Consider the following 55,565-nt stretch of genomic DNA (forward strand, 5'->3'; position numbering starts at 1 on the left):
AGGAATCCATCCCGCCACTCTCCTTCGACCTGCGCACTCGCGATCGCCGCACTCGACCGAGTCCTGGCCGAGGACTCCGAACTCGCCGAGCTGTGGGACGAGACCGGCGACGGTCCCCGATGGCGGCGGAACCTGACCCACATACAGCGGATCTGCGCCGGCGACGAGACCAGACCGGACGGCACGTGATGGCACCGACGACGGACGAAGCCGTGGAACAGCTCGGCGATGCGCGTTCCTCCCGACGGCGCTCGGCCGCGACCCGCCTGCGCCGGCTCGCACAACCGGCTGCGGGCCCGCCGCTGCTGGACGCCCTACAGCGGGAGGTGCGTGATCATCGCACCTGGGAGACCCAATATCAGATGGTCATGGCCCTGGGGGCGTGCGGCCACCGGCCCGCGCTCGACCCGCTGCGCGAACTCGCCCGACGGCACTTCGACGCCACGATGGTGTACGTCGCCCTCGGAGATGCCATCGTGCGACTGAGCACCCCCGAGGACCCGGCCGGCGCCCTGCTCTGGTGCATGGACAGCGGCACCGCGGCTCTCGCCGACGGCGCCCTTCGCGCCGTCGCCATGCAACGCCTGCGTCTCGATTCGCAAACCGTCGACCGTGTCCTCGACTTCCTCCGCCCCCTGGAACCCCACGACGGGCTGCGCTTTTGGGCAGCGGCCGCCGCGGCGGGCTGGTCCGGCCCCAGGGTCCGGGAGTTCCTTCAAGGCTGCGCGGCCGGCCCCCGCGCGGACGTCGCCGACGCGGCGGCATCCTCTCTCCAGGGCAGATACCAGACCTGGCGCTCGCCCTAGTGTCTCGTGATCCTGTTTATGTCAGTTCGAGTTGTTATTGACGAGTTTCTTCACGTTGGTCGCGACGAGACGGACCTTCGCGAGGATCTCGTCGGCGGCTGGACCTGCAGGTTCTTGGCCGGCCACTCCCTGACCTCCGGGGTGGTGTGGGTGGAGAGGTTGTCCAGGACGACATGGATGTCCTTCCCGGCATGTGGTTTCACCGCCTTCTTCAGAAAGGCAAGGAAATCCTTGCCGTTGCGGGTCGGCTTGCACTCGCCGAGCGCGCCGCCGGTGGTCACGTTCAGGGCGGCGAACAGGTTCGTGGTGCCGTGCCGGACGTAGTCCGCTGTGCGCTTCTCGGTAAGCCGCGGGGGCCACCGGCAGCACCGGCTGGGTCCGGTCCAGGGCCTGGATCTGCGTCTTCTCGTCGATCGCGAGGACCACCGCACCGCCCGGCGGGTCGAGGTACAGGCCGATCACATCGGCCACCTTCTCCGCGAACGCGGGGTTTATGGAAATCTCGAAGGTGCCGGACCGGTGCGGCTTCAACCGCTCCTCCGGCCAGACGCGCGCGATGTAGTGCCAGGACACGGTGACGTTCTCGGCCCGCTTCAAGTACTTCGCCAACTCCCGTGTGGACCAGCGCGAAAGGCCGCTGCTGTCCGGCGGTGTCATGCGCGTCAGCGCAATCACCCGGGCCCGCACCCGTGCCGGCGCCTGTTCACGTGCGCCACCGGGACGCTCCCCTTCCAGCCCGGCCAGGCCCTGTTCGGCATAGCGCGCTTCCAACGGTCCACGGTCGGCAGCGACACCCCGAGCAGTTCGGCAATGTCCTTGCGCCGGCGCCCCTCGCCCGACCACAAGGCAATCCGGCCCCGCGTGGCCATATCCGCAGGCACGTCCCTGCTGTTCACCAACTCCCGCAACTCGGCGGCCTGTTCCAGGGAGAGCTCCATACCGGGAGACCCTGCCCAACCACGGAGCGCATCATTGACAGCGTCTTTTGGATAGCCGACCGGTCGCGGAATCGGAAGGATCTCTTCCAAAGATCAAGTAACGCTGACGGAATCACGAAACACCAGCCGAAACTTGGCGGAAGATCCCCCCGGGTGTAAGGAGACTCCCTTGCGGACCATCACCAAGCGGATTGCCCAGGCCGGTGCGGCCGGCGCCATGGCACTCACCACGGCTGTCACCATGACCGGCCAGGCCAATGCCACCGTGCCTCTGTACGCCGTCGCGTACAGCGGTGACGTCGTGGTCGCCACCGGTTCCTACAACCCTGACACCAACCAGGGCTACGTCTTGGACAAACACGCCGACGGCTACGGCGTTTACATCCAGTTCCAAGAGCACATCTACGGCGTCTGGGCCAACACCCACTCGTACGTCAACAACAAGGGCGCCCTCCAGAAGCAGTACTACACCTACTCGCCCTACAGGAACGGCAACAGTTTGCGGATGCGGGTGTGCCGGAACAGCGCCACCGGGCCGTGCTCGGTCTGGTACTTGGGCGTCGCCTGATCCATTGTCCGCCCGGCGGGCCCGGACCGCGACAACGGTCCGGGCCCGCCGTCGCGACCGGCGGCGTCGGCGCCCATCCCGGAACGGGGCTTGGCGTACACCACCCCGACCCTGGTCCCCGCTCGACCGCAGGGGCGCGGTTGGTCACCTGACCGCATCAAGCCGTGACGACCCGGTGGGTTTCACCGGCCTTGTCGACGACGCCGTACGTGTGCACGCCGCTGGACGAAACCCTCAGCCCATAGGCGTCGTTGCCGGGGCAGCCGCAGGCGTGGCGCTCCTCCCACAACCCACCCAGCACATCGCCAATGCGGCCCCGGCCGGCCTGCTGCGCCTGCCCGTGGCGGGCGAGGCGCATGATCGACCCGTCGCGATGCCAGACGATCAGCTCGTCGTCGCTTCGTCGTCGCTCGGCCGGTCCGACACCGGATCCGCAGACGGCAGCACGAGCGACACGAGGAACCGGAACGCGTTGTCCCACCAGCCCTCGAACGGCATCGCGCATACCTCGCCAGGCCCATCCGGTGTCTCGGGACGCAGCGTGAGCACAACACCGGCTTCCGGCCGCAGATCCACGAAGTACGCGGGGATGCCAAGGAACTTGCTTCGGGCCCCGCCCTCCGAATCCACATCTGCGTGGTGGCGTGCGCCGTGCCGTGGTGCGCCCACCGGTGTCCCGGCAGGCCGGGGATGCACGGCCGTCGAGTGGGGCTGGGGCGGGCCGGTAGACTCGACTGCCGTGGCGGACACCCAGTACGAAGACCTATTGCGACTGGTGCTCACCTCCGGGACGGCCAAAGCCGACCGGACGGGCACCGGGACGCGAAGTGTCTTCGGGCACCAACTGCGCTACGACCTCTCGCGGGGGTTCCCGCTGGTCACCACCAAAAAGGTGCATCTCAGGTCCATCGTGTACGAACTCCTGTGGTTCCTGCGCGGCGACTCCAACGTCGGCTGGCTGCGGGAGCACGGCGTCACCATCTGGGACGAATGGGCCGATGCGAACGGCGACCTCGGCCCGGTGTACGGCGCACAGTGGCGCTCCTGGCCCACCCCGGACGGCAGGCACATCGACCAGATCGGCGATGTTCTCGACACTCTGCGCCGCGACCCCGACTCCCGCCGGATGATCGTCTCCGCCTGGAACGTGGCCGAGCTGACCAATATGGCACTCGCGCCGTGTCACGCCTTCTTCCAGTTCCACGTCGCCGACGGCAAGCTCTCCTGCCAGCTGTACCAGCGCAGCGCGGACCTGTTCCTCGGCGTCCCGTTCAACATCGCCGGCTATGCCCTGCTCACGCACATGGTGGCGCAGCAGGTCGGCCTCGAGGCGGGCGACTTCATCTGGACCGGCGGCGACTGCCACATCTACGACAATCACGTCGAGCAGGTGACCGAGCAGCTCTCCCGCACCCCGTTCGAGTTTCCCGAGTTGCGCCTGCGCCGAGCCGACTCGCTCTTCGACTACGCCTACGCCGATGTGGAGGTGCTCGACTACCGGCACCACCAGGCCATCAAAGCCCCGGTCGCGGTGTGAAGGTCGGGCTCATCTGGGCGCAGACCCTCGACGGCGTCATCGGCGCGGACAACGCGATTCCGTGGCGACTGCCCGAGGACTTGGCCCATTTCAAGGCGACCACGCTGGGCCATCCAGTGGTGATGGGGCGCAAGACGTGGGACTCGCTGCCTTCGCGATTTCGGCCGCTGCCCGGCAGACGCAACATCGTGGTGACTCGCAATCCGCGATGGGTGGCCGAAGGCGCGGAACGCGCCGGGTCCGTCACCGACGCTCTGGCACTCGCTGCCGAGCGGCCGGAACCGGGCGTCCCCGGTACCGCATGGGTGATCGGTGGCGGGGAGATTTATCGTGCCACCCTGGAATACGCCACGATGCTTTCGGTGACCGAAGTCGAATCCACGGTGGACGGCGACACCTACGCCCCGACACCGGACCCGACGTGGACAGTCGCCGAGGACCAGGGCTGGCAGTTCTCGACGTCCGGGCTGCGCTACCGCATCCGCAGATATGCCCGGTGACCGTCGACTCACCACCGTGACCCGGGTCGATTCTCCGTTGTCCGCCGGCTCGTCGGGCCGAGACGGGTCGAGGAAAACGAAGGGGCACCAGGTGCGGCCCCGTCGTCGCGCGTGACTCCACGCCGAACGGCGGATCCAAGTTCCCTCCCGAAGGACGCCACCCAAAGCGCCTCGACCCACAGCGTGGTCCGCAGGAACTGAGGCGGGAGGCCGACGGCCACTGCGCCCCGGGTCGGGGAGCGGCCTTGTTGTCGCCGGGCGGGCGTCGCCATCGCTCGACCGCTCCGGTGCACCGCGCACAAGGCCGTTACCCGGGACGGGTACACCTGGGCGCTGCGCGAATCGCCTCGTCGTCGACCACTCCGAGGCTGACATCCACGACGCGCGCACACGGTCCGCCCGGACCGCGGCCGGCCCCCTCGCCCTTCGGGCCTCGCCCTTCGGGCCTCGCCCTGCCGACCACGACGGGCGCGGGTCGGGTACGGCGCACCTCACTGGTCGGAATAGCTGACATCACCAACGCTCCAGGCGCTGATGTCCTCGATCGCGACGCGATACATTCCGCCCGTCTCGGGGATCCCGAGGCTGCCCTGCAGGACCCGGGCAAGATGGAAGTGCAGGTGCGTGGGCGCGGTGCCCCGATCGGGTCGGCCCGGTGTCCGGTCCACCGCGAAGACATCGGAGAACGGACCGAGGTGGTCCGAGTTCCTCAGGACCTCCGACACACGCTCCCGCCACACGGCTTCCGGGGCCAAACGGCCGGTGATGACGGCTCCGCCGACCACCACGGTCAACGACATCTGATTGCTTTGCCCGGACTCCACCATGGCGGAGACGTTCACGAGCAGTTCGTCAGGGTTCGACATGGAAGCCGATTCTATTCGGCACCCCGTCCAGGCGCACCGGTGGGACGCAGAATATCCATGCCGAGAGCAGCGAATACTCCCAGACCGGGATGGTTCATCGGATCGCTCGTGACGGTGGGAGCTGTGGGCCCGTCGGATGTGGAGACCCATGCGATTCGGTTTCGGTGCGTGGTGGCAGAGCCGCGCCAACGTCCGCACATCGACCGACCAGGAGGGCAGCGCGCCTGCCGCGAGGCTGCTCGTCGGGGTCGTGACGACCGTGGAGACTGCGGTACGACCGGATGGGCAACGCCGCGCGGTGGACCGCGGACCGCGCCGCCGCCCGGCGAGGAGACCGGACCATCGCACCCTCGACACCGACCCGGATGCTTCCAGGCGGCGTGGTGGCGGTTGGTGTGAGGGGCGCGGGCCGGGTCTTTCTTCCCCGAGGACCCGGCGCCGCGCCCGAGGGGTTTCTGCCCGGCATCGGGGGCTTCATGGGTCGCCCGTTGTGGTGAACTCCGGTCGGGCCGGTCGCGTTCTCGCCGTACGAAACGGTGATCGGTGGGCGTCACCGGTGTCGTCCCGTGCCCCGTGCCCCGTGCCCCGTGTGCTCGGGGGTCGCTCGATGCGGTGGGTCGTTGTTGGGGGCGTCGGGTGCGTGGCCGGGTACCGTGCCGGACGGTGGACCGGGTACCGCGGCCGTTCGCGGGCCGCGCGGCGCGGGGTCCGCGGGGGTGCAGGAGGTCCGGCCGAGTACGGGCGGGTCGGAGGGTGGGCCGGGGTGGACGGCCGCTCCGTAGTTTTTGCCGATTCGTGCATTTTTCATTGCGTGGGTAAAGAGCAACTCGGGTGAACGGCGTCACTTCCCTGTGCGGGCACGGGATTTGCCTTGCGGGCGGGGCGGGTTTCACCGCGTGAGTGTTCATAAATGTTCAACAAGTGGCCGAAAAGAGGCACGAATCCGAGTCGTCGTTCACCGTTTCGGACCAGCGCCATTCAAGGGGGAGTGTCGTTACCCGGGCGTGACTCTCCGAGCCTCCGCGTCCGCCGCGGCTTCTCCCGTGCTCGCCCAACGTGCCTTCCCGATGGGGGATTGGGCGCTCACCCCTCGCGCGACGACGCTCCGTAAACGGTCTCCGCACGCGTACATCGAGCGTGCGGGACATCGCGTCGCGCTGCGTCATTGTTCCGCGGACATCGAGCAGTTCGCCCTGACGATGGTGTTGATCGCGGCGGAGTACTCGCGCCGTCTCGACGACCTCCTGGACGACCACCGTTCGTGAATCCCCGGACCGGCCACCCGCCGACCATCGATACGTGTATTCGGCGTCCAAACTCGCCTCACAGCGCCCGATCCCTCGAATGAGTCAGGACCGTGTACGAAGGTTATGGATACGACCCGTATCCCCCGCCCGGCATGCAATTCCCCCCGGGGGCCGCGTCGTCCCCCGGCGCGGTGGAGTGGGCGACATCGACATCGACATCGACATCGGCCGCGGCCGTGCCGCCCGACGGGCTCTCCCCGTCGTTCGCGGTGGTGGGGGACCCGCGGTTCGAGGCGGATCTCGCCCGGCTGCTGGGTAGTGCGGTCGAGGAGGTTCCCGCCACCGTCGAGCTCCCGGTCCCGGTCCGGGTTCGGGGGCCGGGTGGTCATCGTCGGCGGCCTCCCACACCCGTCCGTCCGGTCACGGGCGGGCGGCGGCTGGACCGGCTCAGCCGCCTCATGGTGGTGGTCAGCGTCGTGGTGGTCGCCGCGATCGGTGTGCTCGGCGCGGTGATCACCCTCGCGCCGCTGGGGCACACCGCCGGCGTGACCTCGGGCCCGGCCCGGTGGTGGCCCGTCCTGGTCCAGGGGCCGTGGGTGGTGGCCTCGCTGTCGATCCTGCGCTCCAGCCTGCACCGCCGTCGGGCGCTGCACTCGTGGATCGTGGTCACCGCCTTCGCCGGCCTGTCCATGGCGCTCTCCCTCACCCACGCCCCGATGACCGTCCAGGGCGTCGTCGTCGCCGTTCTGCCCGCGGTCGCGACCACGGCCTGCCTGCACCAGCTCGTACGCCAGATCACCCTCACCCGGCCACCCCGACGATCCATTCCCGGCCCACGCCGCGAACCCCGGTCCTGAACCACGCACTTCCGTGTGCCGCACGGCACTACGTCCGAACGCCGGTATTCGGGGCGGCCGTTGCCGCAGGTCGTCGGCCGTGCCCTTGCGCTCGTCGGGGCATCGTGTCCCGGCCGGGGGCGGTCGACGCCCGGTCGCCCCGGTCCGGGCTCGCCCCTCGGGCTGCGTTGCGCCGTTCGGGTGGTGGGGAAACGGCCGCCGCGCGGGTCGCCGAGGTCCGTGGTCGTCTGTGAGGCGGCCGCTTCGTTCGCACCGACTCGGATCTCGGCGTGGGTGGTTCACCCGAGCGAGACGAACGTGCCCACTCGCACGAGGAGTTCCGGATCGCGGGACTCCTGCCGTCGTGAACCGGCTCCTCGGTCCCGGTGACGCCGGTCCCGAGCACGCTAGGCGCGTTCCTCGAATGCATCGGCGGCTCCATCTTTCGAACCCCCGCCGCGGATCCGGCGAAGCTCGCCCGAAGGGGGCTGCCCGCGCACCGGGTCGAACGTGGAGTCGTCCGCATATCGGCTCCCGGATCCGAACTCCCGGTCGCCACACCGGGTCAGCCGGCTCTACGCTTCGGGTCATGACAACCGCGACGCGATCCGGGCGTTCAGGGCGGGGCGACGTCGGTCGAACGCGGATCGGGGTCGTCGGTCGGTCGTACTCGTGGTCGCGGAAGTGCCGCGGATGACGGCGCCGGGCAACCGTCCGCGCATGGCATGGCTGCTTTGGGGGCCGGTATCGGCCGTCGCGTCGGCACTTGCCGTACTCTCGGCGGTCCACGGCAGTTGGGGTCTGTGTGCGCTGATGGCCTTCACCTGCGTGAGCGTCGCGACCGGCTGCCACCGCCACACGAGAGCCGATCCCTGACCCGGGCAGGTGTCGGTACGCCCCGTTCGCATCCGGAGCGCGAACCACGGCTTCACCTTCCTGCTTCCGGACTTGGGGGACCATGAACACCGATGAGCTGAAAAGGTTTCTCGGGAGGTATTGGGGCGGGTTGATCGTCATCCCCGTCTTCATCGTGTTGCACGCCGCCCTCGGCTTCCACGCGTGGCTGTTGCGCGACGTCGCATCGGGGATCGTCCTGGTGGGGTTCATCGTGTGGTGGGACCGCCGCCAGAGGAAGCAACAGAGGCATCGATAGAGCCCGAACGAGGTATGGCCCGCCGCTGAACCGGCGGGCCATGCCCGCACTCGGCAACCACATCACCGACTCGACCGGCACCCGCGCCGCCCCGCCCGCTTGCACCCATGCACCCCCGGATTCGGTGGGGAGCCACGCATCCGGCCGGGGCGAGTGGCATCCTCTGGTCGGAGTCGCCGCACGCTCGGCCGAGCGTGACCTTTGGCCCCGAACCCGCCCCGATGCCTGAGGTCATGTCCATCGCATGTCGAGCGCGGTGAGCGCGTCGAGTCGCCCGGGCGCGTATGTGGCGCGTCGTTGTGGTGCGTTGGCGAGGGCGATCCGAGCTTGATCCGGTGCGTCAGTCCGGCGACCACCGTTCGGCGGGTCCAGTCCAGCGACCACCGTTCGGCGGGCTCGGTCGTCCGGTGGAGTTCCAGTCGGGGTCGATCGCGGCCAGTCGTGCCCAGTCGTGCCCAGCGTTCGGGGTTCTTGCGTGTCTCCGGAGGGCGGCGGCAGTCGGCGAGGAATCGGCCGACGGGGTAGCCGTTGATGGCGGCGGGTTTGGGCGCCGCCAGTTGGCCGTGGGCGGCGAAGTACGCGCGGCTTATGGCCAGTCCGTCCTCGAAAAGTGACGACGGTGGGATCGGGAGCCGACCACGCGACGATGCGTCGTCGCGTGGACGTCGATTCCGTCTTCGGTAAGGGGCCCGGCCGATGCGGTCCGACACTCGACGCTTGAGTGCCTTCCACGCGACTCGGCGCGGGGGGCGGACGCGGCGGCGTGCGATCGGCTGTTCGTGGGTTGGCACTCGCCGGCGACCGGGCCTTGCCGAAGATTGGTTATGCGCATAACGTTATCTGCATAACCAATCGAGGGAGATCCCATGGACTTCGCGTACGCAGATGAACTCAACCAGGCGGTCCGTCTCCTGAGCCTGCGTCACCGGACCAGAGCCGCGGCGTTGTTGGCGCCGCTCGGGCTGCATCCCGGGCAGGAGGTACTGCTCCTCGAACTCGCCCGGACCGGGCCGATGATCCAGGCCCGGATCAGCCAGGCGCTCGGGTGCGAGCCGCCGAGCGTCACCGGCATGACCCGTAAGCTCGAAGCCGCCGGTCACATCCGACGCACCACCGACGCGTCCGACAAGCGCGCAAGCGTGGTCGAACTCACCGACGCCGGCCGGGCATTGGCCGAGCAGGTCAAGCAGGTCTGGGTCACCCTGGCGGAGGAGACCGTGGCCGGTCTGCGCGCCGGCACGGCCACCGAACTGCCCGGCCTTCTCGACACGCTGACCCGCAACGTCGACACCAGGCGCTCCGCGGACCCGGTGGTTGCGGTCGGACTCGCCGGGAAATACGAACCGAGCGGTCTGGCGTGGGTGCGCGACCACGTCGACCAGGTCCACCGCACCGGCACAACCGACGGCGTCACGATCAAGGGCCTGCCCACGGTGCTGATGACCTACCGGGGCGCCAAGACCGGCAAACTCCGCAAGACCCCGGTCATGCGCGTCGAACACGAGGGTCGCTACGCGGCCGTCGCGTCCAACGGCGGCACGGCGAGCAATCCGCAGTGGTTCGCGGGCGTGCTCGCCGAGCCCGTCGTCGCGATCCAGGACGGGCGGACCACCCACACGTACCGCGCGCGGGAGGTCTCCGGCGACGAGAAGGCCCAGTGGTGGGCCCGCGCCGTCGACGCGTACCCCGACTACGCCGAATACCAGCGGCACACCGATCGCCGGATCCCCGTCATCGTCCTCGAACCGCTCGTCGAGGACGGCCGGGCGGATTGACCCGATCGTGAGCCGGACTCGGAACGGGCCCTTGCGGCGGACTTCGTACCGGTTCAGGCCACATTCGTTCCGGGCGGCCTGGAAGCACCTCGATGGTCCGTCGGGCGCCGTCCACCCGCACCGATTCGGAGACGACGGCGTCCGCCGGGGCGAAGGCGAGGTGATAGGCGATAGGCGATCTCGTCGGTCGGGCCGAACGGATCCGGGATCGGCGCCCGGGTCGAACCGCCGACCCGGGCCCGCACGACACCGGTCCCGCACCTGCCTCGGAGAGGCGATCGAGGACGGCACCCGGGTGGTTCAGAAGGCGGGTCGGCGCGCGCAGGCACGACGCGGCCGGTTGTCTCGCGGGGCTGGGTCCGGACGAGGCCGCGCGGATGGCAGGCCGACAGGCCGCGTCGGTCGGGGCGTTGCAGTATCCGCTCGTGGTCGGGGACGATCGGGCGCCGGCGGCCGGCCTGCGTGAACTCGCGTCCAGCCGGCTGGAAATCGGTCGAGAACTACGTCGCGCTCTCGTCGGCCGAACCCGGGCGCGCCGCGCCGCCGACGACCGCGTCCCACGCCGCCATCGCGCACGCCGCGAGCCGTTCCAGGTCCGCGCGGGACGCGCCGTCTCGGGCCTGCACGGACATGCCCTGGATCACCGCGGAGTAGAAGGAGGCCACGGCGGCGGCGTCGACGCCGGGTGGGACGTCACCGTCGCGCACGCCCTGGCACAGCCTCCGCGTCAGGTCGTCGATGCCCTCCTTGCGCACGTCCGCCACGTGCGCGCGGACGGCCGCGTTCGCCTCGGAGCAGTTCGTCGCGGACAGCACGATCATGCAGCCGCGCGGCTTGGCCTCCTCGGTGTACGCCCGCGCGTTGGTGGCCAGCATCGCGGCGACGGCGGCACGCGCGGTCGGCTCCTCGACCAGGGCCCGCGTCACCCTGCGGCCCTCGGTGGCGCCGTACAGCCGCAGCGACTCGCGGAACAGTTCCTCCTTGGAACCGAACGCCGCGTACAGGCTGGGCGAGCCGATCCCCATGGCCGACGTCAGGTCGGTCATCGACGTCGCCTCGTATCCCAGGTCCCAGAACACCCGCATCGCCCGTTCCAGGGCAGCGTCCCGGTCGAATCCCCTGGGTCGTCCGCGTCCGGCCATGCCGGGCCACCACCCTTCGCCCATCCATTTCTGTGTCGCTCGTTAAATATATGCCTTGACCTGCCCGGACGGCCCTGTGATTATTTCTGTGCCGATCGACACAGAAATCGGCGGACGCGGAAGAACATCCACACGAAACCGGGGGACGGGCATGCGCGAGCCGACGAACGCGACGAACGCGACGAGCGCGACGAGCGCGACGAACGCGATGGAAGCGACGAACGCGACGAACGCAACGGGTACCACAGGCACCACGGGCAACAGGGCCGCGCTGATCACGGGGGGCAGCAGGGGAATCGGCGCGGCAATCGCCCGACGCCTGGCGCACGACGGCGTGGACGTGGCCTTCACCTACGTGAGCGCGACCGGCAAGGAGAAGGCCCAAGAGGTGGTGGCCGCCGTCGAGGCGACCGGCCGGCGAGCCCTGGCGATCCGGGCCGACGTGGCGGACGCCGACGCGGTGACCGAGGCCGTGAACCGGGCGCACGCCGAGTTCGGGCGGCTGGACATCCTGGTCAACAACGCGGGCGTCTTCCCGAACGGCCCGATCGAGCAGGTCGCCCTGGACGAGCTGGACCGCACGTTGGCCATCCACGTACGCGCCGCGTTCCTGGCCTCCCAGGCCGCGATCCGACACCTGCCCGAGGGCGGCCGGATCATCTCCATCGGCAGTTGCCTCGCGGACCGGGTGCCCTTCCCGGGCATCGCGCTGTACGCGATGAGCAAGGCCGCGCTGGGCGGCCTGACCCGGGGCCTGGCCCGCGAGCTGGGGCCGCGCGGGATCACCGTGAACGTGGTGCACCCGGGCTCGACCGACACCGACATGAACCCGGCGGTCGGACCCGACGCCGACGCGCAACGCCAACTCAGCGCGCTGGGACGGTTCCTGGATCCGGACGAGGTGGCCGCGACCGTCGCCTTCCTGGCCGGCCCCGGGGCCGGCGGCATCACCGGCAGCGCGCTGACCGTCGACGCGGGCTCCAACGCCTGACCCGGCCCGCCGCCGCGGGTCGCCCGGAGCGCGCCCCGGACGACCCGCGTGACCGGTGCGGCGCACGTGGCCCGCCCGCAGGGCCCGCTGCCGTCGGACGAGCGGAAACCGCCTGGTCACGAGGACTTGCTGTAACCCGGCGCCTCGACGATGCGTCCGTCGCGGATGTGCATCGGCTTGACACCCGCCACCCACGCGGACTCCGCGTTCGCGTCGCCGAACACCACGTTCATCTCGTGCCCGCCGAAGTACGGCGTCGACCGCCACGACTTCGTCACTTCGTCACGGTCGCCGTGAGCACACCCCTCCTGCGCCGAGGATCATCGAACGGCCGAGAAGTTCGACCCCGTGCGAAGGCAGCGGTGTCGATCGCGCCCGCGCCTGTTCGACGTGCGCGGTCCGGTCGTTCGTGCCCGCCCTGCGCCTCGGTCCGACGGTGTCGCCCCCGTCGGAGGGGCGCACCACTCGATCACGGATACCGTCTCCACGAAGGAGATCGCTGCGGCGTGGGGCGAGGGCGACGTGCGCCGGGACCTCCGCCACGACGGATCCGTGTTGCCCGGTGGTGATCAGTACCGGTTCCGCCCACGGCCGACGTTTCTAGTTGCCGGTCGTGCCGTCGAGCATCTCGCGCAGGATGTCCAGGTGGCCGTTGTGGCGGGCCGTCTCCTCGGTGAGGTGGAGGAGGATCCAGCGCAGGTCGACGCGGAGACCGTCGCGGACGGCTCCCTTCGCCCTGGTGTCCAGGCTGTTCGCGGCGACCAGTTCACGGTGGTGGGCGCTCTGTTCGGCGTATTCGTCGAGCAACTGCGCGAGCGGGAAGTCGACGGCGATACGCATCTCGCGGTCGGGGTCCTCGTCGGTCCAGGGGCCCCGGTCCTCCTCGCCGAGGAAGACCACTCGGAACCAGTAGTACTCGACCCAGCGGAGGTGGTTGATCAATCCGCTCACGGTCATCAGCGGTGAGCCCGGCAGGAGCGCCTTGCGGGCGTTCTCCGCGGAGATGCCATCGCACTTGGCGCGGGCGGTGGCACGTGCGTAGTCGAGAAACGTGGTGAGCTGCGTGCGCTCGTCCCACGCGGGCGGCGTGTCGTCGATTCTGGTCATCACGCGAAGCGTCCCCGATCACCGCGACCGGTGTCGAGGCATTTAATGGTGGGCCGACCTGCTCCGGGCGGCTTCATGTCCGGCGGGACGCCACGGCGATCCAGCGCCGGTGAGTCGCCGGCATGATCCGCCGGACAGGCCCCGACACCCGGTGGGGATGGTTGTTCGGTCACGTCATTCGGGGATTGTGTGTGGAATGTCTCGTCGCCGCAGGCACCCGTGGATCCTTCGGGAACCGTGGCCCTCGTCCCCGGGACGCCCCGGCTCGAAGGCCCGCACCGCACCGGATTACTTGCGTCCGGTCGGGGTCGCGCGTTGCCACCTCGGTCGGGCGACGGTGACACCGGCGGGGCGACGAGGCACCCCGGGCCCTGCGTCGGATGGGGAGGGTGATGCGAGACTGGCGGGTATGGATATCCGTCGCAGGAACAACATCACCGTCACCGGCCGTGCGAATGGGCCGGTGCTGTTGCTGGCGCACGGGTTCGGCTGTGATCAAAACATGTGGCGCCTGGTACTCCCCGCTCTGGCCGAGGAGTTCCGGGTGGTTCTCTTCGACTACGTGGGCTCGGGACGAACCGACCCGTCGGCCTGGGACGAGCGGCGCTACAGCTCGCTGGAGGGCTATGCGCTGGATGTGCTGGAGATCTGTGACGAGTTGGACCTCCACGATGTGACCTTTGTGGGGCATTCGGTCAGCGCGATGGTCGGGGTGCTCGCGGCGGCGAAGGCACCACAGCGGTTTTCCCGTCTGGTGATGGTCGCCCCCTCGCCTCGTTACATCGACGAGGACGGGTACCGGGGCGGCTTCAGCGCCGACGACATCGATGAGCTGCTGGAGTCGCTGGAATCGAACTACCTGGGCTGGTCGGCGGCGATGGCCCCGGTGATCATGGGGAACGCGGACCGCCCGGAACTCGGCGAGGAGCTGACGGCGTCGTTCTGCGCGACCGATCCGGACATGGCCCGGGTCTTCGCCCGCACGACGTTCCTGTCCGACAGCCGCGCCGATCTCGAGACGGTTTCCCTGCCGACACTGGTGCTGGAATGCAAGCAGGACGTGATCGCCCCCCGGGAGGTCGGCGCCTACGTCCACGCCGCGATCCCCGGCAGCCGCCTGGTGACGCTGGAGGCCACCGGGCACTGCCCGCAGCTGAGCGCACCACAGGCCACCGCGGAGTCGATCATCGACTTCGTCGGGGTGAGCCGGTGACGTGCCGCACCGGCCAGGCGTCCGACCCGGGCGGGGAGCAGGACGCACACGCCACGGACGCGGTGTTCACCTCGCTGCTGGAGGACAGTGCGGAGGAGCTGTACGAGCAGGCGCCGTGCGGATATCTGTCGACGCTGATGGACGGCACCATCGCGAAGATCAACACCACGCTGCTGGAGTGGCTGGACCTGGAACGCTCCCAGGTCGTGGGCCGCATGCGGTTCGCCGACCTGCTCACCGTGGGCGGCAGGCTCTACCACGAGACGCACTTCGCGCCGATGTTGCAGATGCAGGGCGAGGTCGGCGGAATCGCCCTGGACATCAAGGGCGCCGGCAAACAGCGCATGCCGGTGTTGGTCACCTCGAAGGTGAAGGTGAGTGAGGACGGCGAACCGCTGCTGATCCGTACCACCGTCTTCGACGCGCGTGACCGCCGCGCCTACGAGGCCGAGCTGCTGCGCGGACGCAAGGCGGCCGAAGAAGCCCGCCGGCAGGCGGAGGCCGACCGCGCACGGCTCCAGGAAGCCCTCGCCGTCCTCCAACAGAACCTGCTGCCCGCCGCGCTGCCCGCGATTCCGGGCCTGGAGGCAGGCTCCCACTACCACACGGCGTCCCCGGACCTGCTCGGCGGTGACTTCTACGACCTGTTCCCGCTGGGCGCCGACCGGTGGGCGTTCTTCCTCGGCGACGTCTGCGGCAAAGGCCCCCAGGCCGCCGCGGTCACCTCGCTCACCCGCTACACCCTGCGCGCCGCAGCCCTGCACGACCCCGATCCCGTCACCGTGCTGACCACCTTGAACACGGTGCTGCACGAGCGGTACACCAGCGGCGACACCCGCTACTGCACCACCATATTCGGCGTGCTGGACCCCGGCGGCGACCACGTCGGCGTGCACCTGGCCTCCGGCGGCCACCCCCCGGCACTGATCCAGCGCGCGGACGGCACCGCGGACTATCTCCCCACCCCCGGCGGGATGCTCGTCGGCGTCCTGCCCCAGGTCCAGTTCACCGCCGCCCACACCCGGCTGTTCCCCGGCGACACCCTGCTCCTCTACACCGACGGCCTGACCGAGGCCCGCATCGGACCCGAGCGCGAGCTCTACGGCGAGGACGCCCTGCGCGCCTTCACCGCCGCCCAGCCGCCGGCAGGCCCACGCGCCCTGATCGGCGCCCTCACCGCTCTCCTGGCCGGCTTCGGCGACGGACTCGACGACGACACCGCCCTGCTCGCCCTCGGCGTGCCCGCCCCCCGCAAGTGAAGACCCGAGATGAGCCCGCTGACGATCACCTCCCGCGACGCCGCCACCGGTCCCGTCCTGGAGATCACCGGTGACCTCGACCACGCGACGGCACCCCGCCTCCGCGTGGCCGTGGACGGCCTCACCCTGGCCGCCGGGCAACTCCTGGTCCTGGATCTCGCCGGTCTTCGATTCTGCGACTCCAGCGGCATCACCGTCCTGCTGGCCGCCCGGAACCTGGCCATCGAACAGGACGGCGGCCTAGCCTTGGCCGCGGTCCCCGACAACACCGCCCGTATCCTGCGCATCGTCGGCCTGGACCGGGTGTTCACCATCCACCCGCACGCCCCGGCCTCCACCGCCCCGCGCTCCGCCCCGTGCTGATCCCCCGAGGGGAACCAGCCGAGGACGCCGAACGGGAACCGTGGTCTTCGACGACGTCAGGACCCTCCACACCCCGGCGCTCGAAGCTCGTCCAGGACGGACGGATCACGCCGAGGGAACACGCCGAACATCTCCGCAACCACCGGTGATCCGCACTTCGGCCGGTATGTCCCGGGCGGCTCGTGTGCGGCGGGGGCGACGCGACGGCACCGTTCACGACGGTGCCGTCGCTCGCGTGGGGCGTTGGATCAGCGCGAGGTCCTTCGGCGGGCGTAGACGAGGGATCCGAAGCCGATGACGACGGAACCGGCCGCGGCGCCGGCCAGGATCAGCGCGGGCTGCGACCCGCTCCCGCCGGTCCTGGCGAGTTCGGAGTTCACTCGTGCCCGGGCCTGTTCCGGCGACACGGACTCGGGCACCGGTGCCGCGGCGGGCTCCGACGGGGTCAGCGAAGCCGGTTCCGTTCGAGGCTTCGACGATGCCGCGCCGGCAGCCCCGGACGCGGGCCGGGTATGCGCGTCGTGTCCGCCGCCGGCCGCCGGGGTGGTGGTGGGGGTGGACTTGTCGGCGGGTGCGGGGACGGAGCTGCCACTGCCGTCGAAGACCACGTCCGAGCAGGAGTAGAACGCCTCACCGCTGTCGGAGCGTTGCCAGATGATGTAGATCAGGTGACGGCCCGACCTCGCCGGCAAGCGGCCCTTGACCACGTAGGCGCCGTTTTCGAGCGAGGGGTCGGTCGCCGTCGCGAACGGCGCCGCCTCCAGGTCGGACCAGCGGAGGGGCCTGGTGACGTCGAAGCCGTTCTTGGTGATGTAGTACTCGAACGTGCCCTTGTGGGGGGCGGTGGCCTTGTAGCGGAACGTGTACGACCCTCCGGAGGGCAGGTTGGCCGTCGGCCAGTCGGTGCGCGGGAGATCGAGACCGGCGTACTGGGGGTTGTTCGCGCTGCACAACTTGCCGTCGGGAATGATCTGACGATGCCTGCCCGCGGCGTCGGCGATGTTGACCGCGTTCGGGTCGTAGAACGGGGCGGGGTTGTTGCCCACCGCGGCCTTGGCGGCACGGCACGCCGGGAGTCGGAAGTTCTCCGGGTTCTCGCCCCCCTGGGTCGAACACAACTGGATACGGCTCGGAGGATTCAGCGACGTGCCGTGCGCGAACGCCGTTCCCGTGCCTATTCCGGAGAGAACGAGCGCGAGCGTGAACGGGAATGCCGTCAGAATTTGCACCGGATGCTTCTTCACCGGTGGTAGTCCTTTCGTCGTGTGGGGTAGGGCCACTGCGTGGGAACCTAACGTCGGCAGGGGAGTCGAAGAAGGGATTCCGAAGAACTCGATCCGATCCCGAGCGGCGTTTATGCGCGAGATGAGTCGTACTTAAGGAATGCGCGGTCGTGTGCGTGCCGGGCACGCCGGCGGGGTGCCGGCCGTCCTCGGTGTCATGCGTTTCGCCGTTCGCGATGCGCGGCCGTTCGCGAGGCACGCCCGATCCGCCCGATCACGGACATTGTCGACGGATGCGTCGGGATTTCACGGACGGCGATGTTTTTCTTTTCGGCTTCCGTGGCGGGGGTGCCGGCGGCTCGCCGTACCGGCGTCCCGGGTAGCGGAATTCCCGCGTGCGTCGTGAGTCCTGCGACGCGCCACGAGAGTGCGGTGGGCGTGCCCGGGGCCGGGCGGCGGCTCGGCCGGGTCAGGTCGGTGCCTGGAGCTTCACCCCCACACCGCGCACCGTGTGCACGTAGCGTGGTTGCCGGGCCGTTTCGCCGAGCTTGCGCCGCAGCCAGGAAAGATGCACGTCGATGGTCTGGTCGTCGCCCTGGGCGTGACCCCATACCTGCGCGAGGATGTCACGGCGGGTCACCACCGTCCCGGCCTGGGACGCGAGGCACGCCAACAGGTCGAATTCGCGCCGGGTCAGGTCCACCGTCCTGCCGTCGAACTCCACGTCACGGCGCAGGACATCGACGCGCAACGCACCGCAGACGAATACGCCGCCGGTGTCGCGGTGTTTGTCGTAGCGTCTCATCACCGCCGACATCCGGGCCCGGAGGTGTTCTCCCGAGAACGGTTTCGTCACATAGTCGTCGGCGCCGGCGTCGAGCAATCGGATGATTTCCGCCTCGTCGTCACGACCGGTCGCGACGATGACAGGGACGTCGGATATGCCGCGCAACATCTTGAGTGCCTCACCACCGTCGAGATCCGGCAATCCCAGGTCGAGAATCACCACGTCGAAGGGTTTCCGGGCGATTTCACGCAGGGCATCCAGGGCGGTTCCCACGCTGCGAACTCCGTGAGCTTCCTGCGTGATGAATCGAATCAGAGCGGAACGTACAAAATGATCGTCTTCGACCAAGAGCACCTGAGCCATGAGACGAGACCATAGTGCCTCGGCGTCCCGGTGGAGATCGGGAATAGAAACCTTGGGGAAATCAAGGTCGGAAAGGCGGAGGAATGAAATCGAAATACGCGGCCGGCTGCTGCCGCGGGCCCGGAGTGGTCGCCGGAGCGACCTGCGAGCTCGGGCGGTCCGGGGCAGCCGGCGCGCTCGGTGCGGGAACGCCCGTGAGGGCGACGATCAACACGCTCGTGGTCGTCAACGAGAGGCCGGTGGCCGTGCGACGAAGGGTCATGGCGGTTCCTCGAACGAAGGAGCGAAGGGGATGTGTCGGCGCGTGCCGGCCTCGGCCACGTGGCGGGGGAGTACCCGGCCGCGCGGGAGTTGCTCGGCCGCATGGTGGTACGCGGTGCCGTGATCGCTACGCGTCGAAGACTTCGGCGTGAACCTGCCCGCGTGGCACACCGGCGCGGCGCAGGATTCGCAGGGTCGCACGCGCCATGTCCGGCGAGCCGCACAGGTACACGTCGTGCTCGCCGATGTCGGGTACGAGTCGACGCAGTCCCGCGGACGTGAAGGGGTTGTCGGGCCCGCGTGAGGAGCCCAGCAGATAGTGGACCCGGCACGAGCGGCGCCACGCGATCTCTTCCAGCTCCTCCCGGAGCGCGAGTTGCGCCGAGTCGCTCGCTCGGTAGAGCAAGGTGATGTCGCCCGGTTCGCCGGGCAGCGTTTCGAACAGGGCGCGCATCGGGGTGATTCCGATGCCTCCCGCGATCAGCAGCACTTTGCGCCGGGTGCGGCGTCGGGCGGTCATCGCACCGAAGGGTCCCGTGGCGAGCACCCGCGTGCCCGGACGCAGGCGTTTGACGCGTCGGGTGTGAGCCCCGACGACCTTGACCGTGATGCGCAGGGTGTCGTCGCGCACGGGCGCCGAGACCGAGAAGGGCAGCGACGTCCACCACAGTCGACGGGTCAGGAATCGCCAACGAAAGAACTGACCCGAGGCCGCGTCCAGGGACGCGAGCCCGCGACCGGTCATGAGCACCGAAACGACGTCGGGGGTCTCGTCGTAGACCCGCACGACGCGAATGTCGTGTCGGCGCAGCGCACAAAGCGGGACGACGACCCGGTACCACAGCAGCAGTACCGCGACCTGGACATGGAGGAAGGTCCACAACCACGCGAGGACCGGGGCTCCGGCCAGGTCGGGGCCCGCGGGCTGATGGAAGAAGGCGATCGCCGTCCCGACGTAGGTGAGCAGATGGACCCGAAGCCAGGTCTCGTGGCTCACGCGAGTGCGCACCGCGCGTGCGGAGAACACCGCGACCGCGACCAGGAGCGCGCAGCCGAACGTGGCGGCGGCCAGCGCGGGGTAGCCGAGGACGTCGAGCAGCCCGTCGACGGGCCCCATGTGGTTGTACGCGCTGTGCGCCCACCAGGCGAGTCCGGCGTGGGCGAGCGTCAACAGGATGACCGTGCGCCCGCCGCGCGCGTGCCAACGCGCCAGTGTGTCCGCGCCGATGCCGTGTTCGACCGCCGGTACGCGCGTCATCAAGAGCAGCATCGCCAACATGCCCAGACCCGCGAGCAGCCCGGTCAGGTGCGCCGCCGTCGCCAGGAGGGCGGCGAGGCGCGTGCTGGGTCGGATCTGTGAGGTCCAAACGCCGAAGGTCGTCCCACCGACGAACAACAGGGCGAACAGCAGGACGTGGGGGGATATTCGCGGTGGGGCCACGGTGCGGTGCGCTCCCACTCCCGTCCGGTGCCCCTCGCCCACGGGCATGGGGTGGTCTTCGGCGCGGACCGGCGTTCGTGGATGTGCCGGAGACGTCGCCGACTTCGGGGACCAGGCGGAGGGACGGGGGTACCGTGCGGTGGTGTGCGGCATAGGCGGGAAATTAGCTGCGAACCGAAGGCTTGTCAGGACGAAAAGCCCGACCGTGACGGCAATTAAGGTCAACTTATGATTTCCTTGACGTCGGTTTGAGAGACCCGTTCCGGTGTGCTGCCGAAGACAATGTCCGGGTCGGTGAGGGAGCACTTGCCCCGCGCGAACGTCCGGCCGTTTCGTCGTCGACGTACGGGCGAGTCGGGGGTCGTGCGGACGGTGTCCGTCGAGAGGCGGATCCATCGCGGGCCTGCCTTCGAACCGGGGCTCCGCAGGTTGCCTCGACGCTCCGAACACGCAACGGGGAAAGGGTATTCAGCCTCCTTGGCCGCCGGTGCGCGGATCTGTACGACCGCGTCGGACGGATCCCGGTCAGGGACGTTCGCCACCCGTTCGCCATGCGTTCGCGCCCGTTCCCGCGCTCGCGTCGACGGCCGTCGGGAAGCGGCCCAGGTTCGTTCGCATACTTCGGGAAGAATGCACGATGCCCTCATCAGGGCAGGGCAGTTGAATATTCTCGGAATTGCTCGATCCATGTTCTCGCCCTCGGTTCGACCGAACACTCGGCCGCGTGTGTTTCCTCCCGTGATCGGACCGCCGGGAGCGAGGCAAAATGCAGGGGAGGTGCACCGCATCGCACCGAAATGAATTCCCCGGAAGCGGATTCGACGGGCCGCCGGAATCGTCGGCGACCGGACGAATCACGGTCGATGGACCGCTACCCGAGGAGCAGCGTCCAGTGAGGGACACCCATGTCGTCGACGTGGACCCCCGCCCCGGTGCGCGTCCAGCGCGGGTCCAAGATGTTCGCCCGGTGTTGTGGGCTGCCCATCCACAGTCCGACGACGGCCTCGGGGGAGGTCTGGCCGAAGGCGAGGTTCGCGCCGCCGATCCCGGCTGTCCGCGAACGGCCGCCGTGAGCCCACAGTCCGGGATTCCATCGGCCCCATGGACCGGTGCGAGTGTCGTCCGCGTGCCTCGGCGTGGCCGCGTCCCGGCTCATCGCGCCGGCGACGCGCACCAGTTCGGCGTCCGTCGCGAGCGGGCGGAGCCCGGCGGCCACACGTTGCCCGTTGACCATGCGCAGGACGGTGCTCGCGAAGGACGACCCGACGGGTGGTGGTGCCGGGGCTGCCTTGGCCGGTGGTTCGGCCGGCGCTTTGTCCGGGGGCGGGGCCGCGGTGGGTTGCGTGGCGGCCTTGATCGGCTCGGAACGGGCGATCGGCCGGGTGGCAGGCGGAGTCGGCCGAGGGGCCGCAGACACGTCGGAGGTCGCCGACGAAGCGGGTGGCCCGGGCGGGATGACCGATACCGAGGCGGCCGGGGATTCGTCCCCGGGCGGTGCCGCTTCGACGACGTCGTGGCGCGGGGCGGTCGCCTGGTCGACGACGGTGACACTGACACCCAGGGCCAACACGCTCGCGCCCACGACGTAGGCCATGCCCCGCTGCGCGCCCAGCGGTGCGGCCCCGGCCTGTGGCCACGTCGGGCGCCGGTGGCTCCCGGTTCTGCCGCGACGGCGATGCTGTCCCACGTTCGGTCCTTCCTGAAGGTTCGGGTGCCAGGCGGATACCGGCGTTGTCGATGCGCACCCGGCTCACGTCCGGTTGGCGCCGACGGGTCCTCGGCCGTCTGCGGGCGCGGTGGCCGTGGCCGTAGCGACTTCCAGGGCGCGGACGAGGATGTGCGGCGCCGCAGGGAGTTGTCGTTGCCGGCGGCGTGGTGGCTCGGAATCGACGACGGTGCCCGGCACGGTGATCGGGGGCGGGCCGAAGGAGTGGCTTCGGTGCGCGGTGGCGTGGGCGTCGAAGAGGTCGTCGTCGCGGTTGTCGGCGTGCCGGCCCCGGCGGGAGGGCTGTGCGGCGGGCCGGGCACGGGTGGCCGCGGTTGTCGCGGCGTGTGCCGCGGGCGGCTGCCGGCGCGCGAGTTCGGTCGTCGGTTGTGGTGAGCCGTCGGCCGGTTGCAGCAGCCGGTCGGCCAGGTGTGCGGCCCGGCCGCAGTCTTCGGCGAGTTGCCGCAGGACGTGATTGGCCTCGGGCCACAGCACGCCCGCCGGGTCCTCGACGATATGGGTCAGGATCTGCGCCATCCGGTCGAGTGAGGCGCGCAGTTCATGGTCGAGGACAGCGGCCGCATGCACGGCGGACCGGTCGGTGAAGGCCACGACCGCGCCGACGATGTGGCCCTCGTCGGTCATCGGGACGGTGTTGAGTCGGACCGGGTACCACGTGTCGTCTCGGCCCCACAGCACGGCGCCCATGTCGCGGTGGCTGCGTCCCGACCGCAGGGTGTCGGTCAGCGGCGACTCCTCCGGGGGGAGGGGGCTGCCGTCCGCGGTGGAGTGCAGTGCCAGGGCCAGGAGTTCGCGGCCGCGGAGTTCGCTTGCGGGGCGTCCCAGCAGGCGTGTGGCAGCCGGGTTGGCGAGCACGATCCGGCCGCGGGTGTCCACTCCGACGATGCCTTCGGCGGTGGCCCGCAGGATCAGCTCGGTCTGCCGGTTCAGGCGCCGGCAGGCGCGCTCCGCGGAGAGCCGCGACGTCAGGTCGGTGACGGTGACCATCAGGAAGCCGCGGTCCTCGTGGTCGAGACCGTGCGCGGCGGGCCCGGCCGGCGGGGACATCGGCGACGCCGGTTCGTCGTCGAGGTCGGCTCGGCGCACGATGCGGATCGCGACTTCGGCGGTGAACTCGAAGCCGTCGGTGCACCGTACGGTCATCCGCGTCGGCTCGTCGTCCCGGTCGTCGCCGCAGGCGACGCCGCCCGGAGTACGGCCGAGGTCGAACTGCGGAAGTATGTCCAGGATCCCGCGGCCGAGCAGGTGGGTCGTCGGTGCCTGCAGACCGTCGACGGCGGCCGCGTTGGCGCCGACGACGGTTCCGTTGCAGTCCACGAGCAGGACCGGTTGGGGGAAGGCGTCGGTGATGCGCGGCAAGCGTGCGGTGCGCCGGGCGGGTGCGCCGCAGGCGCCGGGCGGGACGGGGTGGGTCGTGGCCGGCGGTGTCCGGGCGGGGGTGTGCGGCTCCACGGGTGCAAGGTCTGCGTAGTTCACTGTGTCGCCAATCTCGGAGTCGGAGGCGAGGTCGGTGCCGCGACGTGGGCTTGCGAGCGGACCGGGGCGGAGCGGCCGAGACCGCCCCGCCCCGGTGCCCGTCAGCGTCGCCGTGCCGTCACGTCCGGCGGCGGCGCCGGGCCGCTGCGAAGACGCCCGCGCCGCCCACGAGCGCGACTGCGGCCGTCGCGGACACGGCGAGGATGGTTGTGTGTGAACCGCCGGTCTCGGCCAGCGACTTGCCGTGGCCGGGCGTGTTCGGGCCGGCCGACTCCGACGGCGTGGCGCCCGGGGCCTCCGTGGACGGGGTCGGCCGGCCGGGCAGGCCGGGTTGCTCGGGCGTACTTGGTCGGGAAGGCTGCGGGACGGACGCGGACGGCGGGAGAGGCGCGGGAGACGTGGGAGACGGGGGGACTTCGGGCTTGCAGGCGAAGGTCGGCGCGCCGCTCCACGGATAATTGTGGCTTTCGTTGCCGGTCCCGTGCATTCTTACGTTCCCACCGACGTACAGGCGGCCGTTGGTACTCGCCGTCAGATCCGCCGATGCCCTGGGGGCGAGGATCGACCCGATGAAGTTTCCGCCGCCGCCCAGGGTCAGGGATTCGGCTTCGCGGAAGTTGTACAGAATGCGTGAAGCGGCCGAGCCGTATGTGGGTGACGAATAGATATCGACGCGTTCTCCGTTGAATCCGACGGACATCGGCGAAATGGATACGCCCTGTGTGCCGGTCGTGTTCACCAGGACCGAAGAGTTGTCCGGGATCGCCTCGAATACGAACGTCGAAGCGCCGTTCATATCCGCCGCCGATATTTCGAACACCTGGATGTTGCCGATGCTCGCCGCAGTGCTCTTGAACGTCACCGTCGCGCCCGAACGGGTAGCCGTGCCGGTCTGCTTCAGGGCGCCGAGCGACGCGGACTCGTCCCGCAGGGTCCGGTCGAAGCCGCCGTACGGCTCGATCGCCCGGGCGGACCCCATCCGCGACGAGCTTGCCCCGCCGTTGGTCTGCAACGTGCCGACCGCGTTCAACGAGCCGCCGATCTGCACCGAACCACCGTATTTGGGGCCTGCGATGAGCCCGGAGCCGACGTCGACCGTCGTACCCTTGGCGATCGAGAGGTCACCGCCGACGGCCAGCATGACGTTGCCGGAGGACGGCAGGATGCCCGAACCGGCGCCCACGCGGCCCACGTTGAAGACACCGCCGGAACTCTTCGCGAACGTGGCCCGACCCTTGACCACCAACAGGCCCTCGGCCTCCGCGGCCGCACCGTCGGCCGTGTAGTCGCCGCCCGCGAAAAGCGCCACATTGTTGTCCGTGAAGCGCGGCGAATTCCCGATGGCCGGCATTTCTCCGGAGGTGGGACAGGACGCCGATCGGCCGCCCGCCTTTTCCGCGTAACCGGGTCCCGCGCCGATCAGACCGAGAGCGGCCGCTGCGGCGATGGCTGCGGTGATGCCGGCCATGTTCTTTCCATTGATTCTCACGACGCGAAAGATTAGCAGCCCGTGCCACAAATAGACTCGCCCGCACGATGGTTCATGATTAATATTGGCCTAGTGTCGGCTTAAAAGAATCTCAAGGACATCGCGGGCGAGTGCGGGAATCTTCCCGCAGTGCGCGGCGTCGATACGTGCGTCGGAGATGCCCCCGGCGACGAGCACCGACACGTCCCGGGGTAGATGGATTTCGCTGGGGGCGCATTGTGGCGCGCATACCGTACGTACTGGGTGCGCATGGCGTACGCACCGGGCACGTGCGTCGTACGCACTGGGAACGCATGCCGTACGCACCGGGCGGGCACGGCGTACGTACTGAGCGCGCACGTCGTACGCGAAGTGGTCGGCCGGCCAGGTGCGGCACACGCCGGGGACGGGCGTCGCGGTCGCCGCCGTGGAGGAGCGAGGGGCGGCGCGAGGCCGGGTCGACCAGGCGGCGGGAAGAAGAGGACGCGCTACGCGGCACGCGGCACAACGCCTGTCGATTCCGAACCAGGCCGAGCCCGCACCGACTTCGGGTAGGCGGTGCGGACGGCACCGGCCCTGTCGGGGAGCGCGGCGATCCGCTCGAAGACACCCACGGCCGAGACTTGCCTCTGCGCACATCCCGTGCCTCGGCCCGAAAGCACTTCCGGCGCAACGAACCCCGGACTGAGAGTCACACTCACCGGTCACACTCAGCGAGGGGCACCCTCACCGCGTGGCACACTCGGCGCGGAGCCGTACCACCCACCTATTCCTATTCCTCGTGGGTGGAGATCTCGGGCGGGTGGTCGTTCCAGGTGACGAAGATCGAGGATGTGTGTCCGTCCTGGGTGAAGTCCACCCGGATCCACTCGGCGCTGTTCCACACCTTCGCGGCCCAGTTCGGGGCAGGGGTCGCGGAGATCAGCGTCGCCGACGTGGCGCCGATTTCGAAGGACGCCCGCCCGCCGAGGACTTGGTAGGTCCGAGCCGTCGTGTTCGCGCCGGCGGGGCTCTTCGTCGGTGTCGGGGACTTCGACGGCGGACGGGTGGACGCGGGTGGTGGGGCCGCCACCACCTTCTTGCCGGTGGGGGTCGGCGCTGCGGACTCCGATGACTGGGGCCGGACCTGTGCGGACGGGCTGTGTTGCGGCGCGGCCGGGAACGGCGGCTGTTCGAAGACGGTATCGCGCAGCACCGTGCGCACCCCCCACCAGGCGATCGCGGTCACGATCGCGGTCGTCGTCACCCAGAGCACGAGGGAGGCGGCTGCTCGACGGGCGCGCCGCACCGTCGCTTCGCGGTTGGCTCCGGACGTCGGGGTGCGCGGTCGCGGGGGAGCGACGGCGCTTCGGGGCCGGGCGTGGGATCGGCGCTGCGGGGCCGGGGGCGCGGATCGGATGTTGACGGCGATTTGGTGGACCTCGCACTTTCGCCCGGCCGAGTGGGCGGCACGGTGTTTCCCGGCATGGGGAACCTGCGTCGGCCCGCCACGGTAGCGGCCGGCCCGAAGGTACGTCCTTAAGACGTATTGAGCCGCCCCTTAACGTCCGCTCAAAGATCACGGCGGCCACCCGAGGAGCGCCAACGACGCGGCGGTTCGGGTGGGTGTGCTGTTGGGTGTCGAGCGCGTGAGGGCGGCCCGAGGAAGACACCCGCGCCTCGGTCTCGCCTGGCGGACCGGCGCATCCCCCGCTTCAGATGCGGATCACGATCTTTCCGCGTGTGCGTCCGCGCGCGGGGCGCTGTTCGCCGGGATCGGGCGGGAGGCGTGGGTGAACCTGGCGGCCCGCCGCACCCCGAAGCGGCGGCCGGCGCCGGGGTGTCGGTCATGTGGACGATCATGACCGGGGGCATCGATACGCGCCGACGCGGGAGCGTGTTCCTCGGCTCTCGGACACGGACTCCGGGTTTGGGTCGACCCGGTCGGCCCGCCCGTCGTCCGCGCGGGAACATCACCACGACCGGAGGCTTGCGACCGGATATGACCGACATGGAAGAGTTCAGGAGTCTGTTCACCGAGTTTGCGGCCAGGCCGTGTCCGAGTCGCTCGCAGCCGGCCACGCAGGCACCGTCCGCCGTGCGAGGTTTCGCGTCCGAGGGCAGAGACCGGGGGCCGGTGCGCCGCCGGTTCGTTCGTGCTCGTGGTGTCCGTGCCGTGCGGCAGCATGACGCCTGGTTGCCTGGGTCGAGGACGCGGGGTCGGTGACGTTCGGGGGAGTGTTGATGCGGACGGTGTTCGAGGGGTCGGTGCGGGTGGCGTACTCGCAGATGTACGTCGACAGCCGCGTCGACGGGGCGGTGATCGAGGGGGAGCACTGGGCGGGTCAGGCGAACGGCTTGTGCGGCGCCGCGGTGGAGGGGTTCCTGTTCCTGGTCACCGGTATGCACACCGGCCGTGTGGGGCTGACCATCGAGGTCCACGACAGCCCGCCCGCGGTGGACGGGCGGTGGGAGGACGTGGTCGAGGCCCCGTTCACCCCGCTGACCCGCGCCGTGCGGCTCGCGCAGTGGGCGGATGCGGACGCGTGCGGGTTCGAACTCGACACGGTCGACCATCGGGTGCGGTACTGCGCGGTGGGGATGGACGAGGCGGGCGCCCACGGTGTGGTGTCCGCCGGCGAGCAGCCGGTGGACCGCTACCTGCTGCAGTTCTGGCCCGCGCCCGTGGAACCCGACCGCGTGGTGCGGCAGAGGAGCGACAAGGCGGCGTACTGGCACAGGTTCGCCCGGGAACAGCCGCCGCCGACGTCCCGGGAGCGGGCCGCGGCCGAACGCACCGCCCGCGAGGCGCGGGTCCGCGCACGCGCCGAGCGTGTCCGGCAGCACGAACTGCGCGCGTGGGCGGGCCGATTGCCGACCGAGCGGCTGCGGCGGGTGGGCGGGAACGTGCACGGGATGCGGATGCTGGACGTGCACCTGGTCCACGCGATTGCGCGCGTGGACGACGCGGCGCAACGCGAGATCGCCCGCTGGGCCGCGCACCGCGCCTATGCTGCGGCGGGACTGGCCGAGGTCGACTGGATCGCCCCCGCGTTGGCCGCGCTCGACGCGGGCGCGCCGCTGCCCCCGCCGTTCGACGACCCGGGCGAAGCGTGGCGGCGCCTGGTCGAGGACCCGAATGTTCCACGCACCACGATCACCCTTCCGGACGACACCACCCACAACGCGCTCCGACAGGCTTTCGCACTGCCGGCGCTGTTCGGCGCCGCCGAGCCGGACTCCCTGCGGGCCGTCCTCGACGCCCTGTACGCCGCCACGGTGTCCCACGGCACCGGCCACCGCGCCTTCCTGGACGAGGTCCGCGACACCTGGCCCGGACTCGGCGTCGTACCACCCGCACCACCGGAGTCGCCCCCGCCGCCCTTCCCGTTCCGCCCGCCCTCCGCAGACGCATCCGGCGACACCGTCTCGGGCCGGCGGACTCCGGCCACCCAAGCGCGACCCACCGCTTCGGCGCCCGACCCGAAGGCCCCGGCCGCCCCGCCCGGACACCGCCCACCGACCACACCTGCCGCCGCGGTCCCCAGCGCAGGGCGGCCGCTCGGCAAGGGCCTCGCGCCGCTGATCCCGGCTTCCGGCCCCCGTCCCCGTCCCGCCGGCGCTGTCACCTCGATGGACGGGGTTCGGTTCGTTCTCGTCGCAGGATCCTCGGACCGCCCTGCGGCTGCCGAGCCCGCTGCGGTACACGGCCTGGCGGGCGTCCCGAACAAGGGCGTCGACACCGATGGCGACGGCGGGGAGGAACCTCACGACGTCGGCTGAACAGAGGGGCGGATTCCCTGTCAGCTGTGCTCGTACCCGGCATGATCTCCCCTGCGGACACGCCGAGGGGCGGTCGCGACGGCTGGTACGCACGTCTGGCGACTGGACAGCCCGGAGTGGGCAACCTCCTGCTCGGATCCCCGTTATCGACCGGCCGTAGGCGAATGCTCGGAATCCGTGAGTGCGGGCAGCAGTCGAAGTGGTGGTTCGCGTGCGGCCGCAGTTGCCGGGCAACTGCCCCTGAAGCAGCGGAGTTCGGGTTCGGTCCCGCCGAAAACGTATGTCCCTGCGGTGTGGCGGCGATCCGACGCAACGACGGGTGAGTTCGAGCGAGGCACGTCGCAAGACCGTCGCGGCGCGTGCCTGATCAGGCGGTGTCCCAGTCCTCGGCCTCGACAACCCCCGGCGACCGTCGGACGCGACCGTCCGGGCGCGGGAGTGTTCGATCCGAGGAAGTCCGGGTCGCCATCGGGTCATCAGCCGTTCTGGAAGGGGAGTATCTCGCTGAGCCTGGTGTCGGCTCCGCAGCCGGTGCGCCACTTGATGAGGAGTGTGCTGCCGTTTCGGAGTTCGAGGCGCAGTTTGGTTTCGCCGGACCAGTGAACCTTCAGTCGGGAGCGCTGAATGGATTCCCAGGGAATTTCGTGGATCCGGGTGGCGCTCTGTCCGGCCAGGTATCGGGCCCATTCGTCGGGAGTGAAACGGTAGGCGCGGCCGACCCGGTAGTTGTCCCCGTCGCGAGCCTGGCGTTTGTTCGCCGAGTAGAACAGCGGGTGGTTGCGGCTGGCGAGGACGGTCCTGAAGCCGCGTTTGGAGGTGAAGGGGACGTCGACGTAGACGAGTCGGTCGGCGAACATCCACAGGCGGCCGCCTTGCGCAAGCACTGCCGCTGTCGTGCACGCGTCCGCCATGAGGACCGGTGTGAGGATGCCTTCCGGATCTCCCGTGGTCTCGACGTGAGGGTGTTGTGCTTCGGTTGCCATGGATTGTCCGCCCCTTTGTGGATCCGGCCCACGTGATGTGGACGCCGGATCCTCCCGCCGGTTGCGGACGAAGGCAAGAGGCGGACAGGGACCGTCGATTCCCCTCCGGCCCTCCGTGGCGTGTGCCCTCGACGCGAACCCCTCGTACCCCTCGAACCCGTCAAACCCCTTGAACCCCTTGAACCCCTTGAACCCCTGGAATCCGTCAAACCCCTCGAACCTGTCGGCCGCGCCGGGTCCTGAAGGACGTCATCCCACCGGATTGCTCGTCGCCTCGGTTGCCGCCGTCTCGTCTTGCGTGGCGGCTTCGGGGGTTGTGCCCCGCAGCAGCATTCCGATCGCGAGCGCCGCGCCGGTCAGCAGGATCGCGCCGACCACGGCAGTGATCCGCATCTCCCGGGTGAAGGCGTCGAACGCCACCTGTCGCAACGCCTCGCCGCTGCTCCCGGGCAGGGTCGCGGCGGTGTCGACGGCGGCGCCGAGTGTGTCCCGGGCCGCGTCGAGCTCCTGGGACGACAGACCGTCAGGGGCGTTGTCGGTCACCGTCGTTCGGTAGATCGCGGTGCCGATGCTGCCCAGTACCGCGATGCCGAGGGCGCCGCCGAATTCGGCGGCGGTCTCGGAGAGCGCCGACGCGGATCCGGCCCGCTCGGGTGGCGCGGAGGACAGGATCATGTCGGTGACCACCGCGACGACCCCGCCGATGCCGAGTGCCACGACGGTCAACGCGCCGATCAGATGACCGCTCCCGGAGTCGGTACGGATCAGCGCCAGCGCGACGTAGCCGGCGACGGACACCAGCAACCCCACGACCATCACGTTCGCGTTGCCGATCCGCGGCGCGAGCACGGTGGCCGCCGCGATGCCCGCGGGCATCACCAGGAAGGTCGGCAGCGACCACAGCGCCGCTTCCAACGGCCCCATGCCCAGCACGAGTTGCATGTATTGCGAGGTGAACAGGCTGTAGCCGACGAGGGCGAAAATCGCCAGGGTTTCGGTGGCCAACGACACGCTGAACCTGCGGGAGCGGAACAGCGCCAGGTCGATCATCGGGTTGTCGATCACCCGTTGCCGGTACAGGAATCCGCCGCCGACCAGGGCCCCGGCGGCGACGTAGGCCGCGGGGGCCCAGCCGAGACCGTGTTCCGCGGCCTGCTTGATGCCGTACACGATGCCGAGGACGGCGACGAGTGACAGGACGGCGCCGAGGACGTCGAACCGGCCCGGCTCGGGGTCGCGATACTCCGGCAGCAACAATGGGCCGAGGACGAGCAGGAGCAGCATCACCGGCACGTTGACGAGGAAGACCGAGCCCCACCAGAAGTGCTCGAGCAGCGCGCCGCCGATGACCGGGCCGAGCGCGGCACCACCCGCGAAACCGGCGGTCCACACGCCGACGGCCGTGGCCCGCTCCCGGTCGTCGTGGAACATGTTCCGGATCAGCGAGAGCGTGGACGGCGCGAGTGTCGCTCCGGCGACGCCCAGCAGCGCGCGGGCCGCGATCAGGGTGCCCGGACCGGTCGACAGGGCCGCCAGGACCGAGGCAACGCCGAAGCCGAGGGCGCCCGCGAGCAGCAACCGCCGGCGGCCGATCCGGTCACCCAGCGTACCCATGGTGATGAGCATTCCGGCCAGCAGGAAGCCGTAGGCGTCGGTGATCCAGAGCAGTTCGGAACTGCTCGGTTCGAGGTCGGTCGTCAGGAACGGGAGCGCAACGAAGAGCACGGACATGTCCATCGAGACCAGTACGCAGGAGAGCACCAGGACCGCGAGCCCGATCCACTCCTTCGTTCCGGCTTTGTTCCGGGTTTCCGTCATCTCCACCATTCCCTGAGGTGTGTGCACTGGTATCTGCACGTCGATGCGTACCGCGTACGTGTCGACCGCGTACAAGATACGCACGGCACAACGGCTCGCCAAGTTCTTTATTTGATGGGTAACTGGCGTCGTTCTCGCCTCGCACGCTAGAATTTCGACACATAACTTGATCCGTGACGAAAAGGAGGCACGCGATGGCGACGTGCGCCCGCTGCGGCAACGTGCTGGAGTCGGCCGAGCGGGGAAGGCCACGGCGCTACTGCTCCCGGGCGTGCCGGGCGAAGGCCTACCGGGCACGCGTGGCACAGGAGCCCGACGACACGGCGGCGAGCCCCGACGTCCACGCAACGCACCTCACCGTCGAGGCCATCGTGCGCACCGGCATCGCGATCGCGGACGCCGAGGGGCTCGACGCGCTCTCGATGCGTCGCGTAGCGTCCGATCTCGACGCGGGCACCATGTCCCTGTATCGCTACGTGCCGTCCAAGGACGAGTTGGTCGCCCTGATGGTGGAAGCGGCGATGACCGAGGCGCCGCCCCCCGACCCCGCCCCGCGAGGGTGGCGGGAGGGGCTCGAATCCGCGGCCCACCGCGACTGGCAGCTGTACCGCCGGCACCCTTGGATCCTGCGGAACGTCATGGTGAGCACCCGGCTGAGGACCAGCCCCGGCATCGCGGCGGACAGCGAACGCACGTTCACGTCCTTCGACGGTCTCGACCTCGAGCCGCGTGAGGCGTTCCGGTACGTCTTCATGATCGCCGCGTACACACAGGGCGTGGCGATGACCCTGGTCGACGAGATCGAGGCCGAACGGCGATCGGGGCTCACCGCGGCGCAGTGGCGCAAGGCCGCCACTCCCTCGTGGGATTCGCTGTTCGAGTCCGGTGCGTATCCGCGCCTGACCCGCGCGATGCGCGCCGTCGGCGACTCGTGGGACCTGGACGCCCTGTTCCGTTCCGGCCTCACCGGCGTCCTGGACGGCATCGCCGCGTCCCTGGCCCGGCGAGGTGAGCACGATTGACCCCTCGTCAGCCGGCCCGGCGCGCCTCGCCCGAACTCGCCCGCGCGGCGAGCCGCGCGCCGGGCCGCGGGAGCCGCGATCGGGCGGCTCGGTCCGCTCGATCCGCTCAGGCGGCTCAGGCGGCTCGGTCGACCCGGGCGGCTCGCCGGATCGAAGGCGGGCCGACTTCGTGCGGAAGATCTTGTCCGGGTGATGTCGAGATCCCGTCCCGGGGTTCGACCTCTGGTCTGCGGACCCCGTTCGGGGTATCTCGCGACACGGCGTCGACCGATCGGCGCGGACAGGAGCGATCATGGGACGGCCAGTGGTGCACTTCGAGATCATCGGGACCGATCCGGGCATGCTGCGCGACTACTACGGCGCGCTGTTCGACTGGGAGTTCACCGTCGGCGACGCGAGCACCGCCGCGATCTCCGAGCCGGGCAACTACGGGTTCGTGGATGGCGCGACGACCGTCGACGAGGATGGGAACACCGGTATCAACGGCGGAGTGGCCGGCGGTGCGGGCTTCGACCGGCGGGTGCTGTTCTACGTCGGCGTGCCCGACGTCGAGGCAGCGCTGCGCAAGGCCGAGAGCCTCGGCGGCAAGCGCACGATGGGTCCCGAGCCGGCGCCGGAAGACGTCGCGAGGAGAAGGTGGCCGCGCTCACTCCGGCCGACGAACTCCTCGCGCCGGCCGCCGATGCCGGGGAGCACGCGGGCGCGGACGACACCCTGACTCTGCTGCTCCTGTGCTGCCACGGCGCCTTGACGCCGTCCTCCCAGGTCGCACTCACCCTGCGCGCGGTCGGCGGCCTGAGTACGGCGGAGATCGCCCGCGCGTTCCTGGTCCCCGAGGCGACGATGGCGCAGCGGATCAGCCGCGCCAAGCAACGGGTCAAGGCCGACGGCTCCCGCTTTCGGCTGCCTCCCCCGGAGGAGGTGCCGGACCGGGTGCGCGCCGTCCTGCACGTGCTCTACCTCGTCTTCAACGAGGGGTACACCGCCACCTCCGGGCCCGACCTGTATCGCGCCGACCTCGCCCGGGAGGCGATCCGACTGACCCGGATGGTCCGCGCGCTGCGGCCCGCCGACGGCGAGGTGGCCGGTCTGCTCGCGCTCATGCTGCTCACCGATGCCCGGCGGCCCGCCCGGACCGGGCCCGGCGGAGCCCTGGTCCCGCTGGCCGAACAGGACCGCGGTCGGTGGCACCGCGAATCGCTCGACGAGGGCGTCGCGCTGATCACCGACACCTTGGCCCGCGCGCCGATCGGCGCGTATCAGGTGCAAGCTGCGATCGCGGCCGTGCATGCCGAGGCCGCGCGAGCCGAGGACACCGACTGGACGCAGATCGTCGGCCTGTACGACATCCTCCGGGACCTGGACCCCAATCCCATGGTCACCCTCAACCACGCCGTCGCGGTGGCCATGGCCCAGGGCCCGCAGGCCGGTCTCGCGCTGCTGGGGCCCCTCGACGCCGACGTCCGGATGTCCGGACATCACCGACTGCACGCCGTCCGAGCGCACCTCCTGGAGTTGGCCGGCGACCACGAGGCCGCCCATGTGCACTACCTGACCGCCGCCCGGCTGACCACGAGTCTGCCCGAACAGCACTACCTCCAGGAACGCGCGGCACGCCTCCAGGGCCGACCACGGTGACATCGCCGAGCGCCGGTGGCGACGACGCCCCGCGCCCGGGCCGTCAGGAGGTTCGGGCTGCGCGACCACCCGACAGAAGCCGGACCGCCGGCGTGTGGCCGCGCCTCAGGGCGGTGTAGTCGTGCGCCATCCGCCGTCCGGGTGCGCGCGGGCCCGGCGGGCACCACCCATGCGCGGGGAACATCCCGGATTCGCGAAGTCAACCTGCGGAGTACGCCGAATCGTCGTCGGATGGATGTCGGATCGCGCATCGCGGTGAGATGCCGTGGTGTTGTGTCACGGAGGTTCGCCGATGATTTTTCGGCGGCTCTGCGGTCTACCCATCGACGACCAAGGGAGCACATCATGCGCAAGATCATCGTTTGCACGTTCCTGACGCTCGACGGCGTCATGCAGGCGCCGGGCGGTCCGGACGAGGACGCGGAGAGCGGCTTCGAGCACGGCGGCTGGCAGAAAGCGGTGTCCGACGACGAGGTCGGCGCGGGCATCGCCGGTTGGTACCAGGATTCCGACGCGATGCTGCTCGGCCGCAAGACGTACGAGATTTTCGCGTCGTACTGGCCGACCGCCGATCCCGACAACCCGTTCACCGAGCGGATGAACAGCATGCACAAGTACGTGGCGTCCCGGACCCTGACGTCCGTCGAGTGGCGGAACTCCACGCTGCTGGAGGGCGACGTGGTCGATGCCGTGCGCGCGTTGAAGGGATCCGAGGGTGGCGACGTCAACGTCGTCGGCAGCGGCGACCTCGCCCAGACCCTGATGCGGCACGACCTCGTCGACGAGTACCGGCTGACCATCCACCCGGTGATCATCGGCACCGGCAAGCGGTTGTTCGCCGACGGAGCGATCCCCACCGCGCTGGAGCCGGTCAGCGTCTCGACCACGAAGGGCGGCACGGTCCTCGGCATCTACCGGCCGAACGGCAAGCCCACCTACGACAGCTACTAGTGCCGCGACCCGCTGACGACCATCCGGCCCATCGGGGGGTCAGCGGGCGCCGCGGCGTGTTCCGGCCCCGCCGAGGCTGTAGGCGTTGAGTGCGGCCCAGGCCAAGGCGATGGATGCGGCCTTGGCGCGGTGCGCCTTGGAGGGCAGGCACGCGCCCAGGATCGCCGCGTCGCCGATGTCGCATCCGATGCGGCACCAGGTGGCCACGCGGCGCGCGCGGTCGCCGCCGGCGCACGTCATGGCGACGCCGATGACCGCGTCGCGGGCGCCGATCATCCGGATCAGCGGCGCCGTGTCGGCGGTGGCCGAGCCGTCCGGCGCGGTCGGCAGGCCGCATGGGCGGGCGAGCCACCGGGGGCGCAGGAGGATCGCGACGCCGTACGCGGTGGTGGCGGCGCCGAGGGTGCGGTTGAGGGCAGACGTCATCGTGTACCTCGTCGATCGTGTTCGGTTCGGGGGCAGCCGGACGCCGCCCGGGGTACCACGGGCACTTTGCGCAGCCACAGCCACAGGCCCTGTGCCCTGATACCGGCCGATACCCGGTGCGGCAGCAGAGGGAAGCGGATCAGCAGGGCGGCGAACCGGGCGGGGGTGGCGGGGACGCGCCGCCCGCGCCACTGTGCGGTGAACACCACGCGGCCGCCTTGGTGGAGCGTGACGCGGACGTCGAAGCGGTCGCCGGGCTCCGGCGCGCGGATGTCGTAGTGGCCTTCGACGGTCAGGAAGGGCGAGACGTAGAAGGCCTTGTCGGTCCGGGCGCGGCCGTCTCGGCCCGGGTGCAGCAGGTAGCGGTGGCGTTCGCCGTAGGTGTTGTGCACCTCGGCGACCACGCAGGCGAGCCGCCCGTCTCGATGGTGGCACCAGTAGAGCGTCAAAGGGTTGAAGACGTAGCCGAGGACGCGCGCGTTCGCCAACATCAGGATCCGTCCCCCCGACAGGTCCACGCCCTGGTCGGCGAGCCAGGTCGTCAGATTGGCGCGGATCGTGCGGGTCGGGTCACCGATGTGGTCGCGGGCGTCGAAGCGGGCGAACGCCCGCAGCAGCCGGGGGAGTCGGACGGGGGTGTCGAGGTCGACGAGCCAGGTGTAGCCCTGCTTGCGAAACCGTCGCCGCGGCTGCCGCAGCCGGGTGTGGACCACTTCGGTGCGGTAAAGCGCCGTCCCCGTGCTCGCGGCGGAGGCGCGTGGGCTCGTCGTCGTCACCACGCCACCCCCAGTGCGGCCGCCGCGCGGACGCCCGACGCGCAGCCGTCCTCGTGGAACCCCCATCCGTGGTAGGCCCCGGCGAAAGCGGTGCGCCCGGTGTTGAGCAGCGGAAGTTGCCGCTGCGCGGTGAAGGAGGCGGGGGTGAAGACCGGGTGCGCATACGTCATGCGGGCCAGGACCGCCGCGGGGGCGGGGCGGTCGGTCGCGCCGAGGGTCACCAGGTACCGGTGCGGCTCGTCCAGGCGCATCAGCCGGCTGACGTCATAGGTGACCAGGACCCGGTCGCGATCGACGCCGCCGTCACAGGCGGTCTTGAGGTAGTTCCACGAGGCGTGCGCCGCGGGCGCGCGGGGCAGGAGGGAGGGATCGGTGTGCAGGCAGGCCTCGTTGTGCGTGTACCGGAACGCCCCGAGCACTCTGCGTTCCGAGGGGAGGGGATCCGCGAGCAGCCGCAGCGCATCGTCGGCGTGCGTCGCGAGGACCACGGCGTCGAACTCGTGCACACGGTCCGCGTCGTCGCGGACTTCGGCGCCCGTCTCGGTCCTGCGCACCGCCCGGACCGGCGTCGCCGCGTTCACCGACGCCAGGCCCTTGGCCGCGCGGTCGACGTAGGTGCGGGACCCGCCCTGCACCGTTCGCCAGGACGGTGAGCCGCCCACGGCCAGCATGCCGTGGTTGGCGAGGAACGCGAACAGGTACGCGGCCGGGTATTCGCGGCTGCCGCGCGTGCCTGTCGACCAGACCGACGAGACCAGCGGCATGACGAAGTGGTCGACGAAGTAGGGCGAGAAACCGTCGGCCAGGAACTCGCCCAGAGTCGGGTGGCCGTCGGAACCGCGGGGCTCCCGGGCGAGCAGGGCCCGGGCCCGGCGGTGGAAGCGCACGACCTCGCCGAGCATGCGCAGGTAGCGGACGTTGACGCTGTTCGACCGCTGCGCGAACAGGCCGTCGACGCGCCGTGCGCCCGCGTACTCCAGGCCGCAGCCCTCGCAGCGCACGCTCATCGACATCTCCGCGTCCTGTGTCCGCACGCCCAACTCGGCGAAGAGCCTGATCAGGTGCGGGTAGGTGCGTTCGTTGTGCACCAGGAAGCCCGTGTCCACCGGCACCGTCCCGCCGTGGTCCGCCGGGATGTCGTGCGTGTGGGCGTGCCCGCCGAGCCGGTCGTCGGATTCGAACAACCAGACGTCGTAGCGGCGTTGGAGGACATAGGCGGCGGTGAGGCCGGACACTCCGGCGCCGATGACCGCGACGCGCGGCCGGGGCCGCGTCACCGCCGCGGCCTTGCGGCCGGGGTGATCGGGCCGGCGGATACCGGACTGCGGTGTTCAGGCATGACTTCTCCGTCCCCGAGGGTCGTGCGTATCGCGACGCTCGCCCACAGTTCGGGTCGTGAGGGCGCAACGGATGCACCGCCGGGCCGGAAATTTCGTCGGGTTCCGCGCGCGGACGGTCTTTCCGCCCGGAGGACCGGAAAGTTGCGGTTCGGGCGCATCCGCTCCGAGGGCGAGCGCGGAAGGAGGGATGAAGGGTTCTGCACGGACGAGATCTGGAGTTTCGGATGGACACGAAAGAGAGGAACCCGATCACCCGCGACAGCGTCGCTCCCGGTCGCGATGCCGGGCGTGGCCACGGACGCGGCAGTCGACCGCCGGCACGGCGACGGGCCGCCGCCGCGCTCGGCGTCGGCGTGTTGTGCGCGTCGTCGGTCGCCTTCGGTACGGCGCCCGCGCACGCCGCCGACACGGCGACCGTCTCGGTCCTGCACGGCATCCCCGGGCCAACCGTGGACGTGTACGCGAATGGTCGGCAATTGCTGCCCGACTTCAAGCCCGGCACCCTCACCGAGCCGCAGCAGCTCCCGGCGGGCAGCTACGAGGTCAAGGTGTTCAAGGACAACGAGGGTCCGGCCGGGGCACCGGCGCTGCAGAAGACGGTCGACGTTCCCGCCGGCGCCAACGCAACCCTGGTCGCGCATCTGGGGCCGGACGGCACGCCGATGCTGTCCGCATTCGTCAACGACACGACGCCGATCGCGGCCGGCAAGGCCCGCGTGACCGTCCGGCACGTCGCCGCGGCTCCGGCCGTCGACGTCCGCGCCGCCGGCACACCGGTGTTCACCGACCTGACGAACCCCAAGGAGGCCAAGGCCGACGTCGCTGCCGGCACCGTCAAGGCCGACGTGACACTCGCCGGAACCTCCACGGTGGCGCTCGGCCCGGCCGACCTGAACCTCGCCGAGGGCACCAACACGATCGTGTACGCCTACGGCAGCGCGAACGACAAGAGCCTCGCGTTGAAGACCCAGACGATCTCCGGCCTGCATTCCGCGCCCGGCGGCGTCCCGGCCGGCGAGTCCGGCGCGGCGGCGCACTCCGGTGCGGAAGGCGGCTCCGGTACGCCCGCATGGGCGATCGGTCTGGGCGCGGCCGCGGCGCTCGGACTCGCGGCCGGCGGGTACCGCCTCGCCACCGCGCGGCGCTGACGCCCGTGCGACGGACATCCGACAGGCGAGGGGCCGACATCACGGCGGGACCGTCCCGGCCGTGATGTCGCCCTGATGGGAGGTTGTCGTGCTGCGTGACCCGCATCGGCGCCGGGTGCCGCCGGCGAACCCCGTGCCGATGCCCGGCGTCCCGGGCCCGCCCACTCGGCGGCGCACGCGGATTCCGGCATGGCGACTGGTCGTTGCCGGTGTCGCGGTGACCGCGTGCGCGGCCTGCGGATCTGCCGGCGCACCCCCGGAGTCGCTTGCGCCACCGGCGCCCACCACGTCGTCGGTCCCGCCGGCCGATGCGTCGATCGCTTCGGCGGGCGCGGGGTCGGAATCCGGCACCGCGGCGCCGGAGGCACCCACGGCGGTACGTGTGGCGTCGCTCGGGCTGTCCGCTCGCGTGGTGCCGGTGGGCGTACGAACGGACGGTCAGGCGGAGGTACCGCCGGACGGCGAGACGGTCGGCTGGTACCGCTTCGGACCGGCGCCGGGCTCCGCCACCGGGTCCGCCGTCCTGATCGGGCACGTCGACACCGCGGACGGACGCCTGGGGCGGTTCGCGAAGCTGGAGCGCGGCGCCCCGGGCGACCGCGTCACGGTCGAGCGCGGCGCCGCAGCGGTGCTCACGTACCGGGTGACGCGGGTCGAGACGGTCCCCAAGGGCCGGCTCCCGGCCACCGGGATCTTCCGGCGCGACGGGCCCGCGCAACTGGTGCTGGTCACGTGTGGCGGCGCCTACGACCGCTCGGCCGGGGGCTACCGGGCCAACCTGGTGGTCACGGCAGTGCCGGAGCCGACATGACCCCACGCACGGCCTTCCCCGGATCCGCGGTCCTGGCCAGTACAGTGGCGACCGTGGAAGCGCTCGACGACGCCGACGTCGCCAAGGCCTTCGCGGCCGGGCAGCAGGCGGCGTTCGCCGAGACCTACCGGCGGTGGGGCGGACTGGTGTTCACCGTGTGCGTGCGCGCACTCGGCGACCACGCCGAGGCCGAGGACGTCGCCCAGCAGGTATTCGTCTCGGCCTGGCGCGGGCGGGCCACGTACCGCCCCGAGGCCGGGTCCCTGGCAGGCTGGCTGGTCGGCATCGCCCGGCACCGCATCGCCGACGCGTACGCCGCCCGCGCGCGCCGGGCCGACCCGACCGACGCCGAACCCGCCGCCGATCCGTCGTACGACGCGGACGTCGTCGAACGGGTGGTCGTCGGCGACGAACTCTCCCGCCTGGGCCAGCCGCAGCGGCGCATCCTCGAGATGGCGTTCTTCGGCGACCTGACACACACTCAGATCGCCGCGCGGCTCGCCCTTCCGCTCGGCACGGTCAAGAGCCACATCAGACGCGGCCTCGGCCGCCTGCGCGACCGCTTGGAGGAGGTGGACGATGAATCACAGTGACCCGACGACGCTCGCGCTCGCGGCACTCGGCGAGCCGGTGCCCGAAACCGACCGCGCACACATCGCCGCCTGCCCCGTCTGCCGCGCGGAACTCGACCGCCTCCAAGCCGCGGCGCGCGTTGGCCGCGACGTGCATCCCGACGACGAACCGACCCCTCCGCCGCCCGGGCTGTGGCAGCGCATCAACGACGAACTGGCCGGCGCACCGGGGCCCCCGGCAGCCGGCGACGGACGATCCGAAGCTTCCACGGGTCTCGGCGGGGACGGGGGTTCCGCGCGGCACGGCGAGGACGACTCCGCCCCGAGGGCGACCGGCGCCACGCACCTGCCCGGCAGCCCGCCCACCCCCTCGAACGGCGCCACCGCGCCCAGGGAACGGTGGTTCAGGCTCCGGACCTCACTGGCCCTTGCCGCCTCGGCCGCGCTGATCGGTGCCGCCGTCGGCATCGGCGGCACTCTGTGGGCCGCCCGCGACGACGAGAGCCCGCCCATGCAGGTCACCGCCGCGACCCGCCTCGAGCCGCTGCCCGCGCACCGGGCGGTCGGCGACGCGGTTCTCGACACCGGTGGCGAGACCGGCCGGCGCCTGGTCGTACGCGTCTCCGGCCTCGCCCCGCAGCCCGGCTTCTACGAGGTCTGGCTGCTGGACCGCGACGCGCAGAAAATGATCGCCGTCGGCATGCTCCCCGCCCACGGGGAAGCCACCTTCGACCTCCCGCCGACCCTCGACCTGGCCGGCTACCCCGTCGTCGACGTGTCCCTCCAGCAGTACAACGGCTCGCCCCAGCACTCCGGCGACAGCGTCGTCCGCGGCACCCTGCCGAGCAGCTGACCCGGCACCGTCGCCCGCGTGCGCGGGCGGGCGTCGCGCCCGGTGGCCCGCGTGGGCGGGGTCCGCGCCGTCGCCGCGAAGCGGGCGAACGGGTGCCACCGCGGGCTACTTCGTGGTCGGCGGCGTCGGTGCGGCGGCCAGTCGGGAAACGTAGTCCCACAGCTCGCGGCGGGCCGCGGCGCCGTCGGGCCGGGCCCCGAGGGCGTACGTCGCGGGACGTGGTCTCCGGTCGTGCCACAGGAGCCCGGTCGTGCGGACCGCTTCGGGGGCGTGGCCGAGCCAGACCACGGTGTCGGCGCCTTGGGCGGGTGTGCGGATGACGGGGCGGGTGAGGGTGCGGAACACCGGCATCCAGTTACGCACCCCGGGAGTGTCGGCCCAGCCGGGGTGCACCGCGTGCACGTGTACGCCCGCATCGCGCAGCCGCTCCGCCCACTGCTGCGTCAGCACCACCTGGGCGCGCTTGGTCCGGGCGTAGATCTTCTTGGGCGTGTAGCGGGTGTCGGCCGACTCCGGGTCCCCGGCGGGAAGCCGTTGGCCGTACTGACCTCCGGAGGTGACGTTGAGGACGCGCGAGGGAGCCGCGGCACGCAGCACCGGCAAGAGCGCCTCGGTGAGCACCCAGGGGGCCAGGACGTGGGTGGCGAAGGTCAATTCGACGCCGTCGACGCTGTAGGTGCGACGGTCGGGCATGACACCGGCGTTGTTGACCAGCACGTCCAGCCGTGCTTCGTCGCGGAGGAACTGCTCGGTGAAGGACCGCAGTTGGGCCAGGGAGCTGATGTCACAGGCGACGGGCCGCACATCGGCCTCGGCTGGCCCGCCGGCTGCGGAGCCGACGTGTTCGCGGACCCGGCGCGCCGCGTCGTCGGCCCGTTCCGGGTTTCGGCCCAGGACGCGGACGGATGCGCCCAGCCGGGCGAAGCCGACGGCGGCCTCCAGCCCGATCCCGGACGCGGCGCCGGTGACGAGCACGACGCGGCCGTCCATGCGGCCGCCGTCCTCGGGCCAGCCCGGCAACCGGCGGCGCAGGTGGTAGCCGGGGGTGCCGTAGCCCAGGACAACGGTGCGGTCCAAGGCCCGGTCGGCCCACGTCGCCAGGTTCATGAGCGGCTGCTACCCCGGGCGCGAGGTGGGTATCCGCGGTGGCGCATGTGGGTTGCCGGGTGGGCCGGACGGCCGGCCGGGTGCCGGCCGGTGCACGGCCACGCCGACGCCCTGAAGCGGTACCCGCGCCGCTCTTTCCCGTATCCGGGCGCATGGGGGAGTCAAGGGCACACGAACATCCTCGACCGGCACTGCGGTTCACACCGCACACCGGGGTCGGTGGCTGTCGTTGCCGATCCGATCCACACCGAGCGAACCGCCTCCGGTGCACCCGTGGTGGATCAGTGCGCCCCGGCCCGCGCCGCCGAATGCGTCCGCCGCTGCGCCGCCGGGGTGCCCCGGGCTCGTGGCCCCGTTGGTTGCGGGGTGGTTGTGGTGGGGATGCCGGCGCGGTCGGCCTGCGGAACCGAACGGTCGAGGCGGCGCGCGACCCTACTTGCCGTCCACGATCGACCGGACGTTGTCGATGGCTCCGCAGTTTGCGTCGAGGTACTTGCCACGTGCCTGGGCGAATGCGGTGCCGAGTTCCTCGCGGCGGTCCATGGCGACGTTCTCTCGGGCACCGTTGAGGATGGTGCGCTCCTCCTCGTCGGCGTGGTGGGTGACCTTCTCGACCAGTTCCTCCAGCTTCTCGTCCCACTCGTCCGAGCCGACCCGGTCGACTTCGAGGAGGGCGAGAAGCGCCCTGTTGCCTTCTTCGTGCTCCTCCTCGCCGTGTTCGACTTCCTCGTCGTCGATGTGCTTGTAGCGCTTGAGTGCCGGATAGACCTCGGCTTCCTCCGCGAGACCGTGCGCGATGAGCAGGTCGGCGAACTCGGCCAGCGCGGCGGCCCGGTCGGCCTCGACGCTGCGCATGCGCCGGAAGAGGTCCTCCATCCGCCGGTGGTCATCGAGGATCAGTTCGACGACGTCGCTCTGTGCGGCCATGATGGATTCCTCCTGCTATTCGTTCGTAGGACCGGTTCGCCCGTGGAGTCCGGTGAAGTCCGAAGGCAACGCAGGACTACCCGCCGGGACGTGGCACATGCACGGCGTCTGGACACCATCGGTTCCCTTTGCCGCCGGGCAGGCCCCGCGTGCGTCGAGTACTGCGAGCCGCATGGGCTCTAACTGTCAAGACCCGACGGGCGAATACCCGCGGAGGGCTCCCGGCGCTGACGCCCGACGTCAAGGGTCGTGGTGACGGTGCTCGGCTCGATCCGCTCCCACGCGGCGGCCGTGGCGGCACCGCGCCGTCCCGGGTCGCGGAGCAGCTGGAGGACCGGCGCGGGAACCTCAAGACGCGGCGGGCTTGGGAGGTACGCGACGGACGCTTCGCCCTTGACGGCAACGGTCCCGCGGTGGTGCCGCCGATGCGGGGTGTTCCCGGAGACATGGGCGAGCAGGTGCGTCGGGGCGGGCCGACGTAGCGCGTCCGCGTGCTCCATATGCGCAGTCGCGGGAGATGTCAAAAGGGTCTCGCATTGTGGATAGACACCGAAAGCCACCGGTTGCACACTGGCCCCCTGTGCAACCGCGTCAGGGGGTCGAACTTGCCTTACGTCATTGCCGGTTTAGTGCTCGTCGGCATCGTCGTCCTGCTCAACCTCGCACTGCTCATCGTCATCCTGCGCCGTTGGCAAGAGCTGGAAGTCGTGCGCAGGCGGGCCGACTTCACCGCCCAGGGTCCGCAACCGGGCGACCGTCTGCCGGACTTCACCGCCACCGGGATCAGCGGCCGGACCCTGACCCGGGAGGACGTCGGTGCGGGGGAGTTGCTGCTGGGGGTCTTCTCCCACGACTGTCCGTCCTGCATCGACAAGGTCCCCGACTTCGCCGAACGGGCCGACCGGGTCCGGGAAGCGGGCGGCCGGGTCGTGGCACTGGTGATGGGTGCCGAAGCCGGTGAGAGCGGCCTGATCGCCGAACTCGTCGGGCCGGCGGACGAGGTCGTCCCGGAGCCCGAGGCGTCACCGCTGTTCCGGGCCCTGCGCGTTCCCGGCTTCCCCACGATCCTCAGCTACCGAGGCGGCGTACTCGCCGCCCCTTCCGCCGACGGCCGTCAACCGGTGCCTGCGGCGTCCTGAACCCCGGTGCGGCCGCGAGGTCACACCGTGGATTACGCACGTTCATCCACACACAATGAGGAGAACCATGCGCACACTCAAGGCCGGTGCCGGCCGCCTGATCGAGCGGATCCTGCCCAAGGCGGACGCCGAGGCCGGCTGCCCGACGGACTGCTGGACCGAGTGGACCGCCAACGGCCAGCGGTGCCGTCGCTGCTGTATCACGCCCAGGTGCGGGGTCAGCTGCGGCAGCTTCGACTACTGCTGACAGTTGCGGGGCGGGCCGCGTGCGGCCCGCCCCGCATCCGCGTGCCCACTCTCCCGGAGCCACACTTGTCGGACCTGCTGCTCGTCTGCCGCCTGACCCTGATCTGCGTGCTGGCCGTGGCCGGCCTCGCCAAGCTGCGCGACCGCGCCCGATTCGCCACGGCACTGGGCGACTTCGCCTTTCTGCCGGCCGCGGCCCGGCCCGCTCTCACCGTCCTGGTCCCCGCGGCCGAACTCGCCGCCGCCGTGCTCCTGGCGCTGCCCGCGACGCTGACCGCGGGCCTGGCCCTCGCCGCGGTCCTGTGCGCGGCGTTCAGCGCCGTGGCCGTCACCACCATGCGCCGCGGCAGTCGGGCCGCCTGCCCGTGCTTCGGCAGCAGGACGACCGTGCCCATGGGCCCCTGGCACGTCGCCCGCAACGCCACACTCACCGTGTTGGCCATCCTCGGCGGCGCCGTCGCCGTCGCGCACGGCACCACCACGCCCCTCGACGCCCCCGCGCTCGCGCTCGCCGTCGGGAGCGCCGCATATCTCACCACGCTCGCCGTCTTCACCGACGACATCGCCTTCTTCTTCGCCGCCCGCAGCGACCGACGCCGAAAGGACGACCACACGTGATCTACGCCGTTGCCGGCCTCGCCGTTCTCGCCGCGGCCGCCCTCGTCAACGCCCTCTTCACCCTCGCGATCGTCAGGGGCTGGCGTGCGACGATAGCCGCCTCGGCCTCGGCCGCCCACTCCCCGGCCACGGCCCCGCCGGTCCTCGCCGTACAAGAGGGCGACCACACCCCCGCGTTCACCTTGCACACTCCCCGAGGCGACGTCACCGAGTCCGCCCTGGCCGGGCACCCCGCCCTCATCTGCTTCCTGCGTCCGGACTGCGGGCCGACCAGGAACAGCCTCCCCGTGATCGAGCGGTGGGCCCAGGCGAATACTCGGTCGGGCGCGCGCCTCGTCGCCGTCATCAGCGCAGAGGCCCCCGATGCCGTTCCGCTGGTCGAAGCGGTCGGCCCGCTCACCGGATTCGTCGCCACCGAGCCCCCGAACGGTCCCGTCGCCCGCGCCTTCGGCGTACGTCACCACCCCAGCTTCGTCCTCCTCGACGCCGACGGAACCGTCACCGAGACAGGTATCGGCCAAGGCTCGCTGCCCGCCCTCGACCACCTCTCCGCATGATCGGGACGTCCACGTACCGCGCATTCGCCGCCCGCACGGCCGAATACCTGCGGGGACTCGCCGCGGTGCTCGCCCTGACCATCCGAGCCTGCCCCGGGGCACTCGCCGTCCGCCTCGCCACCGTGGTCATCGCGGGCGCGGCCCCGGTGGCCGCCTCCTGGCTGCTCAAGTACGTGGTCGACGGCCTCGGCGCGAACGACTTCCGCACCTGGGACCTCTACCGGGCCGCATGTGGCATCGGCCTGTTCACCGTCCTCCTCGCCGCCGGCTCGGCCATCTCCTCCTACGCCGACGGCCGCATTCGTCGCGCCACCTCCACCCAGGCCCAGAGCGACCTGCTCGCCGCCGTCAACCGACTCGGCGGCCTGTCCAAGCTCGAAACGCCGACCTTCCAGAACCGCGTGCAACTCGCCATCCAAAGCGCGCAGGGAGCCGACCGGCTCGTCGCCGCGACACTTCAAGGCGCGCAGGGCGTTCTCACCATGGCCGGCTTCCTGGGCAGTCTCCTGCTCGTCAGTCCCACGTTGGCCGCCATCCTCGTCGCCGCGGCCGTCCCGGCCCTGTTCGCCCACCTGGCCAACAGCCGCCATCGCGCGGACATGTTCTGGCGCACCAGCAACCTCGCCCGCCGGCAGATCTTCTACAGGGGACTCCTCACCGATACGCAAGCGGCGAAAGAGATCCGCCTCTACGACCTCGGCGACTACTTCGCACGGCGCATGCGTACCGATCTCGACAACATCAACCGGCAGGAGGAGCGCCTCGACCGCCGCCTCGCCGGCTACGAGACGGCCCTCGCCGTCCTCGGAGCCGGCATCTCCACCGGCGCACTCGTCTGGGGCGTGCACCAGGCCGCCGCCCACGCCCTCACCGCCGGTGACGTGTCCCTTCTCGTCGCCGCCTCGGCCGGCATGCAGACGGCACTGGTCGGCCTGGTGGGGTGCATCGCCCAGAGCCACCAGACGGCCCTGTTGTTCAGCCACTACCGGCATGTCACCGGGGTCCGCGACGACCTCCCCCCACCGGCGAACCCGATCACACCCCCGCCCCTGAGCCGCGGCCTGGAAATCCGGGATGTCTGGTTCCGCTACACCGACGACGGACCGTGGATCCTCCGCGGCGTCACCCTGACCATCCCGCACGGCACCAGCCTCGCCGTCGTCGGTCTCAACGGGGCCGGCAAGAGCACCCTCGTCAAACTGCTGTGCCGGCTCTACGATCCGCAGCGAGGCAGCATCCACTGGGACGGCATCGACCTCAAGGACATCCCCGCGGACCGGCTGCGCCGGCGGGTCAGCGTCGTCTTCCAGGACCCGATGGAGTACGACCTCACCGCCAAGGAGAACATCGGCCTCGGCGACCTCGGCTCCCTCGACGACGACGAGCGCATCCACGCCGCCGCCGCCGACGCGGACATCCACACCGCCCTCGTCCGCCTCCCGCAGGGCTACGACACCATGCTCAGCCGGGTGTTCTTTCCCGACGACACCGAAGACTCCACCCCCGGCGTCCAGTTGTCCGGCGGCCAGTGGCAGCGCCTGGCCCTCGCCCGGGCCCTGATGCGTTCCGAACGCGACCTGATGATTCTCGACGAACCCAGCACCGGCCTCGACGCGGTCGCCGAACGCCACGTCCACGACCGGCTCACCGCACTGCGCCGAGGTGCGACGAGCATCCTGGTCTCCCACCGTCTCAACACCGTCCGCGCCGCGGACGCCATCGTCGTCATCGCCGACGGCACCGTGCACGAGAGCGGCACCCACGAACAGCTCATGGCCATCGACGGCGTCTATGCCGAGCTCTTCACCACACAGGCCGAAGGCTACGAGGAGATCGTCCGGTGACCACCGCGGCCCGAAGGCTCCTCGCCCTCGCCGGCGTGCTCCTGTCCGCCGCAGCCCTGTCGTCGGCACGTGGGCGGTTGGTCGCGGTGACCGTTCGCGGCTACAGCATGTCGCCGACCCTCATGCCGGGCGACCGGGTCCTGATGCTTCGCGGCGGACGCCGGGTCGCCACCGGTCGGCTGGCCGTCGTCGTCGCGCCCCACCCCGAGTACGGCTGGAGTCCGCCCGCGGGCGCCACACCCGACTCGTGGTACATCAAACGCATCGCCGCCGTCGCCGGAGAGCCCGTACCGGACTGGGCAGGCCGATGCCCCGGCATTCACGTGCCGCCGGGCATGCTCGTGCTCCTGGGCGAGAGGCCGGGCTCGGTCGACTCCAAGAAATGGGGCTACTGCCCCGAGGACAAGCTCATCGGCACCGTCCTGCTCCGGCTGGGGACCGCAGCCGGCGCGCCCTCCCCGCGCCGCCCCGCGCGGGACTCGCCGCCGCCGACGACCCCTGGCCACACGCTGCGCCGCGCGGCGGCCGGCGAAGTCGCGGACCCGACGGCGACCGGCACGGGCCCGCTGCGCCGGGACATCAGGCCGCAACTGCCGGCGGCCATGGACCTGTTGGTCGACCGACAGGTGGAAGACAGCGCGGACAGGATCCAGCCAGGCGAGCCGGACTGACCCGTGCACGGGCAACCGGCCCTCCCCCGCCGGAGGTTCGCGTGACGAACGGGAACAGCCCTTGGGCTTGCGGCGGTTGCCGTCGCCGTCGGGCGCTGCATGTCCGGGTTCACCCCGTCGTCGCGCCGGGGTGGATCGAGGCGGCGGGGGAGGACCTGGTTGCCGATCATCAGTCCGCGCTGTTCGCCCCCAGGTTCGCGACCGCGACCGTCATCCTTGGCACCGCAACAGCAGCAGCCCGGTCATCCGGCTTCGAACACGATCGATCGGAGAGTTCCCGGCAGCGCTTGGTCAGGTTCACTCGGTGAGGGCAGAAGAGCCCGGAAAAAAGTTCCGGCGGAACTTGAGAGATTCCGCTTCGCCGAGCCACGTCTCCTCCGAACGGGCCGCTTTCGGCGGCCCCTCGCCGAAGGGACGGTCGATGAACGAACAACTGTGGCGGAGGCGTCGCACACCGCGCTCCGCCTGCCTGTGGGCGGCACTGATGGCCATGCTCCTCGCCCTCGTGACGACGGCGGGCGCGCCCCCCGCCTCCGCGGCCGACCAGCCGCTCTGGGCCACCGCCGGCTATCTCGGGAGCCCCGGCTCCAGCGTGGTCGCGGAAGTGGAGAACTCGTCGCTCGCCTCCGGCGCCGGGGTGCGGCTCTGGCCCTTCCACGGCGGGCAGAACCAGCGCTGGCAGTTCCTCCCACGCCCCTCGAACCCCTACACGTGGCAGATCGTGGCCTCGCACAGCCGCATGTGCATGGACGTCGAGGGCGGCAGCCGCGCCCCCGGCGCGCGCGTCCGGCAGGCCCCGTGTCACAACGGCTTCAGCCAGGCATGGGAGCCGTTCGTCGTCCGCTACGACGGCTGGGGCCGGCCGCTGTACCGCTTCGTCAACGACAACAGCCACCTGTGCCTCGAAGCCGCCGACACCCGCCCGGAAGGCGAGTTCCTGCACCAGGCACCGTGCGCCGCCAAGAGCGGCCAGGAGTGGTCGATGACCCGCCCGGTGAGCAACCCGCTGAGCGGCAGAGTCATGGACGTGTGGTACGCATCCACCGCCGCCGGAGTGCCGGTCTGGCTGTGGGACTTCGTGTCCGGCCCCCACCAGGATTGGTACGCCCGCACCCTGCCCGACGGCTACGCCTCCCAGTTGGTGGCCGTCCACTCGCGCATGTGCCTGGACCTCGAAAATGGTTCGACGGCACCCGGTGCCACGCTCGTCCAGCAGCCGTGCGACACCCGCCGCGCCGGCCAGCGTTGGGTGGTCGAGGTCACCTCCTGGGACATCCACCGCTACGCGATCTACCGCATCCGCAACACCACCGCCAACCGCTGTCTGACGGCACCCACCATCGGCAACGGAACACGCCTGGTCATCCTCGACTGCAACGGCGCGCCGAGCCAGGAGTGGCGGATGTAGCCCCCACCGGGCCCGGCGTCGCGCACCCGGCGCGGGGGCTCGCACAGGCCCCGGCCGCCCATTCGGCGCCTCGCATGGTCGGCGGGCGGGGACCCCGCCCGCCGACCATGACTCCATGACTCCTCCGGCTGCGACCACCGCTCGGTCGGGTCGTCCGGTGGGGACCCGGTCGGGTCAATCTCGACGCGTCGTTGTCAGCGTCGGCGTCGGCGTTCGGGGTTCGGGGTTCTTGCGGGTTTCGAGTGGCCGTCGGCAGTCGGCAAGGAGAATTGGCCGACGGGGTGGCCGTTGATGGCGGCCGGCTTGGGTGCCGCCGGGTGCCCGTGGACGGCGAAGTAGGCGCGGCCGATGGCCAGTCCGCCCTCGAAGGCGGTGTCGTCGCAGTTTCACACCATGCCCAGCCGCTCGAGCAGCTCGATCCGGTGCGCGGTGATCGATCCGGCCGCGCGGGCGCGTCGCCGGTCGCCGATCCGTTGCCCAGCCGAACCGGGGTCCTCGCAGGCCACCGCGTCCGCGCGCAGGTCGACGCCTTCCGCCGGGAGGCGCACGTTGCCGAGCGCGCCCCGCGGGCGATGGGCCTTGGGGGACTACGCGTTCGACGAAGCGGAACCCGCCCACGGCCGCCCGGGATTCGTTCGTGGGCCGCATCTGCGGCCGGGAACACAAAACGGGAGACGCCACATGGACGTGATCAACCACGACGGCACCGCCGGGCCGCCACTCCGGGCCGAGGCCGCGCCGAACCACCCATGAAACGGGCGCCTCTTCCGCAGCCCGGCCTGATGTCGCCAGTGGCGAAGGCCGGCCGCCGTCGAGCCGTACCGGGAGTAGAACCGATCCGCGTCGTCGTGACGCGACTCGAACTCTCCTTGGGAGCACAGGTGTTCAGACGAATACACGGCAAGCGCACGACCGCCGCCCTGGCCGCGGCGTGCGCGGTGATCGCGGTTCCCGGTGCGGCCTCGGCGCAGGCCGGCATCGTGCCATCGCCGTCCTCGGCCCGTGAAGGCCACATCGTGGCCGCGGCCCACCCCATTCCGGGTCGCTACATCGTGGTTCTTCGGGAAGGCGCACATACCGCGGCGGACGTACACGAGCGCTCCGCCGCGTTGGCCGGGTCGTACGGCGGCAGGGTGCGGCAGACGTACGGTTCCGCGTTGTCGGGGTACGCCGCCGACATGAGCGAGAGCCAGGCGCGCCGGGTCGCGGCGGATCCGCGGGTCGCGTTCGTGGAACAGGACGGCGTGGAGGAGATCACCGACACGCAGAGCGATCCGCCGTCGTGGGGTCTGGATCGAGTGGACCAGGCGAAGCTGCCGCTCGATCGCAGCTACACCTACCCCAACGGTGCGGCGAACGTGACCGCCTACGTGATCGACACCGGCATCCGGGTGTCGCATCGCCAGTTCGAGGGGCGGGCGAGTGTCGGATTCGACGCCGTCGGCGACGGCAACAACGGACTCGACTGCAACGGCCACGGGACCCACGTCGCGGGGATTCTCGGCGGCCGTGACTACGGCATCGCGAAACAGGTCAAGATGGTCGCGGTGCGGGTGATCGGTTGCGCGAACACGGGCAGCACGTCCCAGTTGATCCAGGGCGTCGACTGGGTGACGGCACACGCGACGAAGCCGGCCGTGGCCAACGTGAGCATTCGCGGTGGGCTGAGCGCGGCCAAGGACGCGGCCTTCCGCAGGTCGATCGCAGCGGGGGTCACCTACGTCGCGGGCGCGGGCAACGACGGCGCGAACGCTTGTGACTACTCGCCGGGTCGGCTCCCCGAGGCGATCACGGTGCAGAACTCGGACGCCTCCGATCGGCGGGCGTCCACCTCGAACTACGGCAGTTGTACGGACCTGTTCGCGCCCGGGACGAGCATCGTCTCGGCGTGGAAGGACGGTGACACCGCGACGCGGACGGCCAGTGGGACCTCCATGGCGACACCGCATGTCAGCGGTGCGGCGGCGATATATCTGTCCGCGCATCCCGCCGCGACGCCGGCAGAGGTACAGGCGGCGTTGATCGCAGCGGCCACGCCGGACCGGATCACGGGTGCGGGTGCCGGGTCGCCGAACCGGCTCCTTCGGGTCATCGGGTAGAACGCTCCAAAGCGGGCGCCGCGGCACGCGGCGCCCGCCCCACGGTACGAGCCGGCCCACCGGCGGATCGGTATACACCGGGGCGGCGCGTACGCCATGGCCGCCGCGCTTACGCCGGGTAGGGAGCGGCCTCGCGTGCGGCGCGGAGTGCGCCCGCCCACCAGGACAGCTGGTCGAGGAGGGTCTTGGCGTACCCCGGCGCGGCGGCGTCCAGCGGCCGGCCGTCCTGCCACGCGGTGAAGTAGTTCGGGAAAGCGAGGCCGTCGCGCACGGTGACCGCGTGCAGCTCGGTCAACACGTTCTCCAGGTGCAGGACCGCGTGCCGCCCGCCCGCCGCGCCGCCGTAACTGACGAAGGCGACGGGTTTGGCCGTCCACTGCGTGAAGTGCCAGTCGATGGCCGCCTTCAACGAGGCGGGGTAGCTGTGGTTGTACTCGGGCGTCACCACGATGAATGCGTCGGCGCCCTCCAGCGCCGACGTCAGTGCCGCCATCCCGGCCGGGCGGGGGTAGTCGTCGCCCGCGTACTTCGGGGACGCGGCGGGCAGCGCCAGCGGGATGTCGATCTCGGCCAGATCGACGACGTCCACCTCGAAGCCGCCGTGGGCGGCGGCCTGTTCGGCGACCCACGAGGCCACCACCGGGCCGAACCTTGCGTCCCGAACGCTTCCGACGATGATCAGCAACCTGTGCTCGGTGTTGTCCATGCCCACCACGATCACGTGGCACCGGGAGCGCAACCAGACCGCGCTCAGGCCGGCCCCCGCAGGGCCTGCCTGAGCCCTCCACAGCCTGCCGGCGCCGTCGTACGCTCGCCTCATGGGTACGCCGTTGGGAGACTTCATCCGCGCGAAGCGGGACAGCATCCAGCCGGAATCGCTGGGACTGCCGGAGCATGGACGCCGCCGTGCGCCGGGTCTGCGCCGCTCGGACCTCGCCGCGCGCGCGGGCATCAGCGTGGAATACCTGACCCGCATCGAACAGGGCCGGGACCGCAATCCCTCCACGCCGATCGTGCACGCGCTCGCCGACGCGCTGAGCCTGGATCCGTCGGAGCGCGAGCACCTGCGCTACCTCACGAAGATCACCGGCGGTCAATGCCCGTCGCACACCCGGCCCGCGCCGCCGAGCCGGGCGGTGCGACCGTCGGTCCTGGAGACGCTGCGTCTGCTCGACCCGGGGATCGCACTGGTGACGAACCGGCTCGGCGACGTCCTCGCCCACACCGACGGCTTCGCGGCGGTGGCCGACGGTACGGGGCTTCTCGACGCCGAGGCCCCCAACCTCACCCGCTACGTCTTCACCGACCCGCGCGCCCGCGAGTTCTTCGCGGACTGGGACGACGTCGCGGACGAGCGGGCCTTCGACCTGTGGCTCGGGCCGAGCATCGAGAACACCGCGTGGCTCACCGAGGAACTCGCGCGCGTGGCAGGCCCGGACTTCACCCGCCGCTTCAACAGGCACGTGCTGCCGCAACGCGGCACCCTCCGCCTGAACCATCCCGCGGGGTGCGCCTTGCGGTTGCTCCGGGAGACCCTCGAACTGCCTTCGGACGCACAACAATTGGTGGTCCTGTTGCCCGCGGACGAGGCCACGGCGCAGGCTCTCGAAGAACTCCGCCACGGGCGCAGCGGTCGGCTCCGGGTCGTCTCGTGATGTCGTCGACCCATGGCGGGATGTCGTCAGCCCGCGGCGGGACCGATGGCGCGGTGGATCGGCCGGTCGATCCGGCGGCGGGCGGGAACGCGGTGTGGGGGCGCGAGGTGTGTTGGGGCGCGGTGGGTCTCGCCGTGCGGGCGTATAGGGCGGCCCGGTCCGCGCGGTGGACGGCAGCGCGGACCGGGCCGGTCGGAGGCGGCGTTCTCGGAGGAGAGGCCGAATGCGGGTTCGGTCACGCCGCGGGTTCTTCCCCCGAGGCCTCGGGTGGGGCGAGCGTGGCGGGGGAGTCGGCGTCGGGGATCGCGAGCGTGGGGACGCCGGACCCGTCCGCGGGGACCTGCCAGACGTCGGCGTGGCCGCGCCCGCGCGCCACCGCGTAGGCCACCGTTCGCGCGTCGATCCAGGTGGCCTGGTCGTCGACCGAGCGGGTTTCGGCGAGTGGGGTCACCGTGGCGGTGGCCAGGTTCAGGACCGACAGGCGCCAGCCGTGTCGTGGGTCGCCGTCCACGGCGGATTTGAAGGCCAGTCTGGTCCCGTCCGGTGACAGGGAGGGGCACTCGACGTTCTCCCGGACGGTGCGGAGGGTGTGCGTCGCCAGGTCGCCGTGGACGAGGTAGCGCCGTCCGGCGGTGGACATGGTGGCGTAGAAGTGCCCGTCGTCCCGGGTGAACGTGACGCCCCAGAAATTGAGATCCGCGGCTTCGTAGGGCCTGTCGTCGACGCGCACCGACCAGTCTTCCAGGGTCGAGACCAGATCCCCGGTGCGGGTGTCGAGGATGCCGACCCGGGTGGAGAAGCGGCCGCCGTTGTAGGAGTCGCCGGTGACGAAGACCGTCCAGGCGACCATGCGACCACTGGGCGAGACCTGGGCTCGGTTGGGCACGCCGACCAGCGGGAGCGCGCGCCGCCGGCCCAGGTCCGGACCCAGGACGACGGCTTCGAAGGTCCTCAGGCCGCCGTCCAACCGCAGGCAGATCCCGGTGCCGGCGGCCGCGTACAGCCGCGCACACGAGGTCGTCGACACGGTGCGACTGCCACGGGGGTCGTTCGCCGCGACCGAGACCAGATGATCGCGGCTGTCGTGCGCGAGGCTGCGCGCGATCAGGTGCGGACCCGGGACGAGGGAGACCGCGCCCGGGGTGCCGGCGCTCGCGGTCCGCCGGGCCGGCCCGGCGGCGGAGCCGATCGCCGAGATCGCGACCGCCACGAGCGAGACGAAGCCGACGATCGCGAGCGGGATGCGCAGGCGTGGATTCATCCCACGGCCTCCTCGGGAGTGGGAGTGAGGGTGGGCGCCGTGAGTACGACCGCCGTGACGGTGATCGCCGCGAGCACGGCCGCGGCGGCGCCCCTGGTCGCGGCCGCGGGTCCCCAGGTCACCCACGCGAAGCCGAAGGCGACCGACGAGAGGAGGTAGGCGAGGGCTTGGGCGGTTTGCACGAGCGCGAGTCCGGTCGTGCGCAGGGAGGCCGGTAGCACCGGTGCGGCGAGTGCCATCAGGACGCCGTCGCCGGCGGCGTAGAACGTCCCCAGGCACAGGAGCACGAGGGCGGTGGTCCACGTGCCGGGCAGCGGACCGAACAACAGGAGGTAGCCCACGCCCAGCGACAGGTAGCCGCCCAACAGGGTGCGCTTGCGGCCCCAGCGGTCCGCGAGCGCGCCGAACGGTGCCGCGAGGGTCAGGTAGACGAGGTTGGTGCCCACCGCGTACAGCGGGAACCAGCCCGCCGAGAATCCCTGACGGTCCATCAGGACGAGGTAGACGAAGCCGTCGCCGATGGTGGCCAGTCCGAGCATCCCGGCCGCGCACACCAGCCCGCGCACCCGCGCCGATCTCAGCAGCGCGACGGCGGCGCGGGTGGTGACGGGATCCGCGCATGGGCGTTCCCCGTGGTGGTCGTGGGTGAACAGGGCCAGGGTCAGGAGGCCGGCGCACGCGAAGCAGAAGCTGGTCACGAACAGGGCGTCGAACGCGGCCGGTGTCGTGGCGCCCACGACCGACAGCACGCCCAGTGCGGCGAGGGGGCCGAGGAAGGCGCCCGCGCTGTCCATGGCGCGGTGGACGCCGAAGGCCCGGCCGAGCAGGGGCTCGGGGGTGGACAGGGTGATCAGGGCGTCGCGCGGTGCCGACCGCAGGCCCTTGCC

The 55,565-nt window shown here is 70.9% G+C and carries 56 protein-coding genes and 2 pseudogenes (1 of these 58 running past the window's edge); 31 read left to right on the plus strand and 27 right to left on the minus strand.

Annotation, left to right across the window (positions count from 1 at the left end; translation table 11 throughout):
• Positions 1 to 189 (plus strand): DUF4259 domain-containing protein (locus tag ACIBM5_RS42310; RefSeq protein ID WP_396012003.1); only part of this gene is annotated, 189 nt, incomplete at its 5' end.
• Positions 189 to 806: a HEAT repeat domain-containing protein gene (locus ACIBM5_RS42315; RefSeq protein WP_396012004.1), complete on the plus strand. Its 618-nt coding sequence runs from the start codon at positions 189 to 191 to the stop codon at positions 804 to 806. The genes ACIBM5_RS42310 and ACIBM5_RS42315, both read left to right, overlap by 1 nt.
• Before the next feature lie 50 nt (positions 807 to 856).
• Here ACIBM5_RS42315 and ACIBM5_RS42320 read toward each other — a convergent pair whose 3' ends face one another.
• The 3 genes and pseudogenes from ACIBM5_RS42320 to ACIBM5_RS42330 all read right to left on the minus strand — a co-directional run bounded on the left by ACIBM5_RS42320 (position 857) and on the right by ACIBM5_RS42330 (position 1,744).
• Positions 857 to 1,237, minus strand: coding sequence for a transposase (locus ACIBM5_RS42320; RefSeq protein ID WP_396012080.1), 381 nt, complete (start codon positions 1,235 to 1,237; stop codon positions 857 to 859).
• A 172-nt stretch (positions 1,238 to 1,409) separates the two neighbouring features.
• Positions 1,410 to 1,541 (minus strand): annotated as a pseudogene (locus ACIBM5_RS42325) (hypothetical protein); the annotation flags it as partial.
• On the minus strand, positions 1,478 to 1,744 hold the full coding sequence (locus ACIBM5_RS42330) for a helix-turn-helix domain-containing protein (protein WP_396012005.1): 267 nt from the start codon (positions 1,742 to 1,744) through the stop codon (positions 1,478 to 1,480). The gene ACIBM5_RS42330 and the pseudogene ACIBM5_RS42325, both read right to left, overlap by 64 nt.
• Before the next feature lie 169 nt (positions 1,745 to 1,913).
• Here ACIBM5_RS42330 and ACIBM5_RS42335 point away from each other — a divergent pair, with 169 nt between their 5' ends.
• Complete coding sequence (locus ACIBM5_RS42335) at positions 1,914 to 2,312, plus strand: hypothetical protein (protein WP_396012007.1); 399 nt, start codon at positions 1,914 to 1,916, stop codon at positions 2,310 to 2,312.
• A gap of 157 nt (positions 2,313 to 2,469) precedes the next feature.
• Here ACIBM5_RS42335 and ACIBM5_RS42340 read toward each other — a convergent pair whose 3' ends face one another.
• Complete coding sequence (locus ACIBM5_RS42340) at positions 2,470 to 2,670, minus strand: hypothetical protein (RefSeq protein WP_396012008.1); 201 nt, start codon at positions 2,668 to 2,670, stop codon at positions 2,470 to 2,472.
• Between the two features lie 26 nt (positions 2,671 to 2,696).
• Complete coding sequence (locus ACIBM5_RS42345) at positions 2,697 to 2,942, minus strand: hypothetical protein (protein WP_396012009.1); 246 nt, start codon at positions 2,940 to 2,942, stop codon at positions 2,697 to 2,699.
• A 109-nt stretch (positions 2,943 to 3,051) separates the two neighbouring features.
• Between ACIBM5_RS42345 and ACIBM5_RS42350 the strand changes: the two genes are divergently transcribed.
• Both ACIBM5_RS42350 and ACIBM5_RS42355 read left to right on the plus strand, forming a co-directional pair.
• On the plus strand, positions 3,052 to 3,849 hold the full coding sequence (locus ACIBM5_RS42350) for a thymidylate synthase (RefSeq protein ID WP_396012011.1): 798 nt from the start codon (positions 3,052 to 3,054) through the stop codon (positions 3,847 to 3,849).
• Positions 3,846 to 4,349, plus strand: coding sequence for a dihydrofolate reductase (locus tag ACIBM5_RS42355; protein WP_396012012.1), 504 nt, complete (start codon positions 3,846 to 3,848; stop codon positions 4,347 to 4,349). Before ACIBM5_RS42350 ends, ACIBM5_RS42355 begins: the two co-directional genes overlap by 4 nt.
• Positions 4,350 to 4,840: 491 nt before the next feature.
• Here ACIBM5_RS42355 and ACIBM5_RS42360 read toward each other — a convergent pair whose 3' ends face one another.
• Positions 4,841 to 5,215 (minus strand): hypothetical protein, encoded by a 375-nt coding sequence (locus tag ACIBM5_RS42360; RefSeq protein ID WP_391588930.1) that lies wholly within the window; start codon positions 5,213 to 5,215, stop codon positions 4,841 to 4,843.
• A 1,067-nt stretch (positions 5,216 to 6,282) separates the two neighbouring features.
• Here ACIBM5_RS42360 and ACIBM5_RS42365 point away from each other — a divergent pair.
• The 5 genes from ACIBM5_RS42365 (at position 6,283) to ACIBM5_RS42385 (ending at position 10,226) form a co-directional block, all read left to right on the plus strand.
• Positions 6,283 to 6,480: a hypothetical protein gene (locus ACIBM5_RS42365; protein WP_396012013.1), complete on the plus strand. Its 198-nt coding sequence runs from the start codon at positions 6,283 to 6,285 to the stop codon at positions 6,478 to 6,480.
• Between the two features lie 92 nt (positions 6,481 to 6,572).
• Positions 6,573 to 7,319 (plus strand): DUF2637 domain-containing protein, encoded by a 747-nt coding sequence (locus tag ACIBM5_RS42370; protein ID WP_396012014.1) that lies wholly within the window; start codon positions 6,573 to 6,575, stop codon positions 7,317 to 7,319.
• Positions 7,320 to 8,018: 699 nt separating this feature from the next.
• On the plus strand, positions 8,019 to 8,174 hold the full coding sequence (locus ACIBM5_RS42375; protein ID WP_396012015.1) for a hypothetical protein: 156 nt from the start codon (positions 8,019 to 8,021) through the stop codon (positions 8,172 to 8,174).
• An 82-nt stretch (positions 8,175 to 8,256) separates the two neighbouring features.
• Complete coding sequence (locus ACIBM5_RS42380) at positions 8,257 to 8,451, plus strand: hypothetical protein (RefSeq protein ID WP_396012016.1); 195 nt, start codon at positions 8,257 to 8,259, stop codon at positions 8,449 to 8,451.
• Between the two features lie 866 nt (positions 8,452 to 9,317).
• On the plus strand, positions 9,318 to 10,226 hold the full coding sequence (locus ACIBM5_RS42385; RefSeq protein WP_396012017.1) for a nitroreductase/quinone reductase family protein: 909 nt from the start codon (positions 9,318 to 9,320) through the stop codon (positions 10,224 to 10,226).
• A gap of 500 nt (positions 10,227 to 10,726) precedes the next feature.
• Here ACIBM5_RS42385 and ACIBM5_RS42390 read toward each other — a convergent pair whose 3' ends face one another.
• Positions 10,727 to 11,368, minus strand: a complete 642-nt coding sequence (locus ACIBM5_RS42390) for a TetR/AcrR family transcriptional regulator (RefSeq protein WP_396012081.1) — start codon at positions 11,366 to 11,368, stop codon at positions 10,727 to 10,729.
• Positions 11,369 to 11,576: 208 nt separating this feature from the next.
• On the opposite strand from ACIBM5_RS42390, the gene ACIBM5_RS42395 reads away from it, so the two are divergent.
• Entirely contained in the window at positions 11,577 to 12,359 is a 783-nt protein-coding gene (locus ACIBM5_RS42395) for an SDR family NAD(P)-dependent oxidoreductase (protein ID WP_396012082.1), read from the plus strand.
• Positions 12,360 to 12,475: 116 nt separating this feature from the next.
• Here ACIBM5_RS42395 and ACIBM5_RS42400 read toward each other — a convergent pair whose 3' ends face one another.
• Positions 12,476 to 12,637, minus strand: coding sequence for a hypothetical protein (locus ACIBM5_RS42400; protein ID WP_396012018.1), 162 nt, complete (start codon positions 12,635 to 12,637; stop codon positions 12,476 to 12,478).
• A gap of 322 nt (positions 12,638 to 12,959) precedes the next feature.
• Positions 12,960 to 13,466, minus strand: coding sequence for a DinB family protein (locus ACIBM5_RS42405; RefSeq protein WP_396012019.1), 507 nt, complete (start codon positions 13,464 to 13,466; stop codon positions 12,960 to 12,962).
• 409 nt (positions 13,467 to 13,875) lie between these two features.
• Between ACIBM5_RS42405 and ACIBM5_RS42410 the strand changes: the two genes are divergently transcribed.
• From ACIBM5_RS42410 to ACIBM5_RS42420, 3 genes are read left to right on the plus strand one after another with little or no spacing between them, the layout of a single operon-like run.
• The gene (locus ACIBM5_RS42410; RefSeq protein WP_396012020.1) at positions 13,876 to 14,679 is read left to right on the plus strand and encodes an alpha/beta fold hydrolase; all 804 of its coding nucleotides are present in this window, start codon (positions 13,876 to 13,878) and stop codon (positions 14,677 to 14,679) included.
• On the plus strand, positions 14,676 to 15,938 hold the full coding sequence (locus tag ACIBM5_RS42415) for a PP2C family protein-serine/threonine phosphatase (protein WP_396012021.1): 1,263 nt from the start codon (positions 14,676 to 14,678) through the stop codon (positions 15,936 to 15,938). Before ACIBM5_RS42410 ends, ACIBM5_RS42415 begins: the two co-directional genes overlap by 4 nt.
• 9 nt (positions 15,939 to 15,947) lie before the next feature.
• Positions 15,948 to 16,301 (plus strand): STAS domain-containing protein, encoded by a 354-nt coding sequence (locus ACIBM5_RS42420; protein ID WP_396012022.1) that lies wholly within the window; start codon positions 15,948 to 15,950, stop codon positions 16,299 to 16,301.
• 248 nt (positions 16,302 to 16,549) lie between these two features.
• Here ACIBM5_RS42420 and ACIBM5_RS42425 read toward each other — a convergent pair whose 3' ends face one another.
• The 7 genes from ACIBM5_RS42425 to ACIBM5_RS42455 form a co-directional block, all read right to left on the minus strand.
• On the minus strand, positions 16,550 to 17,545 hold the full coding sequence (locus tag ACIBM5_RS42425; protein ID WP_396012023.1) for a lytic polysaccharide monooxygenase: 996 nt from the start codon (positions 17,543 to 17,545) through the stop codon (positions 16,550 to 16,552).
• A gap of 448 nt (positions 17,546 to 17,993) precedes the next feature.
• Positions 17,994 to 18,674, minus strand: coding sequence for a response regulator transcription factor (locus tag ACIBM5_RS42430; RefSeq protein WP_396012024.1), 681 nt, complete (start codon positions 18,672 to 18,674; stop codon positions 17,994 to 17,996).
• 388 nt (positions 18,675 to 19,062) lie between these two features.
• Positions 19,063 to 20,424 carry a ferric reductase-like transmembrane domain-containing protein gene (locus ACIBM5_RS42435; RefSeq protein WP_396012025.1) on the minus strand — a complete coding sequence of 454 codons (1,362 nt, stop codon included), beginning with the start codon at positions 20,422 to 20,424 and terminating at the stop codon, positions 19,063 to 19,065.
• 823 nt (positions 20,425 to 21,247) lie between these two features.
• A complete protein-coding gene (locus tag ACIBM5_RS42440; protein ID WP_396012026.1) occupies positions 21,248 to 21,970 on the minus strand; it encodes a CAP domain-containing protein in 723 nt (240 codons plus the stop codon).
• Positions 21,971 to 22,126: 156 nt separating this feature from the next.
• The gene (locus tag ACIBM5_RS42445; protein WP_396012027.1) at positions 22,127 to 23,554 is read right to left on the minus strand and encodes a PAS domain-containing protein; all 1,428 of its coding nucleotides are present in this window, start codon (positions 23,552 to 23,554) and stop codon (positions 22,127 to 22,129) included.
• 142 nt (positions 23,555 to 23,696) lie between these two features.
• Positions 23,697 to 25,067, minus strand: coding sequence for a choice-of-anchor A family protein (locus ACIBM5_RS42450; RefSeq protein ID WP_396012028.1), 1,371 nt, complete (start codon positions 25,065 to 25,067; stop codon positions 23,697 to 23,699).
• Between the two features lie 751 nt (positions 25,068 to 25,818).
• Positions 25,819 to 26,292, minus strand: a complete 474-nt coding sequence (locus ACIBM5_RS42455) for a hypothetical protein (protein ID WP_396012029.1) — start codon at positions 26,290 to 26,292, stop codon at positions 25,819 to 25,821.
• Positions 26,293 to 27,269: 977 nt separating this feature from the next.
• Here ACIBM5_RS42455 and ACIBM5_RS42460 point away from each other — a divergent pair.
• The gene (locus ACIBM5_RS42460) at positions 27,270 to 28,808 is read left to right on the plus strand and encodes a hypothetical protein (RefSeq protein ID WP_396012030.1); all 1,539 of its coding nucleotides are present in this window, start codon (positions 27,270 to 27,272) and stop codon (positions 28,806 to 28,808) included.
• 476 nt (positions 28,809 to 29,284) lie between these two features.
• Here the strand turns inward: ACIBM5_RS42460 and ACIBM5_RS42465 are convergent, their stop codons facing one another.
• Both ACIBM5_RS42465 and ACIBM5_RS42470 read right to left on the minus strand, forming a co-directional pair.
• Complete coding sequence (locus ACIBM5_RS42465) at positions 29,285 to 29,791, minus strand: hypothetical protein (protein WP_396012031.1); 507 nt, start codon at positions 29,789 to 29,791, stop codon at positions 29,285 to 29,287.
• A 249-nt stretch (positions 29,792 to 30,040) separates the two neighbouring features.
• Complete coding sequence (locus ACIBM5_RS42470; RefSeq protein ID WP_396012083.1) at positions 30,041 to 31,618, minus strand: MFS transporter; 1,578 nt, start codon at positions 31,616 to 31,618, stop codon at positions 30,041 to 30,043.
• A 185-nt stretch (positions 31,619 to 31,803) separates the two neighbouring features.
• On the opposite strand from ACIBM5_RS42470, the gene ACIBM5_RS42475 reads away from it, so the two are divergent.
• The 3 genes and pseudogenes from ACIBM5_RS42475 (at position 31,804) to ACIBM5_RS42485 (ending at position 35,220) form a co-directional block, all read left to right on the plus strand.
• A complete protein-coding gene (locus tag ACIBM5_RS42475; RefSeq protein ID WP_396012032.1) occupies positions 31,804 to 32,631 on the plus strand; it encodes a TetR/AcrR family transcriptional regulator in 828 nt (275 codons plus the stop codon).
• Between the two features lie 513 nt (positions 32,632 to 33,144).
• Positions 33,145 to 34,269 (plus strand): annotated as a pseudogene (locus tag ACIBM5_RS42480) (RNA polymerase sigma factor); the annotation flags it as partial.
• 345 nt (positions 34,270 to 34,614) lie between these two features.
• Positions 34,615 to 35,220 carry a dihydrofolate reductase family protein gene (locus ACIBM5_RS42485; RefSeq protein WP_396012033.1) on the plus strand — a complete coding sequence of 202 codons (606 nt, stop codon included), beginning with the start codon at positions 34,615 to 34,617 and terminating at the stop codon, positions 35,218 to 35,220.
• A 39-nt stretch (positions 35,221 to 35,259) separates the two neighbouring features.
• Here ACIBM5_RS42485 and ACIBM5_RS42490 read toward each other — a convergent pair whose 3' ends face one another.
• The 3 genes from ACIBM5_RS42490 to ACIBM5_RS42500 are packed head-to-tail and all read right to left on the minus strand — an operon-like array spanning position 35,260 to position 37,699.
• The gene (locus tag ACIBM5_RS42490) at positions 35,260 to 35,646 is read right to left on the minus strand and encodes a DUF4267 domain-containing protein (RefSeq protein WP_396012034.1); all 387 of its coding nucleotides are present in this window, start codon (positions 35,644 to 35,646) and stop codon (positions 35,260 to 35,262) included.
• A complete protein-coding gene (locus tag ACIBM5_RS42495; RefSeq protein WP_396012036.1) occupies positions 35,643 to 36,422 on the minus strand; it encodes a DUF1365 domain-containing protein in 780 nt (259 codons plus the stop codon). The genes ACIBM5_RS42490 and ACIBM5_RS42495 overlap by 4 nt, the downstream gene beginning before the upstream one ends.
• Positions 36,419 to 37,699, minus strand: coding sequence for an NAD(P)/FAD-dependent oxidoreductase (locus ACIBM5_RS42500; protein WP_396012037.1), 1,281 nt, complete (start codon positions 37,697 to 37,699; stop codon positions 36,419 to 36,421). Before ACIBM5_RS42500 ends, ACIBM5_RS42495 begins: the two co-directional genes overlap by 4 nt.
• A 287-nt stretch (positions 37,700 to 37,986) precedes the next feature.
• Here ACIBM5_RS42500 and ACIBM5_RS42505 point away from each other — a divergent pair, with 287 nt between their 5' ends.
• The 4 genes from ACIBM5_RS42505 to ACIBM5_RS42520 all read left to right on the plus strand — a co-directional run bounded on the left by ACIBM5_RS42505 (position 37,987) and on the right by ACIBM5_RS42520 (position 41,146).
• Positions 37,987 to 38,910, plus strand: coding sequence for a DUF4397 domain-containing protein (locus ACIBM5_RS42505; RefSeq protein WP_396012038.1), 924 nt, complete (start codon positions 37,987 to 37,989; stop codon positions 38,908 to 38,910).
• A gap of 418 nt (positions 38,911 to 39,328) precedes the next feature.
• Positions 39,329 to 39,721: a class F sortase gene (locus tag ACIBM5_RS42510; protein WP_396012039.1), complete on the plus strand. Its 393-nt coding sequence runs from the start codon at positions 39,329 to 39,331 to the stop codon at positions 39,719 to 39,721.
• Positions 39,718 to 40,314 (plus strand): RNA polymerase sigma factor, encoded by a 597-nt coding sequence (locus ACIBM5_RS42515; RefSeq protein ID WP_396012040.1) that lies wholly within the window; start codon positions 39,718 to 39,720, stop codon positions 40,312 to 40,314. Before ACIBM5_RS42510 ends, ACIBM5_RS42515 begins: the two co-directional genes overlap by 4 nt.
• A complete protein-coding gene (locus ACIBM5_RS42520; protein WP_396012041.1) occupies positions 40,301 to 41,146 on the plus strand; it encodes an anti-sigma factor in 846 nt (281 codons plus the stop codon). Before ACIBM5_RS42515 ends, ACIBM5_RS42520 begins: the two co-directional genes overlap by 14 nt.
• Before the next feature lie 105 nt (positions 41,147 to 41,251).
• Here the strand turns inward: ACIBM5_RS42520 and ACIBM5_RS42525 are convergent, their stop codons facing one another.
• Together ACIBM5_RS42525 and ACIBM5_RS42530 are read right to left on the minus strand one after the other, a co-directional pair.
• A complete protein-coding gene (locus ACIBM5_RS42525; protein WP_396012042.1) occupies positions 41,252 to 42,253 on the minus strand; it encodes an SDR family NAD(P)-dependent oxidoreductase in 1,002 nt (333 codons plus the stop codon).
• Between the two features lie 432 nt (positions 42,254 to 42,685).
• Complete coding sequence (locus tag ACIBM5_RS42530) at positions 42,686 to 43,180, minus strand: hemerythrin domain-containing protein (protein WP_396012043.1); 495 nt, start codon at positions 43,178 to 43,180, stop codon at positions 42,686 to 42,688.
• A gap of 605 nt (positions 43,181 to 43,785) precedes the next feature.
• Here ACIBM5_RS42530 and ACIBM5_RS42535 point away from each other — a divergent pair.
• The 7 genes from ACIBM5_RS42535 (at position 43,786) to ACIBM5_RS42565 (ending at position 49,663) form a co-directional block, all read left to right on the plus strand.
• Positions 43,786 to 44,319, plus strand: a complete 534-nt coding sequence (locus tag ACIBM5_RS42535) for a redoxin domain-containing protein (protein WP_396012044.1) — start codon at positions 43,786 to 43,788, stop codon at positions 44,317 to 44,319.
• Positions 44,320 to 44,386: 67 nt separating this feature from the next.
• Entirely contained in the window at positions 44,387 to 44,566 is a 180-nt protein-coding gene (locus ACIBM5_RS42540; protein ID WP_391588892.1) for a hypothetical protein, read from the plus strand.
• A 65-nt stretch (positions 44,567 to 44,631) separates the two neighbouring features.
• Positions 44,632 to 45,183, plus strand: coding sequence for a MauE/DoxX family redox-associated membrane protein (locus ACIBM5_RS42545; RefSeq protein ID WP_396012046.1), 552 nt, complete (start codon positions 44,632 to 44,634; stop codon positions 45,181 to 45,183).
• A complete protein-coding gene (locus ACIBM5_RS42550) occupies positions 45,180 to 45,740 on the plus strand; it encodes a TlpA family protein disulfide reductase (protein WP_396012047.1) in 561 nt (186 codons plus the stop codon). The genes ACIBM5_RS42545 and ACIBM5_RS42550 overlap by 4 nt, the downstream gene beginning before the upstream one ends.
• A complete protein-coding gene (locus ACIBM5_RS42555; protein WP_396012048.1) occupies positions 45,737 to 47,584 on the plus strand; it encodes an ABC transporter ATP-binding protein in 1,848 nt (615 codons plus the stop codon). Before ACIBM5_RS42550 ends, ACIBM5_RS42555 begins: the two co-directional genes overlap by 4 nt.
• Positions 47,581 to 48,255: a S26 family signal peptidase gene (locus ACIBM5_RS42560; RefSeq protein WP_396012049.1), complete on the plus strand. Its 675-nt coding sequence runs from the start codon at positions 47,581 to 47,583 to the stop codon at positions 48,253 to 48,255. Before ACIBM5_RS42555 ends, ACIBM5_RS42560 begins: the two co-directional genes overlap by 4 nt.
• A gap of 421 nt (positions 48,256 to 48,676) precedes the next feature.
• Positions 48,677 to 49,663, plus strand: a complete 987-nt coding sequence (locus ACIBM5_RS42565) for an RICIN domain-containing protein (protein WP_396012050.1) — start codon at positions 48,677 to 48,679, stop codon at positions 49,661 to 49,663.
• A gap of 386 nt (positions 49,664 to 50,049) precedes the next feature.
• Here ACIBM5_RS42565 and ACIBM5_RS42570 read toward each other — a convergent pair whose 3' ends face one another.
• Positions 50,050 to 50,211, minus strand: coding sequence for a hypothetical protein (locus ACIBM5_RS42570; RefSeq protein ID WP_396012051.1), 162 nt, complete (start codon positions 50,209 to 50,211; stop codon positions 50,050 to 50,052).
• Between the two features lie 333 nt (positions 50,212 to 50,544).
• On the opposite strand from ACIBM5_RS42570, the gene ACIBM5_RS42575 reads away from it, so the two are divergent.
• Complete coding sequence (locus ACIBM5_RS42575) at positions 50,545 to 51,762, plus strand: S8 family peptidase (RefSeq protein ID WP_396012052.1); 1,218 nt, start codon at positions 50,545 to 50,547, stop codon at positions 51,760 to 51,762.
• 109 nt (positions 51,763 to 51,871) lie between these two features.
• Here the strand turns inward: ACIBM5_RS42575 and ACIBM5_RS42580 are convergent, their stop codons facing one another.
• Positions 51,872 to 52,468: an NADPH-dependent FMN reductase gene (locus tag ACIBM5_RS42580; protein ID WP_396012053.1), complete on the minus strand. Its 597-nt coding sequence runs from the start codon at positions 52,466 to 52,468 to the stop codon at positions 51,872 to 51,874.
• A 112-nt stretch (positions 52,469 to 52,580) separates the two neighbouring features.
• On the opposite strand from ACIBM5_RS42580, the gene ACIBM5_RS42585 reads away from it, so the two are divergent.
• Complete coding sequence (locus ACIBM5_RS42585) at positions 52,581 to 53,417, plus strand: helix-turn-helix domain-containing protein (protein ID WP_396012054.1); 837 nt, start codon at positions 52,581 to 52,583, stop codon at positions 53,415 to 53,417.
• 235 nt (positions 53,418 to 53,652) lie between these two features.
• Here ACIBM5_RS42585 and ACIBM5_RS42590 read toward each other — a convergent pair whose 3' ends face one another.
• Positions 53,653 to 54,678 (minus strand): TolB family protein, encoded by a 1,026-nt coding sequence (locus ACIBM5_RS42590; protein WP_396012055.1) that lies wholly within the window; start codon positions 54,676 to 54,678, stop codon positions 53,653 to 53,655.
• Positions 54,675 to 55,565, minus strand: the 3' portion of a protein-coding gene (locus ACIBM5_RS42595; RefSeq protein WP_396012056.1) for an MFS transporter. The gene runs 408 nt beyond the window's last position; only the last 891 of its 1,299 coding nucleotides appear in the window; its start codon lies off the right edge, out of view; the stop codon is at positions 54,675 to 54,677. The genes ACIBM5_RS42590 and ACIBM5_RS42595 overlap by 4 nt, the downstream gene beginning before the upstream one ends.

The organism is Embleya sp. NPDC050493 (assembly GCF_044458105.1).
GTDB lineage: Bacteria > Actinomycetota > Actinomycetes > Streptomycetales > Streptomycetaceae > Embleya.

Bases quoted from the DNA above. Each gene is read 5' to 3' on its own strand.
- ACIBM5_RS42315 (WP_396012004.1), top strand. From the start codon at position 189: ATGGCACCGACGACGGACGAAGCCGTGGAACAGCTCGGCGATGCGCGT.
- ACIBM5_RS42330 (WP_396012005.1), bottom strand. From the start codon at position 1,744: ATGGAGCTCTCCCTGGAACAGGCCGCCGAGTTGCGGGAGTTGGTGAAC.
- ACIBM5_RS42340 (WP_396012008.1), bottom strand. From the start codon at position 2,670: ATGCGCCTCGCCCGCCACGGGCAGGCGCAGCAGGCCGGCCGGGGCCGC.
- ACIBM5_RS42360 (WP_391588930.1), bottom strand. From the start codon at position 5,215: ATGTCGAACCCTGACGAACTGCTCGTGAACGTCTCCGCCATGGTGGAG.
- ACIBM5_RS42365 (WP_396012013.1), top strand. From the start codon at position 6,283: ATGGGGGATTGGGCGCTCACCCCTCGCGCGACGACGCTCCGTAAACGG.
- ACIBM5_RS42375 (WP_396012015.1), top strand. From the start codon at position 8,019: ATGGCATGGCTGCTTTGGGGGCCGGTATCGGCCGTCGCGTCGGCACTT.
- ACIBM5_RS42380 (WP_396012016.1), top strand. From the start codon at position 8,257: ATGAACACCGATGAGCTGAAAAGGTTTCTCGGGAGGTATTGGGGCGGG.
- ACIBM5_RS42385 (WP_396012017.1), top strand. From the start codon at position 9,318: ATGGACTTCGCGTACGCAGATGAACTCAACCAGGCGGTCCGTCTCCTG.
- ACIBM5_RS42390 (WP_396012081.1), bottom strand. From the start codon at position 11,368: ATGGCCGGACGCGGACGACCCAGGGGATTCGACCGGGACGCTGCCCTG.
- ACIBM5_RS42395 (WP_396012082.1), top strand. From the start codon at position 11,577: ATGGAAGCGACGAACGCGACGAACGCAACGGGTACCACAGGCACCACG.
- ACIBM5_RS42405 (WP_396012019.1), bottom strand. From the start codon at position 13,466: ATGACCAGAATCGACGACACGCCGCCCGCGTGGGACGAGCGCACGCAG.
- ACIBM5_RS42410 (WP_396012020.1), top strand. From the start codon at position 13,876: ATGGATATCCGTCGCAGGAACAACATCACCGTCACCGGCCGTGCGAAT.
- ACIBM5_RS42420 (WP_396012022.1), top strand. From the start codon at position 15,948: ATGAGCCCGCTGACGATCACCTCCCGCGACGCCGCCACCGGTCCCGTC.
- ACIBM5_RS42430 (WP_396012024.1), bottom strand. From the start codon at position 18,674: ATGGCTCAGGTGCTCTTGGTCGAAGACGATCATTTTGTACGTTCCGCT.
- ACIBM5_RS42435 (WP_396012025.1), bottom strand. From the start codon at position 20,424: ATGCCCGTGGGCGAGGGGCACCGGACGGGAGTGGGAGCGCACCGCACC.
- ACIBM5_RS42440 (WP_396012026.1), bottom strand. From the start codon at position 21,970: ATGGCCTACGTCGTGGGCGCGAGCGTGTTGGCCCTGGGTGTCAGTGTC.
- ACIBM5_RS42460 (WP_396012030.1), top strand. From the start codon at position 27,270: ATGCGGACGGTGTTCGAGGGGTCGGTGCGGGTGGCGTACTCGCAGATG.
- ACIBM5_RS42465 (WP_396012031.1), bottom strand. From the start codon at position 29,791: ATGGCAACCGAAGCACAACACCCTCACGTCGAGACCACGGGAGATCCG.
- ACIBM5_RS42470 (WP_396012083.1), bottom strand. From the start codon at position 31,618: ATGGTGGAGATGACGGAAACCCGGAACAAAGCCGGAACGAAGGAGTGG.
- ACIBM5_RS42475 (WP_396012032.1), top strand. From the start codon at position 31,804: ATGGCGACGTGCGCCCGCTGCGGCAACGTGCTGGAGTCGGCCGAGCGG.
- ACIBM5_RS42485 (WP_396012033.1), top strand. From the start codon at position 34,615: ATGCGCAAGATCATCGTTTGCACGTTCCTGACGCTCGACGGCGTCATG.
- ACIBM5_RS42490 (WP_396012034.1), bottom strand. From the start codon at position 35,646: ATGACGTCTGCCCTCAACCGCACCCTCGGCGCCGCCACCACCGCGTAC.
- ACIBM5_RS42505 (WP_396012038.1), top strand. From the start codon at position 37,987: ATGGACACGAAAGAGAGGAACCCGATCACCCGCGACAGCGTCGCTCCC.
- ACIBM5_RS42515 (WP_396012040.1), top strand. From the start codon at position 39,718: ATGACCCCACGCACGGCCTTCCCCGGATCCGCGGTCCTGGCCAGTACA.
- ACIBM5_RS42520 (WP_396012041.1), top strand. From the start codon at position 40,301: ATGAATCACAGTGACCCGACGACGCTCGCGCTCGCGGCACTCGGCGAG.
- ACIBM5_RS42525 (WP_396012042.1), bottom strand. From the start codon at position 42,253: ATGAACCTGGCGACGTGGGCCGACCGGGCCTTGGACCGCACCGTTGTC.
- ACIBM5_RS42530 (WP_396012043.1), bottom strand. From the start codon at position 43,180: ATGGCCGCACAGAGCGACGTCGTCGAACTGATCCTCGATGACCACCGG.
- ACIBM5_RS42540 (WP_391588892.1), top strand. From the start codon at position 44,387: ATGCGCACACTCAAGGCCGGTGCCGGCCGCCTGATCGAGCGGATCCTG.
- ACIBM5_RS42555 (WP_396012048.1), top strand. From the start codon at position 45,737: ATGATCGGGACGTCCACGTACCGCGCATTCGCCGCCCGCACGGCCGAA.
- ACIBM5_RS42565 (WP_396012050.1), top strand. From the start codon at position 48,677: ATGAACGAACAACTGTGGCGGAGGCGTCGCACACCGCGCTCCGCCTGC.
- ACIBM5_RS42580 (WP_396012053.1), bottom strand. From the start codon at position 52,468: ATGGACAACACCGAGCACAGGTTGCTGATCATCGTCGGAAGCGTTCGG.
- ACIBM5_RS42585 (WP_396012054.1), top strand. From the start codon at position 52,581: ATGGGTACGCCGTTGGGAGACTTCATCCGCGCGAAGCGGGACAGCATC.
- ACIBM5_RS42590 (WP_396012055.1), bottom strand. From the start codon at position 54,678: ATGAATCCACGCCTGCGCATCCCGCTCGCGATCGTCGGCTTCGTCTCG.